Annotated in this window: 48 protein-coding genes, 1 tRNA gene and 1 pseudogene (2 of these 50 only partly in view); 29 read left to right on the top strand and 21 right to left on the bottom strand. The window is 62.2% G+C overall.

Features of this window, described 5'->3' with window-relative positions; translation table 11 throughout:
* The 3 genes in view from G442_RS0119310 to G442_RS0119320 are tightly spaced (each overlapping or abutting the next) and all read right to left on the bottom strand, a layout consistent with a single transcriptional unit that may run on beyond the window.
* Positions 1-852, bottom strand: partial view of a prephenate/arogenate dehydrogenase family protein gene (locus G442_RS0119310; RefSeq protein WP_026399253.1) — the 5' portion only. Its footprint begins 60 nt before the window's first position; 852 of the gene's 912 nt are visible here — the first part of the coding sequence; the start codon lies at positions 850-852; its stop codon lies beyond the left edge, outside the window.
* Positions 842-1,933 carry a lysylphosphatidylglycerol synthase domain-containing protein gene (locus G442_RS23595; protein WP_084440740.1) on the bottom strand — a complete coding sequence of 364 codons (1,092 nt, stop codon included), beginning with the start codon at positions 1,931-1,933 and terminating at the stop codon, positions 842-844. Before G442_RS23595 ends, G442_RS0119310 begins: the two co-directional genes overlap by 11 nt.
* Positions 1,930-2,310 carry a hypothetical protein gene (locus G442_RS0119320; protein ID WP_146882320.1) on the bottom strand — a complete coding sequence of 127 codons (381 nt, stop codon included), beginning with the start codon at positions 2,308-2,310 and terminating at the stop codon, positions 1,930-1,932. The genes G442_RS23595 and G442_RS0119320 overlap by 4 nt, the downstream gene beginning before the upstream one ends.
* Before the next feature lie 140 nt (positions 2,311-2,450).
* Here G442_RS0119320 and hpnA point away from each other — a divergent pair, with 140 nt between their 5' ends.
* The 10 genes and pseudogenes from hpnA (at position 2,451) to G442_RS0119370 (ending at position 17,742) form a co-directional block, all read left to right on the top strand.
* The gene (hpnA, locus tag G442_RS0119325) at positions 2,451-3,446 is read left to right on the top strand and encodes a hopanoid-associated sugar epimerase (protein ID WP_026399255.1); all 996 of its coding nucleotides are present in this window, start codon (positions 2,451-2,453) and stop codon (positions 3,444-3,446) included.
* Positions 3,447-3,619: 173 nt separating this feature from the next.
* Positions 3,620-4,792, top strand: coding sequence for a glycosyltransferase (locus G442_RS0119330; RefSeq protein WP_026399256.1), 1,173 nt, complete (start codon positions 3,620-3,622; stop codon positions 4,790-4,792).
* Between the two features lie 68 nt (positions 4,793-4,860).
* Positions 4,861-5,781 (top strand): annotated as a pseudogene (hpnC, locus tag G442_RS23600) (squalene synthase HpnC); the annotation flags it as partial.
* Positions 5,782-5,838: 57 nt separating this feature from the next.
* Entirely contained in the window at positions 5,839-6,744 is a 906-nt protein-coding gene (gene hpnD / locus G442_RS0119340) for a presqualene diphosphate synthase HpnD (protein ID WP_026399366.1), read from the top strand.
* A gap of 2 nt (positions 6,745-6,746) precedes the next feature.
* Positions 6,747-8,066, top strand: coding sequence for a hydroxysqualene dehydroxylase HpnE (gene hpnE, locus G442_RS0119345; protein WP_026399257.1), 1,320 nt, complete (start codon positions 6,747-6,749; stop codon positions 8,064-8,066).
* Between the two features lie 177 nt (positions 8,067-8,243).
* Entirely contained in the window at positions 8,244-10,244 is a 2,001-nt protein-coding gene (shc, locus tag G442_RS0119350) for a squalene--hopene cyclase (protein WP_051292569.1), read from the top strand.
* The gene (locus G442_RS0119355) at positions 10,234-10,947 is read left to right on the top strand and encodes a phosphorylase family protein (RefSeq protein ID WP_035376957.1); all 714 of its coding nucleotides are present in this window, start codon (positions 10,234-10,236) and stop codon (positions 10,945-10,947) included. Before shc ends, G442_RS0119355 begins: the two co-directional genes overlap by 11 nt.
* A 292-nt stretch (positions 10,948-11,239) precedes the next feature.
* Entirely contained in the window at positions 11,240-13,762 is a 2,523-nt protein-coding gene (locus G442_RS0119360; protein WP_026399260.1) for a glycosyltransferase family 2 protein, read from the top strand.
* Between the two features lie 305 nt (positions 13,763-14,067).
* Complete coding sequence (locus G442_RS23605; protein ID WP_035376958.1) at positions 14,068-15,309, top strand: acetate/propionate family kinase; 1,242 nt, start codon at positions 14,068-14,070, stop codon at positions 15,307-15,309.
* A 66-nt stretch (positions 15,310-15,375) separates the two neighbouring features.
* Positions 15,376-17,742: a phosphoketolase family protein gene (locus G442_RS0119370; RefSeq protein WP_026399261.1), complete on the top strand. Its 2,367-nt coding sequence runs from the start codon at positions 15,376-15,378 to the stop codon at positions 17,740-17,742.
* Positions 17,743-18,072: 330 nt separating this feature from the next.
* Here the strand turns inward: G442_RS0119370 and G442_RS0119375 are convergent, their stop codons facing one another.
* Positions 18,073-19,539, bottom strand: a complete 1,467-nt coding sequence (locus tag G442_RS0119375; protein WP_026399262.1) for a glycosyltransferase family protein — start codon at positions 19,537-19,539, stop codon at positions 18,073-18,075.
* 792 nt (positions 19,540-20,331) lie between these two features.
* Positions 20,332-20,405 (bottom strand) — tRNA-Gln (locus G442_RS0119380).
* Positions 20,406-20,585: 180 nt separating this feature from the next.
* Between G442_RS0119380 and G442_RS23610 the strand changes: the two genes are divergently transcribed.
* Together G442_RS23610 and G442_RS0119390 are read left to right on the top strand one after the other, a co-directional pair.
* Positions 20,586-21,764, top strand: a complete 1,179-nt coding sequence (locus G442_RS23610; protein WP_084440742.1) for a Ppx/GppA phosphatase family protein — start codon at positions 20,586-20,588, stop codon at positions 21,762-21,764.
* The gene (locus tag G442_RS0119390) at positions 21,764-22,585 is read left to right on the top strand and encodes an RlmE family RNA methyltransferase (protein WP_084440743.1); all 822 of its coding nucleotides are present in this window, start codon (positions 21,764-21,766) and stop codon (positions 22,583-22,585) included. The genes G442_RS23610 and G442_RS0119390 overlap by 1 nt, the downstream gene beginning before the upstream one ends.
* A gap of 30 nt (positions 22,586-22,615) precedes the next feature.
* On the opposite strand, the gene G442_RS0119395 is transcribed toward G442_RS0119390, so the two are convergent.
* The 5 genes from G442_RS0119395 to fzlA form a co-directional block, all read right to left on the bottom strand.
* Positions 22,616-23,584 carry a D-2-hydroxyacid dehydrogenase gene (locus G442_RS0119395; RefSeq protein ID WP_026399264.1) on the bottom strand — a complete coding sequence of 323 codons (969 nt, stop codon included), beginning with the start codon at positions 23,582-23,584 and terminating at the stop codon, positions 22,616-22,618.
* Between the two features lie 433 nt (positions 23,585-24,017).
* Positions 24,018-24,428, bottom strand: coding sequence for a hypothetical protein (locus tag G442_RS0119400; protein ID WP_026399265.1), 411 nt, complete (start codon positions 24,426-24,428; stop codon positions 24,018-24,020).
* A 278-nt stretch (positions 24,429-24,706) separates the two neighbouring features.
* Positions 24,707-24,964 (bottom strand): hypothetical protein, encoded by a 258-nt coding sequence (locus tag G442_RS0119405; protein WP_051292570.1) that lies wholly within the window; start codon positions 24,962-24,964, stop codon positions 24,707-24,709.
* A 249-nt stretch (positions 24,965-25,213) separates the two neighbouring features.
* A complete protein-coding gene (locus G442_RS0119410; RefSeq protein WP_026399267.1) occupies positions 25,214-26,422 on the bottom strand; it encodes a BaiN/RdsA family NAD(P)/FAD-dependent oxidoreductase in 1,209 nt (402 codons plus the stop codon).
* 23 nt (positions 26,423-26,445) lie between these two features.
* Positions 26,446-27,114, bottom strand: coding sequence for an FtsZ-binding protein FzlA (fzlA, locus tag G442_RS0119415; protein WP_026399268.1), 669 nt, complete (start codon positions 27,112-27,114; stop codon positions 26,446-26,448).
* Between the two features lie 302 nt (positions 27,115-27,416).
* Here fzlA and minC point away from each other — a divergent pair, with 302 nt between their 5' ends.
* From minC to minE, 3 genes are all read left to right on the top strand, one after another.
* Positions 27,417-28,148, top strand: a complete 732-nt coding sequence (minC, locus tag G442_RS0119425) for a septum site-determining protein MinC (protein ID WP_035376982.1) — start codon at positions 27,417-27,419, stop codon at positions 28,146-28,148.
* Positions 28,149-28,263: 115 nt separating this feature from the next.
* Complete coding sequence (gene minD / locus G442_RS0119430; protein WP_026399271.1) at positions 28,264-29,079, top strand: septum site-determining protein MinD; 816 nt, start codon at positions 28,264-28,266, stop codon at positions 29,077-29,079.
* Positions 29,076-29,438 (top strand): cell division topological specificity factor MinE, encoded by a 363-nt coding sequence (gene minE / locus G442_RS0119435; RefSeq protein ID WP_026399272.1) that lies wholly within the window; start codon positions 29,076-29,078, stop codon positions 29,436-29,438. The genes minD and minE overlap by 4 nt, the downstream gene beginning before the upstream one ends.
* Positions 29,439-29,707: 269 nt before the next feature.
* Here minE and G442_RS0119440 read toward each other — a convergent pair whose 3' ends face one another.
* On the bottom strand, positions 29,708-31,204 hold the full coding sequence (locus G442_RS0119440) for a malate:quinone oxidoreductase (protein ID WP_026399273.1): 1,497 nt from the start codon (positions 31,202-31,204) through the stop codon (positions 29,708-29,710).
* A gap of 457 nt (positions 31,205-31,661) precedes the next feature.
* Here G442_RS0119440 and G442_RS0119455 point away from each other — a divergent pair, with 457 nt between their 5' ends.
* Positions 31,662-32,093, top strand: a complete 432-nt coding sequence (locus G442_RS0119455) for an OsmC family protein (RefSeq protein WP_026399275.1) — start codon at positions 31,662-31,664, stop codon at positions 32,091-32,093.
* A 42-nt stretch (positions 32,094-32,135) separates the two neighbouring features.
* On the opposite strand, the gene G442_RS23615 is transcribed toward G442_RS0119455, so the two are convergent.
* Both G442_RS23615 and bioB read right to left on the bottom strand, forming a co-directional pair.
* Entirely contained in the window at positions 32,136-33,059 is a 924-nt protein-coding gene (locus tag G442_RS23615; protein ID WP_051292571.1) for a class I SAM-dependent methyltransferase, read from the bottom strand.
* Positions 33,056-34,063 (bottom strand): biotin synthase BioB, encoded by a 1,008-nt coding sequence (bioB, locus tag G442_RS0119465; protein WP_026399276.1) that lies wholly within the window; start codon positions 34,061-34,063, stop codon positions 33,056-33,058. Before bioB ends, G442_RS23615 begins: the two co-directional genes overlap by 4 nt.
* 169 nt (positions 34,064-34,232) lie before the next feature.
* Here bioB and G442_RS23620 point away from each other — a divergent pair, with 169 nt between their 5' ends.
* From G442_RS23620 to G442_RS0119530, 12 genes are all read left to right on the top strand, one after another.
* Entirely contained in the window at positions 34,233-35,963 is a 1,731-nt protein-coding gene (locus tag G442_RS23620) for a sensor domain-containing phosphodiesterase (RefSeq protein WP_051292572.1), read from the top strand.
* 254 nt (positions 35,964-36,217) lie between these two features.
* Entirely contained in the window at positions 36,218-37,051 is an 834-nt protein-coding gene (locus G442_RS0119475; protein ID WP_026399277.1) for an acyl-ACP desaturase, read from the top strand.
* A gap of 75 nt (positions 37,052-37,126) precedes the next feature.
* Positions 37,127-39,280: a M13 family metallopeptidase gene (locus G442_RS0119480; protein ID WP_084440745.1), complete on the top strand. Its 2,154-nt coding sequence runs from the start codon at positions 37,127-37,129 to the stop codon at positions 39,278-39,280.
* A 126-nt stretch (positions 39,281-39,406) separates the two neighbouring features.
* The gene (locus G442_RS0119485) at positions 39,407-40,156 is read left to right on the top strand and encodes a glycine betaine ABC transporter substrate-binding protein (protein WP_026399279.1); all 750 of its coding nucleotides are present in this window, start codon (positions 39,407-39,409) and stop codon (positions 40,154-40,156) included.
* Between the two features lie 37 nt (positions 40,157-40,193).
* Positions 40,194-41,228 (top strand): hypothetical protein, encoded by a 1,035-nt coding sequence (locus tag G442_RS24170; protein ID WP_051292573.1) that lies wholly within the window; start codon positions 40,194-40,196, stop codon positions 41,226-41,228.
* Positions 41,225-41,731 (top strand): YdcF family protein, encoded by a 507-nt coding sequence (locus G442_RS0119495; RefSeq protein WP_026399280.1) that lies wholly within the window; start codon positions 41,225-41,227, stop codon positions 41,729-41,731. Before G442_RS24170 ends, G442_RS0119495 begins: the two co-directional genes overlap by 4 nt.
* 265 nt (positions 41,732-41,996) lie before the next feature.
* Entirely contained in the window at positions 41,997-42,968 is a 972-nt protein-coding gene (gene fabD, locus G442_RS0119505; RefSeq protein WP_026399281.1) for an ACP S-malonyltransferase, read from the top strand.
* Positions 42,969-43,388: 420 nt separating this feature from the next.
* The gene (gene fabG / locus G442_RS0119510) at positions 43,389-44,129 is read left to right on the top strand and encodes a 3-oxoacyl-[acyl-carrier-protein] reductase (RefSeq protein ID WP_026399282.1); all 741 of its coding nucleotides are present in this window, start codon (positions 43,389-43,391) and stop codon (positions 44,127-44,129) included.
* A 366-nt stretch (positions 44,130-44,495) separates the two neighbouring features.
* The gene (locus G442_RS0119515) at positions 44,496-44,735 is read left to right on the top strand and encodes an acyl carrier protein (RefSeq protein ID WP_006557907.1); all 240 of its coding nucleotides are present in this window, start codon (positions 44,496-44,498) and stop codon (positions 44,733-44,735) included.
* Positions 44,736-44,811: 76 nt separating this feature from the next.
* Complete coding sequence (fabF, locus tag G442_RS0119520; RefSeq protein ID WP_035376959.1) at positions 44,812-46,098, top strand: beta-ketoacyl-ACP synthase II; 1,287 nt, start codon at positions 44,812-44,814, stop codon at positions 46,096-46,098.
* Positions 46,099-46,186: 88 nt separating this feature from the next.
* Complete coding sequence (locus tag G442_RS0119525; RefSeq protein WP_026399284.1) at positions 46,187-46,435, top strand: DUF3297 family protein; 249 nt, start codon at positions 46,187-46,189, stop codon at positions 46,433-46,435.
* A 349-nt stretch (positions 46,436-46,784) separates the two neighbouring features.
* Positions 46,785-48,044, top strand: a complete 1,260-nt coding sequence (locus G442_RS0119530) for an NAD(P)/FAD-dependent oxidoreductase (protein WP_026399285.1) — start codon at positions 46,785-46,787, stop codon at positions 48,042-48,044.
* A 202-nt stretch (positions 48,045-48,246) separates the two neighbouring features.
* Here the strand turns inward: G442_RS0119530 and G442_RS0119535 are convergent, their stop codons facing one another.
* The 8 genes from G442_RS0119535 to G442_RS23640 form a co-directional block, all read right to left on the bottom strand.
* Positions 48,247-48,711 carry a DUF3465 domain-containing protein gene (locus G442_RS0119535; protein WP_026399286.1) on the bottom strand — a complete coding sequence of 155 codons (465 nt, stop codon included), beginning with the start codon at positions 48,709-48,711 and terminating at the stop codon, positions 48,247-48,249.
* Positions 48,712-48,813: 102 nt separating this feature from the next.
* Complete coding sequence (gene purU, locus G442_RS0119545) at positions 48,814-49,725, bottom strand: formyltetrahydrofolate deformylase (RefSeq protein WP_084440746.1); 912 nt, start codon at positions 49,723-49,725, stop codon at positions 48,814-48,816.
* Between the two features lie 111 nt (positions 49,726-49,836).
* Positions 49,837-50,214, bottom strand: coding sequence for a response regulator (locus G442_RS0119550; RefSeq protein ID WP_026399288.1), 378 nt, complete (start codon positions 50,212-50,214; stop codon positions 49,837-49,839).
* 266 nt (positions 50,215-50,480) lie between these two features.
* Entirely contained in the window at positions 50,481-51,437 is a 957-nt protein-coding gene (locus G442_RS23630) for a hemolysin family protein (RefSeq protein ID WP_084440748.1), read from the bottom strand.
* Positions 51,434-52,021, bottom strand: a complete 588-nt coding sequence (gene ybeY / locus G442_RS0119560) for an rRNA maturation RNase YbeY (RefSeq protein WP_084440749.1) — start codon at positions 52,019-52,021, stop codon at positions 51,434-51,436. The genes G442_RS23630 and ybeY overlap by 4 nt, the downstream gene beginning before the upstream one ends.
* On the bottom strand, positions 52,005-53,171 hold the full coding sequence (locus G442_RS0119565; protein ID WP_371863404.1) for a PhoH family protein: 1,167 nt from the start codon (positions 53,169-53,171) through the stop codon (positions 52,005-52,007). Before G442_RS0119565 ends, ybeY begins: the two co-directional genes overlap by 17 nt.
* Positions 53,168-54,508, bottom strand: a complete 1,341-nt coding sequence (miaB, locus tag G442_RS23635; RefSeq protein WP_051292597.1) for a tRNA (N6-isopentenyl adenosine(37)-C2)-methylthiotransferase MiaB — start codon at positions 54,506-54,508, stop codon at positions 53,168-53,170. The genes G442_RS0119565 and miaB overlap by 4 nt, the downstream gene beginning before the upstream one ends.
* A gap of 340 nt (positions 54,509-54,848) precedes the next feature.
* Positions 54,849-55,943, bottom strand: a complete 1,095-nt coding sequence (locus G442_RS23640) for a lysophospholipid acyltransferase family protein (RefSeq protein WP_084440751.1) — start codon at positions 55,941-55,943, stop codon at positions 54,849-54,851.
* A gap of 327 nt (positions 55,944-56,270) precedes the next feature.
* On the opposite strand from G442_RS23640, the gene G442_RS23645 reads away from it, so the two are divergent.
* Positions 56,271-57,671: the 5' portion of an autotransporter assembly complex protein TamA gene (locus tag G442_RS23645; RefSeq protein WP_146882333.1), read on the top strand. The gene runs 525 nt beyond the window's last position; 1,401 of the gene's 1,926 nt are visible here — the first part of the coding sequence; its start codon is at positions 56,271-56,273; the stop codon falls past the right edge of the window.

Here is a 57,671-nt window from a genome sequence, read left to right on the forward strand (position 1 = left end):
GACGATATAGCTCTCGTCGCCCCAGCGTATCGCGCGGGCCATCGCTTGCGCGTCCTCTGTGAAACGAGCCAGCATTTCGAGAATCGCGTCACGGTTAGACAGAAAAACATCCCGCCACATGACGGGATCGGAGGCGGCGATGCGTGTGAAGTCGCGGAAGCCGGACGCCGCGAAATCAAGCACTTCGGAGCGCGTTTCGTCGGCCAGATCGTCCGCCGTGCCGCAGATCGTGAACGCGAGCAGATGCGGTAGATGGCTGACGATCGCACAGACCCGGTCATGATGTTCGGGGGTCATCGTCTTCGTGCGGGCGCCGCAACGCCGCCACAACTCGGTGACGCGCTCTAGCGCCTTCTCATCCGCGTCCGCCAATGTGGTCAGCAGGCACCACCGGTTTTCGAACAGGGTCGCGAAACCGGCGTCCGGGCCGGAATATTCCGTGCCAGCCATAGGATGGGCCGGAACATAGGCGACGTCGGGACGCAGGAAAGGGCGTATCGCGTCGATCACCGACATCTTCGTCGAGCCTGTGTCTGTCAGGATCGCGCCGGGGCGCATCGCGGGCAGGGCGGTCGCAGCGACTTCGCCCATCGCGCCCACGGGCACGCACAGCATCACGCAATCGGCTTCGGACGCAGCCCAGGCGACGTCTCCTGTCACCTCGTCCGCGATGCCGAGCGTCGTGACGCGCTCTCGAAACGCAGGGTCGATCTCCACCGCGATCAAACGCCGGGCGAGCGTCCCGGTCTGACGCGCGCGACGCAGCACCGACGAACCGATCAGGCCCGGCCCGATTACTGCGAGCGTGTCGAAGCACGGCTCGATCGCCGGACTGGATGAGTCAGCCGACACGCGTCGTCTCCACTGGATTGGCTGGTTCGCTCGTCTGCAACGGCGTTGGAAGATCTGGCGCTGCGACGGCCACTGCGCCCTCACGACGTCGGAGCGCACGCATTTCGAAACTCTGCCACAGCAGCAACACGGGAACGCCGATGCACAACTCGCGTCCCCGACGAAGCAGGGACAGGCCGAGCGACACGGAGGGGTCGATGCCGAATGCATGGCCCAGCGTCATGTAGGCGCCCTCCTGCACGCCAAGCCCGGCGGGCACGAGGAAGGATGCGGACATGATGCCGCAGGTCACGCCCTCGATGGCGATGGAATCAGGAAAATTGAGCTGTGCGCCGAGCAGGCGATAGGTCAACCACAGAATCCCGGCGCTGCTGATCCAGCCCAGCAGATGCAGGCTGGCGGACGCCATGATCTGGCGCGGCTTCGACCACGCCTCCTCCATCCGCTCCTGTATGGTGTCGGCGCCGTCCATCATGCTGTTCTGCCACTGGCCGGCGATATGACGTCCGAGAAAACCGACGGCCTTGCGTACCGCGACGCCGCCGCGTTGCTGCGTCCAGATGAAACCGGCGACGCCGATCGTCAGCAGGAAGGCTCCGATCACGACGGGTTTAACCAGCGGATTCGCGCCAGCGCCGATGACCAGTAACGTCACTGCCAGCAGTACGAAGACGATCTGTCCCAAAACCTCAGTCGTAATGTCCACGACGTTGGCGCAGGCGGCTTCAGGCCATTCGACGACTGCGTGGTTCTTACGGCCAGTGGAATGCTCAGGGGTGAGGCAGGTGGCGCGAATGCCCAGCACGATTCCGCCGAGCTGGGAGAACGGCAGGCAGGTCGCCGCCGCGTCTCGCACCATGCGGGCCATAAGCAGATGTCTGTAGGGCATCTTGGGGAAAGCGGCATTCCATGCGAGCGCCAGAAGCGTATCCACCAACAGTTGAGCCGCCACGGTCAGCACAAAGCCAAGCACGCCGATCCGCGTCACCGCGTGCACGACAGAGCCGAAGCCGCTCCATGCCATCGCGGCGGTGACGCCGGCCAGTCCCAGCAGGCTGAGCAGGATGGTAAGATTCTTCAAGGTCGGTAATCGTCCATCATGGCTGCTGCCCGTCCCATGCCCCGCAGCGTGAGGCCAACCTCGTCGGGCGCGTCCGGAACGACGGACCAAAACGCAGCGTCGGCGCCCGCAGGGCAGGCGCCGCCCCCGTCCAAAACCCGGCGAATTTCTCGAGGGAGTCGGGTTCGGGAATAAAGCTGCATCGGATCGCCGATCCCGGTCGCCGGGCGGACTTCCGCGCTTAAGGAGCCAAACATGGCGCCCGCAGGAAAAACAGGCACGCCCATTACACTACCCGCCTGCGACGCGCCAGTCTCAGGATAATTGGCGTCAAGTCGCCGTCTTGACGCGTATCCGGTCCAGAGCGTGGCGGCGCGCGCTGCGGGCGTATCTTGCATGCTTAAAGGGCGGTCGTGGCCACTGGCGCACTTGCTGGAGATCGGGATAAGCATCGGGTCGCTGCGTCACGTGACGTGCGACGACCGCGTGCGACCACACGTAAAAACAACCCGCGATAACGCCCGGAGAGAAAGCGCTCATGTCTCACCTAACTCTTGTGACAGGCGCCACGGGGTTCGTTGGCTCCGCCGTCGCCCGTAACCTGCTCGCGCGTGGCCATGATCTGCGCCTGATGGTCCGCGCAGGCGGCGACCGGCGCAATATAGACGGCCTTCAGGCGGAGCTGGTCGAAGGCGATCTCTCCAATCCGGCGTCCTTCGCTCGCGCCGTTGAAGGATGTCGCTATGTCTTCCACGTCGCGGCGGATTATCGTCTGTGGGTGCCTGATCCCGCGCCGATGATGGCGGCCAATGTCGAGGGAACGCGGCTTCTTATGCTGGCGGCGCTTCGAGCCGGGGTCGAGAAAATCGTCTACTGTTCGTCGGTCGCCGCGCTCGGTCTTATCGGCGACGGAACCAGCGCTGACGAGACGACGCCGGTGCATGAGCACGGGGTCGTGGGCCTCTACAAGAAGTCAAAATATCGTGCGGAACAGGAGGTGCTGCGTTTGACGCGCGATCGGGGGCTTCCCGCCGTAATCGTCAATCCGTCGACGCCGGTAGGACCGCGCGACGTCAAGCCGACTCCCACAGGGCAGATGATCCTCGATTGCGCGGCGGGGCGGATGCCCGCTTACGTGGATACGGGCGTCAATATCGTCCATGTCGACGACGTGGCGGAGGGGCACGCGCTCGCGCTTGAGCGAGGCGTGATCGGCGAGAAATACATCCTGGGCGGAGAGAACTACCTTCTTGGCGACCTGTTTCGCTTGGTGTCGGAGATCGCAGGCGTAAAGCCGCCCCGGATCAGCCTGCGGCAGGAGGTTATCTGGCCTGTCGCGGTCGTTTCCGAGTGGCTTTCGCGCCGCTTTGGCGTCGAGCCTCGCGTCACGCGGGAGATGCTGGCGATGTCGCGCAAGAAGATGTTTTTCTCGTCGGACAAGGCGATCCGGGAACTGGGTTACGCACCTCGTCCTGCTCGGGAAGCCGTGGCTGACGCCGTCGCATGGTTCCGGGAGGCCGGAATGCTCGGCTAGAAAATTGGCCTGTAAAATCTTCGCTCCTCGGGTTTTCGCGCTCCGCAGCCGACGACATTCACGGTCGTCTGACCGCGCCGCGCGCGAGTGTTCGCGAAGTCGGGATTCCGGCGGGTCTTTCACATTTTCAGCATCAAACTTTCCCACATAGCCCCTATCAAGGACGAAGTCCGATGGCCACGATACTGGCTGCGGTGTGCGCGCTTGTCTGGATCGCGCTTATTTTCTTTCATGGACGCTTCTGGCAGGCGGGGCCGATCCTCCGGCCGGTTTCTCCCGGCGCGGGGCCGCATGGGGCGCCCCCGGTCGTCGTGGTCGTGCCGGCGCGTGACGAGGCCGAATCCATTCAGGCCAGCGTCGCCTCCCTGTTGAGTCAGGATTATCCAGGCTTCCTGCGCGTCGTGCTGACGGACGATAACAGTGCGGACGGAACAGGCGCTCTGGCCCGCGCTTTGCCTGACCCGGAGGCGCGGCTGAGCGTCGTGGACGGGCGCCCCAGGCCGGACGGCTGGAGCGGCAAGCTCTGGGCCGTGGAGCAGGGCGTGGCGCGCGCGCAGGAAATGCTGCTCGCCGAGAATCTGGCGGCGGACGGGTATGTCCTGCTGACCGACGCCGATATCGAGCACGACCCGACACACCTTGCGACGCTGGTCGCCAAGGCGGAAGCGGACGGCCTCGACATGGTGTCGGAGATGGTCGAACTGAACTGTGAAAGCGCCGCGGAGCGGGCGCTGGTGCCCGCGTTCGTGTATTTTTTCGCGCTGCTCTATCCCTTCGCCCTCGTAAACGATCGACGCAACGCGATGGCGGCGGCGGCGGGCGGCACGATTTTGATCCGGCGCACGGCGCTCGAACGGATTGGCGGAATAGCGGCGTTACGTGGCGCGCTGATCGACGATTGCACGCTGGCCGCGCATGTGAAGCGGTCGGGCGGCGGGCTCTATCTCGGGCATTCGTGTCTCGCCCGTTCGATTCGTCCCTATCCCAACGCGAGCGACGTCTGGCGGATGATCGCCCGCACGGCCTACGTGCAGCTTCGTTACTCGCCCCTGCTGCTGCTCGGGACCGTGTTGGCGATGGTGGTGACGTGGATCGCCCCGATAGGGCTGGCGCTGTTCGCCCATGGCGTGTCGCGTTGGGTCGGGCTGATCGTATGGATCGTGTTGATGGCGTCGTTTCTGCCGACGCTTCGACGTTTCCGCATCTCGTCTCTCTGGGCGCTGGCCCTGCCGTTCGTGTCGGTCTTCTATACGGCTGCAACGATCGGTTCCGCAGTCGATCACCATCGGGGGCGTGGCGTGCGCTGGAAGAACCGCGCCTACACCGAGGCGCGGCATGGTCAGTGATGCGTCAAAAGCGCGTCGCCACGGCTGCGCTGTAGGCAGCGGCGCAGGGAGCGTGTAAAGCACCCGCGATGTCGCACGAGCCCCAAAATTTTGAAAAAGAGAGCAGCGTTGGCGCCGAGCCGGACGATCCGGCCGCTTCCGGCGCGACCGTCGATCCCTGGCGGGCGCCGGACGTGTCGTCGGGGAAGGGCGAAGGCGACGAGAATTTTCCCGTAGGTTCGATCCTGTTTCCGAAGGTTCTTCGGGAGCACGTGCACGCCTATTACAAATTCGCGCGAATCAGCGACGATGTGACTGACAGTTCTCTGCTCTCCCCAGAGGAGAAGGTCGCCCGTCTCGACGCGATGGAGGCGATCCTGCGCGGCGAGGCCGAGGCGCCCGACCGCGCCGACGCCCGATCCTGCGCCACGCTGCGCGTGAGTCTTCTGCGCACCGGCCTGCCGTTCGAGGTCGCTACCGATTTGTTGATCGCGTTCCGACAGGACGCCACGAAAGCTCGCTACGCCACCTTCGAGGAACTGCTGGACTACTGCCGTTACTCGGCGAATCCTGTTGGTCGTTACCTTCTTCTTTTGCATGGCGAACACGAACGGACTTTCCCTGCGTCCGACGCGCTCTGCACATCGCTGCAGATTCTGAACCACCTGCAGGACTGCAAAGAAGATTTGCGGACGCTGAAGCGCAGCTATCTGCCGCTCGATCTTCTGGCGCGACATGGCCTCGACGCAGACGCGGTTCTCGCGGCGCGCATGTCGCCGGAATTGCGCGCGGTGTTCGACACGCTGCTCGACGAGGTGGATGCGCTCAACGAAAAGGCGGCCAGGCTGGTTTCGCTCGTGCACGACCGGCGGATGCGTATGTATTGCGGCGCGGTCGTCAATCTGGCTTTTCGTCTGGCCACGCGACTGCGCGCGGGCGATCCGCTCGCCGAGCGGGTGGCGCCGGGCCGCGCCGATTTCGCCCGCGCCGCTCTTGCCGCCGCTGCCGCCTGTCGCGCAGCGGCGGGCCGAAAGGGTGCCAGGGCCAGCTCCGCCGAAGGGACCGACATGAACGCAGCGAAGATGGCGCAGCCGCTTGGCTGCGGAGTGGGAGACCTCGCGCGGGTTGAAGGCATTGTGCTGCAGGCGGGCACGTCTTTTGCCGCGGGCATGCGCGTGCTTCCGGAAGAGCGACGCTTCGGCATGTACGCGGTCTACGCGTTCTGCCGCATCGTCGACGACATTGCGGACGGCGACGCCGCTCCGTCCCGCCCGGGAGCGGAGGGCGAAGCCGATCGGGTCGCGCAACTCGACGCGTGGAGGGCGCGCGTTGCGCGTCTGTTCGCGGAGCCTGAGGCTGGTGCGGCGGAAGACTCGCTGGACCGCGTGCTGCGCGCCACTATCCGGCGTTTCGATCTGCGGCAGGCCGATTTTGAAGCGATCATCGACGGCATGGCGATGGACGCGTGCGGCCCGGTCGTGGCGCCAGACGAAGCGACCCTCGATCAGTATTGCGACCGTGTAGCGTCGGCCGTCGGCCGTCTGTCCGTCCGCGTGTTCGGAGATACGTCCGAGATGGCGGACAAGGTCGCGTTCCATCTGGGGCGCGCGCTGCAGTTGACCAACATCCTGCGCGACATCGAGGAAGACGCCCGTCTGGGCCGACTTTATCTGCCGCGTGAATTGCTGACCCGCTACGACGTGCCGCTGGAGCCGCGCAAGGCGCTGACGGCTCCGGGGCTCGCGGGCGTCGCGACAGTTCTTGCCGTCCGCGCAGACGATCATTTCCGTCAGGCTTTCGCCGCGATGGCGCAGTGTGACCGTCGCGCCATGATCCCCGCTCGAATGATGGGCGGCTCGTATGCCGCGATTCTCAAGGCGCTGCGTCAGCGGGGGTGGGCGGACATCGCGCGGCCCGTCCGGGTCGGCAAGTTCCGCAAGATCGCCAGCGTGGCGCGCGCGTTCGTCGCCTGACCATGGCGCGTAGAGTTCACATTGTCGGCGGCGGTCTGGCCGGGCTGTCCGCCGCTGTCGAGATTGCGGGCAGCGGGCAGCATGTGATCGTGCACGAGGCCGGTCCCGCATGCGGCGGCCGCGCGAGATCCTACGAGGATCGCAAACTCGGACGACGTATCGACAACGGCAATCATCTGCTGCTGACAGCGAATGAGGCCGTGTTCCGCTACCTCGGGCTCGTCGGCGCGCACGATACGCTGACGGGGCCGGACCGACCGATTTTTCCGTTCGTCGATCTGGCGGAGACTGGGCGGTGGACCCTTGACCTGTCCATGGGACGCATTCCTTGGTGGACGCTCAGCCCCGAACGGCGCGTGCCGGGGATGCGGCTCAGCGAACTGGCCAGCCTCAACCGCCTGATGAAAGCGGGGCGGGAGCAGACGGTTGCCGAATGCCTGTCGCACGGAGCGTTCTCGCGGCGTCTGCTGGAGCCGTTCTCCATCGCGGCCCTGAATACGATGAGCGACGAGGCGAGCGCCGCCCTGCTGGGCTATGTGGTGCGTGAATCGTTGGCGAAGGGGGGGCGGGCCTGCCTGCCGCGTTTTCCAAAAATCGGCCTGTCAGAAAGTCTCGTCGATCCGGCGCTCGCGCATCTCGACGTGCTCAAGGCGGAGGTCAGAACCGGCAATCGCGTCACTGCGATTGACGTTGCCGATGGACGCGTGACCGCACTGCGTTTTCCAGATGATGTCATCGATGTCGGGGATGACGACGCGGTCATCCTCGCTGTTCCGGCTCAAGTGGCGTCTTCGCTGCTGCGCGACGTCGTGCCGGATTTCGACGCGCCGGACCGGTTCGAAAGCATTCTGAACGCGCATTTCCGACTGGACAGGTCTCCGGTAGCTCTGGGCTCGCTCGGCGAAGCCGGTTTCATCGGCGTGATCGGCGCGGTTACGGAGTGGGTGTTCCTCAAGAACGATATCGTGTCGGTGACGGTCAGCGCCGCCAACCGATACGCCGACCGGGATCCGGAGGAACTGACCGCAGTCATCTGGAACGAGGTGCGGCGCGCGTTGGACGCCATGCTCGAGATGCCGTTGCCGCTTCAGCCCGCCGGAACGCGTCTGGTCTGGGAGAAGCGCGCGACGTTCGCGGCGACGCCGGATCAACTGCGTCGCAGGCCCGAAGCGCGGACCTCTCTTGCAAATCTTGCGCTGGCCGGAGACTGGACGGCGACGCAATTGCCCGCCACGATTGACGGCGCCATTCGTTCCGGCGTCGCGGCAGTCAAGGCTCTTGGCCTGCGCGGGCCATATTCGGAGAGCAGCGCGAGGCGCTGATCGGTTCGGGTTTTACAGTCGTGCGTCGGCGCTGTTTCGCCCGCGCTGCGAGGGAATACGGGACGGCCCATGTGGCCGCCCGGAGGATTGATGTCCGGCGTCGAGCATCCCGTCCGTGAGCCCTGTCGGGCGACGCGTGCGGGGGCAGTCGGATTCGAGGAGGGATGACTACAGATCATGTTGGACGTCACGGATTCCGCTACCGATACACTGCCGACGGGCGTCGCGACGCCCGTCGCTCCGGTGTTGGACCCCGGTGAACTCGACCGACTGGTCAGGAACGCGCACGCCGCTCTCTCCAGCCGGCAGCGTGACGATGGCCACTGGGTGTTCGAGCTTGAATCGGATGCGACAATCCCGGCCGAATACGTGCTGCTGGAACACTTCCTTGATCGTATCGACGACGAACTTGAACAGAAAGTGGGCGTCTACCTGCGTCGTATTCAGGGCGTGCATGGCGGTTGGCCGCTTTATCACGATGGCGACTTCAACATTTCCGCCACTGTGAAGGCGTACTTCGCGCTGAAATGTATTGGCGACGACATCGACGCGCCGCATATGCGGCGCGCACGAGAAGCTATCCTTGCTAACGGCGGGGCGGAGCGCACCAACGTGTTTACGCGCTTTCAGCTCGCGCTTTTCGGGGAAGTGCCATGGCGTGCGATGCCGGTCATGCCGGTCGAACTGATGCTGCTGCCCCGTTCGGCGTTCTTTTCCGTGTGGAACATGTCGTACTGGTCGCGCACGGTCATCGCGCCGTTGCTGGTGCTCGCCGCGCTGAAGCCGGTGGCGCTCAATCCTCGCAGCGTGCATGTGCGAGAGCTTTTCGTGACCCCGCCCGAAAAGGTGAAGGACTGGATACGTGGGCCCTATCGCTCGACGTGGGGCAGGGCGTTCACCATGCTCGACAAGGTGCTGCGCCCGGCGACGAAGCTGATTCCGGCTTCGACCCATCGGCGTGCGCTCGATGCGGCAGTGCGGTTTATCGAGCCGCGTCTGAACGGACGTGACGGACTGGGCGCGATTTATCCGGCCATGGCGAATTCCGTGATGATGTACCGAGCGCTGGGCGTGCCCGACAGCGACCCGCGCGCCAGCACCGCCTGGGAATCCGTCCGGGCGCTGGCGATCGATCATGGCGACGAGATTTACTTTCAGCCCTGCGTTTCCCCGATCTGGGACACAGGGCTGGCCGGTCATGCGCTGATTGAGGCTGCGTCTGGTCAACAGGGCGTGGAGCCGGAGAAGACGAAGGCGGATCTCTCCAGGGCGGGAGAGTGGCTGCGGTCCAAGCAGATTCTCGACGTGAAGGGCGACTGGGCGATCAACCGTCCCGATTTGCCGCCCGGCGGCTGGGCGTTCCAGTACGGCAACGACTACTACCCGGACGTCGACGATACGGCGGTCGTCGGCATGCTGCTGCACCGAGAAGGCGACCCGGCGAGCGCCGAGGCGATCGAGCGCGCGCGCCAGTGGATCATCGGCATGCAGAGCAGCAACGGCGGCTGGGGCGCGTTCGACGTCGACAACAACAAGGAACTGCTGAACCATATTCCGTTTTCGGATCATGGAGCGTTGCTTGATCCGCCGACGGTCGATGTGGCGGCGCGCTGCATCTCTTTCTTGGCGCAGCTCAAAAACCCCGAAGACAGGCCCGTCATCGAACGTGGGCTGGAATATCTGCGTCGGGAGCAGGAAAAGGACGGCTCCTGGTTCGGGCGCTGGGGCACGAACTATATTTACGGCACATGGTCGGCCCTGTGCGCCTTCAACATAGCTGGCGTCTCGCACGACGATCCGGCGGTGGCGCGCGCGGTGGAGTGGCTGCGCTCCGTTCAGCGTCCGGATGGCGGCTGGGGCGAGGGGTGTGAGAGTTACGAAGACGGCCCGCGCGGCGCGTACAAGGAGAGCCTTCCGTCGCAGACGGCCTGGGCGGTTTTGGGGCTGATGGCGGTCGGCCGAAGGGATGATCCTGCGACGGCGCGCGGCGTGGCGTGGCTGGCCAGCCATCAGGACGCAAATGGCGAATGGCGGGAGCAGCCGTATAACGCCGTCGGCTTCCCGCGCGTGTTCTACCTCCGTTACCATGGTTACAGGATGTTCTTCCCTCTTCTGGCGCTGTCGCGTTATCGCAACCTGGAAAACAGCAACTCACGGCAGGTCGCCTTTGGCTTCTGACGCCACGCCTGGCGGCTCGCTCGCCGCGATCGACGGGAATGTCGGGTTCCTTGTCGGCCTGAAAGCCGAAGCGGCCCTGTTGCGTCAGTTTTTTCCCGACGCGCCGATTGCGATCAGCGGCGCTACGCCGGACGGAGCGCGACGAGGGGTCGACAGGCTGGTCGCCGTGGGGGCGTCGGGGTTGGTGTCTTTTGGGCTCGCGGCCGGACTCGATCCTGCGCTGGCGCCCGGAAGCATTGTCATTCCCGACGCAGTTGCCGTGGACGGGCGGGTTGTTCCGTGTGACCCGAGGCTGAGACGCGCACTCGGGGCGAAGGATGGCGTGACTGTGGGCGGAGCCCTGCTGCACAGTGATACGGTCGTTCTGACGGCGGAAGATAAGCAACGCCTGGGTCTTGAAAGCGGCTGTTGCGCTCTGGATATGGAAAGCGGTTTTGTCGCGCAGCGAGCGCGTGAGGCGCGTCTGCCGTTCGCCGTGTTGCGGGCGATCTGCGATTCCGCATCGCGCACGCTCCCGCCCGCGACGGCGTTCGCCCTCAGCCCCGAAGGAGGGGTGAAGGTTGGTGCGCTTTTGCAATCTCTGGCGCAGAAGCCGACGCAGATCGGTGGGCTCATAGCGATTGGTCTCGACGCGGGTCGAGCACGCAAGGCGATGGCGCATTTCCTGAAAATTAACCGGCCGCCCGTAATATCCTCGCGTTAAGTGTTGTGTAGCGTTTGGGGCGGCGCATTGTTGTCTGAGTGCCAGGGATGCGGCAGGATATGCTGTGAATTGAGCTGATCGGTTCCACCGGCGGCGAGGAGAGCGCTCCAGCACAAAAGAAGCGCTCGCCGCACGAGCGGACCAGGATTTTGTAATCGGAAGCGGTGAGCGCCACCCGCCTGCTCTCTAATTTTCGTAAGTTTTTTTACACGCCGGGTTTGAACGCTTCGAGGTCATTCACCTCGTCCGGGCGGCAATGCTCCGGTGGCAATGTTGACGACGAGGATATTCGATGAATGCTCCCCTGGCGGCGACACCACGTGTCGCTCAATTCGCCGGTTACTTCGATAGTCTCGACGGGCGCGAATTGAGGGGGTGGGCGTGCAATCTTACGTCGCCACGCGAGCCTGTAAAACTGCACGTTCTGCTCGATGAGCAGGAAATAGGCACGGTCATCTGCGACCAGCTTCGTCAGGATGTTCAGGCCAGTATCGGCGTCATGACGCCGCGCCTGGGATTCGCGTTCACCTTGCCGGACTCTGTGGTCGACGGTCTCGAGCACCGGCTTGGCCTGCGTTTTCCTGATCGGTCGATCGTTCCGTCCCTGGCGGCGAATGACGGGCAGATACGGCACGAAGATATCGTTTTCATGCTCGCGCCACGGTTCAGGTTCGACTCGTTTGTTGATGGTTTCCGTGCCGGCGCACTGCGCGGCTGGGTTCAGCGCGTCGATCCTGCCTCCGGGGCGCGGCTAGGGGCGTGCGACGTGGCGATCCATATCGATGGAGCGCCGTTTAAGCAGGTCAGGGCGGATCGGTTCCGTGGCGATGTCGCTGCGGCTATCGGCGGCGATCCAAATTGCGGGTTTGAGGTCGCGATTCCACGCAACCAGCGGCGCGCCGGGGCGCATCGCTTCAGCTTCCACGTCATTCCTGAAAATGTCGAATTGAGCGGGAGCCCGGTCGTAACCAGCGTGGTCGATGACCAACTGGAGGCACGGCTGCTTTTGTTGGGCGAAACCGTCGATCGTTTGCATCGCGAGATATCGGCGTTACGTACCCAGATTGCGGATCTTACGCCGAAGGCGCGTCATACGCTTGGTGACTATGACGTCTGGGCGCGTGAGTATTTCGATTCGCTGCGCGCTCGCGTCGCGGAGCGTCGCGCGGCGTCTGGAGGCGGAGCTGACGGGCAGCCGTTGGTCAGCGTGATCTGTCCCACCTACAAGCCCGATATGGAGCACTTCATCGCGGCCGTAGAATCCGTGATCGCCCAGACCTGGACCAACTGGGAACTGATCGTTGTCGACGATGGCGGCAAGTCTCTTGAAGTCGCCGCGCGGCTGGCGGAATATTGTCGCGCCGACCCTCGCATAAAATTGCTGCGCCTGCGCAAGAATGTCGGCATTGCCGGAGCCACGAACGCCGGGATAGCTGCGGCGAAAGGAAAATGGATCGCGTTCTTCGATCACGACGATCTGCTCGTGGATGTCGCGCTTGAGAGAATGTTCCAGGCGGCTCATGGGCTTGAGGCAAAAATTATCTATTCTGATGAAGACAAGATAGATGATGCGGGCGTGTTTCAGGAACCGAATTTCAAGCCTGATTTTGATTATCGCTACCTTCTGGGGTGCAATTACATTTGTCATTTGACTCTTGTGAGGGCCGATGTTTTGCGGGAGGCAGGCGATCTGCGCGCGCAATATGACGGCGCACAGGATCACGACCTCATGCTTCGGTTGACGGAAATCGTCCCGCGGGATGAGATTCTTCACGTTCCTGAAGTTCTTTATCACTGGCGCAAGACGCCGAATTCGACCGCAACGACGGTCGCCAACAAGCAATATGCGGTCAAGGCGGGCGTGCAGGCGGTCGCTGATCATCTGAAAAGAGTTGGTCACACGGCGGAGGTGAAAGCTCTCAATGACATCACGATTTATGATGTAAGGTGGTCCTTGCAGCGAACGCCGGACGTGACGATCATCATCCCGTTTAAGGACCAGATTGATACGACGCGCGAATGCGTCGCGCGATTGCTTGAGAACACCGATTACAAGCATTTCAATATCGTGCTGGTCGATAATTGGTCCGCAACACAAGAAGCTGCGGACTTTTGTCAAGAAATCGTCCGCGACAAGCGCGTCAGCGTGATGCCAGTGCGGGAGGAATTCAATTATTCTCGCCTGAACAATCTGGCGGCTGCTAAAAGCCAGTCCGAATTTTTCTTTTTCATGAACAACGATCTGTTCATGCATGATCCGCAATGGTTGCAGATTGTGCTCTCGGAAGCTCTGGCTGCCGATGATATCGGCGCTGTCGGTGGTAAATTCCTATACCCAAGCGGCGCAGTGCAACATGTCGGCGTCGCCGTCGGGCCTAACGGGGTGGCGACGCATGTGCATCGCGGCCTTCCGGGAAACGATTACGGGTATATCGGCCGTGCAGTGTTGTCGCATGAAACGACGGCAGTTACGGCGGCCGGAATGCTCGTGCGGGCTGAGGCGTTCCGCGAGGTCGATGGATTCGACGAAGTGAATCTGAAGGTCGCGTATAACGACGTCGATTTTTGCCTCAAGCTGCGGGACGCCGGTTGGCGGATTATCCAGTGCAACGATTTCGTGGCGGTGCACCACGAAGGATTGTCGCGTGGCAGCGATGACCGGCCGGAACATGAGGCGCGTTTCCAGGAGGAAACACGACACATGCATGTGAAGTGGGGCGATAATCCGTTGTATCTTCGCGACCCAGCCTATTCGCCCCATTTCCGCCTTGAACAGAGCTACTACGACCTTGCTCGGCCAGGCGGCGCGGATTGATCTCGATCATGTTACGCAGGATTCGGTTGGCATAAGCTGACCGCGATAGGGTAGACTGTTTTCGCTTGGCGTTCCTTCATTGGTGTTAGTCTGGATTGTTGGCGTCTGGCGTCAACGCCTGGTGCGCCTCAGCAGGGCGTTAGTTTGACCACCACGCTCCAGACGGACGCGTTTCGCGAATATCCCCGTTCGCTCAAATGACGTTACTTCCTTCGGCGGCATCTTTTCTAAAGGGACCGGTCTGGGCCGGGGAGCTCCCCGAGTGACGTTTTTCAGCCAACGAAGACACGGCGAGGGAGAGAAACATGGCCGAAGCCGTTGTCGCTCTGAACGCCGGCTCATCGAATCTCAAATTCAGTGTCTATCCTGGTGGACAAAGTAGCGACCGCGCCTCTGAGGCCGCGTTCATGAGTGGGGCCGTCGAAGTTGACGGAAAGCGCGTTCGGCTGCGCGCAACAGGAAGCCGGGGAGAGACGCTTGCAGACGAGGCGCTGGGTGGGGAGTTAGATGGCGACCCCTCTCCGTCCGGTTGCTTCTCGGCGCAGACGTTAACGTCCCTCATTCACTGGATAGAGGCTCGCCTTGATGACGTTCGTCTGGTCGCAGCCGGGCATCGTATCGTGCATGGAGGCAGCCGATATGTCGAACCGGTTCGCATAACACCCCAGATTCTGAAAGATCTGGAGGCGCTGACGCCATTCGATCCGCTGCATCAGCCGGCATCTCTGGCGCCTGTGCGCGTATTGGCGCATGAGCGGCCGAGAATTCCGCAAATCGCCTGTTTTGATACAAGCTTTCACAGTGGTATGCCTGATGTGGCGACCCGTTTTGCGCTTCCCCGCCGCTACAGAGACGCGGGGGTCCGGCGTTACGGATTTCATGGCCTTTCCTACGCTTATATCGCTCAACGTCTGCCGCAGATTGCACCCGACGTCGCGGAGGGCAGGGTGATCGTAGCGCATCTGGGCAGCGGCGCGAGTCTGTGCGCTATGCGAGAACGAAGGAGCGTGGAGACCACTATGGGGTTTTCTTCGCTCGACGGCCTGATGATGGGCACGCGAACAGGGCTCATAGACCCGGGCGCACTCCTTTATATGCTCGGAACTGAACAGCGCAGCTACGAAGACCTCGTCGATATCCTGTACCATCAGTCTGGTCTGCTCGGCGTTTCTGGTCTTTCGGCGGACATGCGCGCGTTACGGGCTGCGCAGGACTGCGAGCCGGCGCGGCAGGCGCTCGATCTTTTCGCCTACAGGATCGTGCAGGAAATCGGCGCATTGACGGCGACGCTTGGCGGTCTTGACGCGCTGGTGTTCACTGCGGGCGTTGGAGAACATGATGTCGAGCTTCGTCAGGACGTCTGTCAGGCTCTGAACTGGCTCGGGGTCAAGCTCGACGACGCAGCGAACCGTGCGGGGAGGGGCGTCATCACGACTTCGGACAGTCGCGTCCGTGTTCTGGTGGAGCCGACTGATGAAGATGTCATGATCTTGCGCGCCGTGCGAGACCGTCTTCGTGACGGAGACCCGGTCGGCGCGGACCATTGAAGAAAACAATCGAATCCGGCGCATTAAATCGCGACCGACGATAAAATGAATTCATAGGAGTCGACGATGACAGAGACGCCGAAGACGCCGTTGAGCCGACAGGAACTCGATGTATTCGAAAGATGGTGGCGCGCCGCCAATTATCTGTCCGTCGGACAAATCTATCTTATGGCGAACCCGCTGCTTCGCGAGCGGCTGACGCTGGAACATACGAAACCGCGCCTGCTCGGGCATTGGGGAACCACTCCAGGGTTAAACTTTCTTTGGCTGCATCTAAGCAGAATCATACGGGAACAAAACCGGGATATTCTTTTCGTCGCAGGCCCCGGACATGGCGCGCCGGGCGTCGTAGCCAGTACCTATATGGAAGGCACGTATTCGGAATATTTCCCGGAGGTGACGCGGGACGAGGCGGGCATAGGTCGGCTGTTCAAGCAATTCTCGTTTCCGGGCGGCATCCCCAGCCACGCAGCCGCCACCACGCCGGGTTCAATCCATGAGGGTGGAGAACTGGGATACTCGTTGTCTCACGCTTATGGCGCGGCTTTCGATCATCCTGACCTTGTGGTCGCCTGCGTGATCGGAGACGGGGAGGCTGAAACCGGGCCGCTAGCGGCGTCCTGGCACTCCAACAAATTTCTCAACCCGACGCGCGATGGCGCCGTCCTGCCGATTCTTCATCTCAATGGCTACAAGATCGCGAATCCTACGGTTCTGGCGCGTATTCCGAAAAACGAGCTTGAGGCCTTGCTGCGTGGATACGGCCACGCCCCGATTTTCGTCGAAGGCGACGATCCTGAAACCATGCATCAGGCTATGGCGACGGCGATGGATCAGGCTTTCGCCGCCATTAGCGAGATCCAGAACGCAACCCGTGCCGGGGACGCTCCGTCTCGTCCGTGTTGGCCGATGATCGTTCTCCGTAGTCCGAAGGGCTGGACCGGACCGAAGACAGTCGACGGCCTGAAGACGGAAGGATTTTGGCGCGCACATCAGGTTCCTGTTGCGGATCTGGCCAAAGGCGATCACCTCGCGGTGCTCGACGACTGGCTGCGTTCCTACAAGCCTGAGGAACTGTTCGACGAGCAGGGCGGGCTGTGCGCGGATATCGCAGCACTCGCGCCAAAAGGCGAAAAGCGGATGAGCGCGTCGCCTTACGCCAACGGCGGCCTGTTGCGGCGACCTCTGCGCCTCCCAGACTACGCAATGCACGCGGTAGCTGTCAGCGGGCCGGGACAGGCGACGGCGGAGGCGACGCGCATTCTTGGCGGCTGGCTGCGAGACGTCATGGCGGCCAATCGGGACCAGGCCAATTTTCGCGTGTTGTCGCCGGATGAAAACAATTCGAACCGGTTGAACGCGGTGCTGGAGGTGACTGATCGCGCGTGGGAGGCGGTGCGATACGACTACGATGATCACCTGGCGCCCGATGGACGGGTCATGGAAATCCTGAGCGAGCACACTTGCCAGGGATGGCTTGAGGGCTACTTGTTGACCGGACGGCATGGTTTTTTTTCGTGCTACGAAGCGTTCATCCACATCGTTGATTCGATGGTGAACCAGCACGCGAAATGGCTGAAGACGTCTCGCGAGGTTCCGTGGCGGCAAACGATCTCTTCATTGAATTACCTGATCACCTCGCATGTCTGGCGACAGGATCACAATGGATTCAGTCATCAGGACCCGGGATTCCTGAACCACATCGCTACAAAAAAAGCGGATATCGCGCGCATATATCTGCCGCCTGACGCCAATACGTTGTTGCATGTCGCCGATCACTGTCTTCGCACTCGTGACGTCATCAACGTCATTGTCGCCGGAAAACAACCGGATTTGCAGTGGCTGGATATGGACGCAGCCATCAGCCATTGCAGCAAGGGTTTAGGCATATGGGAATGGGCGAGCAATGATCGCGGCGAGGAGCCGGATGCGGTGATCGCCTGCGCGGGCGACGTTCCGACGCTTGAGGCGCTGGCCGCGGTGAAAATCCTGCGTGAACAGATGCCTGATCTGAAGCTGCGTTTTGTCAATGTCGTGGATCTGATGGCGTTGCAGTCCCCGGAGCAGCATCCTCACGGACTTCCTGGAGAGACATTTGATGCACTGTTCACACTCGATAAGCCTGTGATTTTCGCCTTTCACGGCTATCCGTCTCTCATTCACACGCTGATCTACAAGCGTGCCAACGCCTCCAATTTTCATGTCCATGGGTATCGAGAGGAAGGCACTACAACCACTCCGTTCGATATGACGGTTCTCAATCATCTGGACAGATTTCATCTGGTCTCGAACATTGTAAGACGTGTGCCACGTTTTGCGGCGCGCACGGCTTACGTTGAGCAGTCGGTCAGGGATAAGCTGGTGCAGCACACGCGGTACGTGCGCGAGCACGGCAAGGATATGCCAGAGATCAGCGAATGGCGGTGGGAGTGATCCTGTAGGAAATACTCGGATCGAGTGAACCCATTCGGTCCGACTATGCCGGCCCGGACAGAGAGTTCTGTCCGTGAGCTCGACACACTTCACTCTGGTAAGTCAACGCAATCGTGTCGGCTAATGCACGGTGCGCCATGACTATCCAGATGCTGACGGTCATGGCCGCACTTGCCGGGCATATTCTCGATTTGCTTGTGGGGCGTCCCCTCCGCCCCGGATTGTCGAGGTCGTTCCAGCCATGCATGCCGCGAGAGATTATGCGGTGGACATTGACGAAAAACTTTCTCTGCGAGGGGCCTTTCGATCAGGGGCGTGGCCTAAATCCAACTATATGTGAGGCGATTCGAGCGTTTTTAGTTTTCGTGAAAACTGATCATAATCTGAAGTATTTTCGCAAGATTTTCCAGTTTTGTAGAGGCAAAACTGATCGTGGCACGAAACGATCTCGAAGTCTGGTTCAAATATGGAAATTGTTTTCTTTCCTATAAGATAATCATAGCGGCTTGCGTTGACGGCAACTTCCGCCGGTGTAGTGAAAAGATAAAGCGCCTTTCCCGAGCGCATATAGCTGTACCCGCCAAAAGCGCCCCAGGTCTTGTCGGAGTCGAGTATGGCAAGCCCGCACATGTCTTTCTTTTTGTTAGCTAAAATTTGCAATTTTACTGGATCGCTTTTTTCTTTCAGGTGAGGCGCAAATGTGGAGATAAAAACTGAGACGCAAATCAAAACTTCGGCGACGATCGCTCGCCGCAGGACCTCACTTCCCTTGACGCGAAGCATATGCGCCAGGGACGTGGAGGCGCAAAGTATGAGCAATGGCGTCGCCGGGTATATGAATGATATTTCCTTGTGAGGAATAGTTGAGTGGTAAAAAATAAGGAATATCGCAGAGAGCAGTGGCGACCGCGCCGCCGCTGGCGTTCTTGAAATGAGAAAACACACGGGAACGGTGGCCGCTCCCCAGTAAGTTGTGATTTTATAAAGATAAAAAAATGGACTTCTGCATCCAAAAGTGTCGGCTACTCCCATAACGCTGTTGACGTAGTAATTATGGAAGACGGATTGAAAAGGGTAGGAGAGTGTCAATCCATCCACCAGACCGAGCAACGCGATTGGAGGAAGGAACCCCGACACAAGAGGAAAGAAGCTGCGCCGTAAACCGAGTTGCCATGTCGTAAGAGCAATTGCGAATAGCGCAGCAGGACCGAACTGAAATCGCACAGCGGTTGCAGTCCCGAGCAGCATGGACGATGTCGCCAGCAGGATAAAAACTCTTCGGCGGGATGCGTCTTTATAAAAAACAGCTGTTATGTTGGCGAGTATGACGCCGGTTGCGAGAAAATTTCCGCCGAGTGTTTCTCCAAGCGTTCGGAAACTGGCGCACGCGATGTCGGGCCATAATGCTCCGGCAACGCCGCATATCCAGAGCCCTCTTTGCTTATCCTGAAGCCACCCGTGCAGTAAAAACACTGCGGCGACCATAAGAGAGGCGATGGAAAATAGTATTCGCACGATTAGCGGAGATCGTGCGACGCCAAGCGCGTCTTCGACTTCTATGATTTTGGAGATGGCGCCAGGGACAAGCCAGGAGCGTATGCCTTCGCGCCAATCCCACGTCGTCACGGCGTGGTGTCCGGCGCGCCGAAGCGCTGGCTCCAGATACTGGAAAATCTCATCCGCTCTTGCGCCGCCTGGGTAGAGAATGGCTAGCAATATCCGGATCATCAATGCGCTTGCGAGCAGGGTCAATGATATAGGCAGCGAACGGATGTCAGAACGCCCGACACGAAACATATTTGTGCTTTCACAAGGCAAAAGATTAGAAAAAATATCTTTGGAATCTTGAGATTTAGTAAATTGCTTTATCTAAACAGAAAAATGACAACATTCTGTCCGAAACATTAAAATTGTAACTAAGTGAAATATATATTTTTTAATGTATATTTTTATTTCCCCCGTACATTTCATGAATATTTTTGTATTTACCTGATAAAAAATAATGCCTGAGGAAGCGATTACGGCCATTCGATGTATGGGTGTGCGTGGTCGGCGGTATGACGATTTTTGAAAATACACACTTGAATCCCTGACGGGTCTACTCGAGTGCGTCGCACCTCTCCCCAGGGCTGCCGCAATGTGTCCCTTTTGGAATGCCTATAACGCCGAAAGGGAAGTGGCGATTGCAGCGCAAACGTGGCTGCCGGGTCGATTAACCGCAGGACGAAAGCTCCAGCCGTGCGGATCGCCGCTCCGATGATGGCACGACTGATCGTTAAACGGATGCTTTGGGCTCGTTCCAATTCATGAATTGGTCTGAAGTAACGTGCGCCTGTGCGCCGCTCGTTTTCCGTCGTCATCACCGCACGGCGCGGCGCTACTGTAAAGTTTTTGGTGTATTATGTATCTGGTGCCGGGGGCCGAAATCGCTGCGACTAAGAGTTGTTTTCAATATAGGTCGCCCCGGTGCGTGCGCCGATGAGCATGACACAGTCGGTTCATAGCAGACAGCCCGCGCTGCGTTTTGGGTGACTGCATGATCGCCATAGTTACGATCAAAGCTCACGTTACTTTAGATAAGGAAATTTTTGGCTGGGGGACCTGGATTCGAACCAGGGCTGACCGGGTCAGAGCCGGTAGTTCTACCGCTAAACTATCCCCCAAGCGGGTCAAACATTAGGGCGCTCAAGGCTCCCCGTTCGACGAGGAGGCTCGTAGCACCCCAAAATCTATTCCGCAACCCCCGACTATGTGCGTTTGTAAGAGAGCGGAAATTTTCCCTTGCGGAGCATCTTCGTTTCTTGAAATATTATTTTAGATTACGTCGTTCAGAGGACCAGGCGATGGAGCAGTCCGACGCCAGGCTCCATAGCCAGGCGCCAGTTTCAGAATTTCCCCGCGGGCGCGCCGAAAGCCGTCATTGTTCGGGTCGGCGCGAGGACGGCACGACCGAGGGCGTGTTCGCTGCTATCGATCTGGGGACTAATAACTGCCGACTTATGATCGCAGCCCGGACCAACGCTGGCTTCAGCGTGCTCGACAGTTACAGCCGCATGGTTCGGCTCGGTGAGGGGCTCCAGAAGTCGGGCGAATTGACCGAGGAGGCGATGGGCCGCACGGTCGAGGCCGTGCGCGCCTGCGCGGTGCGCATCGAGAAACGACGTCCCGCCCTGGTTCGCGCCGTAGCGACGGAGGCATGCAGGCGCGCCACCAATGGCCGTGCTTTCATCGACAGGATCAGGCGCGAAACCGGCGTTGTGATCGATATCATATCGAGCCGCGAGGAAGCCGCACTTGCGGTCGAAAGCTGCGCGAGCCTTTTGTTGCAGGCTAGGGGCGGGCAGGGTGAGATAGCCGTTGTGCCTGCCGCCAATCGCGGCCTGTTACTGGATATCGGCGGGGGCTCGACGGAGATCGCCTGGGTCCGTCTCGACCCCGAACGCCGGACCCACGAGGTGATCGGTTACGTCAGCATCCCCGCTGGCGTGATCACCCTGTCCGAAAAATTTTCCCGCCGCCGGCCCGGCGTCTATCGGGCGATGGTTTCATATGTGCGGAAATATCTGGAAAATTTTGAGGCGGTACATCGCATTCGCGGCGAGTTGCAGCGTGGCAACGTTAGAATGGTCGGCACAAGCGGTACGGTGACGACGCTGGCTTGCCTCGATCTCGATTTGGCGCGCTATACGCGCTGGGCTGTTGATGGGCATTACCTCGATCGTCAGGCTTCGCAGAAAGCGATTTCTCGTCTGCATCGGATGGGGATATCAGGCATGCGGGCGCATCCATGCATTGGCCCCGAACGGGCGGCCTATGTCATGCCGGGTTGCGCTATCTTTGACGCAGTTCAATCGATGTGGCCTGGCGGCGTCATCGTCGCTGATCGCGGTCTGCGGGACGGCATGCTAATACGCATGATGAAGGGGGCGGCCCAGGCGACCATACGTCGGAACGGCCCCGATCGCGCCACGCCGGCTGACGTGAGCGCCACCTCTGGCAGGGAAACGTTGTTTTCGATCTGATGTCCAAATCTTCTTCTGATGGCGAAACGCCCACCGACCGCAACCCCGGTCGAAAAAGCGATGTTCGCAAGGCCGCTCAGGCGCGTGTGCCGGGCCGGGGGCAGACGCGCAAGGCTGCGCCGGGCGCGCGCGACGGCGCCGCCGATGGCGCTGCCCCGACCAGCCTGCGCACGAAATCGGTGTCGCTCAAGAAAACCCGAGGCAAGACGACGGCCCAGCAGCGTTGGCTGGCGCGTCAGCTCAACGACCCGTACGTGCAGGCCGCACAGAAACAGGGATGGCGGTCGCGCGCGGCGTTCAAGCTGATCGAACTTGACGATCGTTTTCACCTGATCAAGCCGGGGCAACGCGTGCTCGACCTTGGCGCGGCGCCTGGTGGATGGACGCAGGTAGCTGTCAAACGCGGCGCCGCGCGGGTCGTCGGCGTCGATCTTCTCCCTGTCGAGCCGGTGGCCGGGGCGGAGATCGTCGAGGGCGATTTTACCGATCCGGACCTGCCCGCTCGTCTGATCGAGATGCTGGGCGGCAAGCCGAATGTCGTGCTCTCGGACATGGCGCCGAATACGACCGGCCATGCGCCGACGGACCATCTACGGATTATTGGGCTGGCCGAAAGCGCGCTGGATTTTGCGATCGAGGTGCTCGCGGATGGCGGTTCGTTCGTCGCGAAGGTGTTTCAGGGTGGTTCCGAAAAGCAGATGCTGGAGCCGATGAAGAAGTTGTTCGAGTCAGTGCGCCATGCGAAGCCCCCAGCCAGTCGCAAAGATTCGAGCGAGCTTTATGTGGTCGCGACCGGGTTCAGGCCGAACCGGGGCGCCTGAAGCGCCACCCGGCGATCGCGGCAGACGGCGTTATGCGACCTGATTGATCAAACTCTCGCCCAGTGCGATGCGTCGCGCATTCTCGCGCAGGAGGTGCGCGACGCGCGCCTCGTATTCCGTCGTATCGCCAGCGCCGTGCGGAGAAATCATCACGTTCGGCATGTCCCAGAGCGGAGAGTCGCCCGGCAGCGGTTCGCGCTCGAACGTATCGAGGCCGGCTCCCGCGATTTTTCCCTGAACGAGAGCGGCGATCAGGTCTGCTTCAACGATGATCTGCCCGCGCGCGACGTTGATCACGATGGCGCTCGGTTTCATCCTGTCCAGCACGGCTGCGTTCAACATTCCGATGGTCTCCGGCGTCGCAGGACAGGTCAGCAGCACATAATCAGCGCTGCTCGCTGCGTCGGCGAAGCGCTCGTGCGGCTCCACGCTGACATCCAGATCCGTTGGCGCTGCGGCGTTCTGTCGGACCACGGTCACGCGCATGCCGAAGGCCAGACACAGGGCGGCGAGACGCGAACCGATAGCGCCAAAACCGACGATCACCGCGTGGGCTCCGTCCAGTTCCCGCCGTCGTAACGCTCGATCCGCCGACAGGCGCCGCCATTGATGCGCCCGTTGCGCGTCACGATCGGCGGCGAGCTGACGGGACAGATTGAGCGTCAGGCCGATCGCATGTTCGGCCACCGCGGCGGCGTTGACTCCGCGGGCGCTGCACAGCGCAACGCCACGTTCTCTGAAATCGTCGAGATCGTATTGATTCACGCCGGAACTGATCGATTGCAGCAGCTTGAGCTGTGGAGCCAGCGCCAGAAAACGCCGTTCCCACAGCGTCACGGTCACAAGAATTTCCGCATCCGGAAGGTGTTCGAGCAACTCGGTCTTGTTGGAGACCTGCACGCAGGAAGGTGGGTTTTCCCAGGTTTCCACGATGGATTTTATGTCGAAAAACGGATGAGCGATGACAATCTTCGGTTTGCCTTCAGCCCATAACGACATGTCTCTCTCCTGTTCGCACCGATCAAATTACAGTCTTTGACTCTGTATCGGTATCGATTCAATCCAGCGAGCGTGTTTTTGCTGTCGCGATGGCGCCGCAAGTGTCATCGACAGGGGCATTCGATCTGACCAGCGCCACGGACGGTCGCCAGGCGCGACTATTGTCATTCGAAAACCGAAAATAAAATGAAATCCGGTTGATAGATGAATGAGGATATTAAAATGGCGAATAGCGGCCGCAGAAACGTACGCCTGTAGCGGCGGCGGCCCGGCCAGAAAACGGTCGATCGGCAGGGCGAATCACCACAAGGCGACCGCCTTCGTCCGGTTGAATTCCCGCTATGCTCAGCCTTGTTCCCGGATGGGAAGGCCTGTTCCGTCGCGTTGATCGGCACAGCGCCTGATGCGCGGCCGCCGACACGACAGTTCGGTTTTACATGGAGCGTGCGGCGATCGCGGACAGGGTGGCGCCGATCGCTGCAACAGCCATCAGGGCGATGCCGTCGAAAATCAGGCCAGATGGAGTCAGGACATGCGTTCCGACCACGATCTGATGCGGGATGGCGTCGGCGATGTGCGACATCACGTCATGCGCCTGTGCGTCCACACTACCTGCGCTGGAAGAGACGGCGCCGACGACATGGGGCAGGGCGGCCCAGCCGACGCCAAGGATCAGCGCAAGAGGAGCCAGAAGCTCGGCGATCTGCTGAGCCATGTAGAAGGCGAAATAAACGACCGACCAGATCGCGATACGCACGAGCGGCAGCCACCGCTGGAGATTGCCTCTTGCGTCGGCCGAATGAGATGTTCGGCGCGCACTCAATGAGTCGCGGCTGGCGTCCATGGCTAACGTCTTTCTTTCATCGGAAGTGGTGCGGTCGTGACACTCAATCGCGGACCAGTCGAAACGGCAGCCGCGCTATACCCCTTGGACCTAGCGCCCGTCTCCCTGAAAAGCAATTCCCGGACGTGTCTGGCGCAAGAAATGCGCAGTCGGCTGTCAACAGGCTCAGCCTTTCAGTCGCGTGTCGATACGCGAATGAAAGGCTCGGTTCCTGCCGGACATGGTCCGTGCAGAGCTTCAAAGCGCAACAGTCCGATGACGCTTCAGTTCATGCAGCCTTACTTGAGATAGACGCGTCCGTAGGATGCCGCGCCCAGACCGGGGCAACTGCACGGCGCTCCCAACGGCGTCGCGGTCGGAAGCTGGCACGTATAGAAACCGGCCTTGCATGTGCCGCCCAGCGGCGTGTTAGGCGGATATGAACCGGGCGCCACGGGCGTGCCAGGCTGCCCCGTGCATGCCGCCAGCGCGAGGGCGGCAAAAACTGCGGCTGCCTTTACGGGACGAATCCGGCGAATGGACGGGTGTGAAATCATCTGAACGCAAGCCCCCTGGCTTCGATAACGTCTTTCGTCTCTGACGGCATACGAGCGTGACCTCGCGCCGCCGCTTTCCGGTTAACGTTCGGCCAATAATGAAGATGCAGATCGTAACGCTGCTTTGTAACTATGAGCGCCGTTCATGGCATGTTTGCGGCATGTTGTTGCACTGCTGCGTCGGGCGGAGCCCTCAGGCTCTAGGCTCTAGGCTCTAGGCTCTAGGCTCTAGGCTCTAGGCTCTAGGCTCTAGGCTCTAGGCTCGTCTCGCTCTTCGGCGATGGCGAGACCCGCTGCGCGTCCACTCGCCCAGGCCCAGTGAAAATTATATCCGCCCAGCCATCCGGTGACATCCACGGCTTCCCCGACGACGTACAGCCCGGGAACGGAGTTGCACTCCATGCTCCGGGATGAGAGCGCGCGCGTATCGACGCCGCCGAGCGTCACTTCCGCCTTCGCATAGCCCTCCGTTCCCACCGGGGTCACGCTCCAGTCATGGATCGCGGCGGCGGCCGGACGAATCAGACGATCGGACCAGTCTGCTGCAGGCTTGTCACCCAACAGTCGTGGCGCAAGCGCTTCGGCGAGCCTCCGGGGCAGCCAGTTCGCCAGTACGGCGGGCGCGTGGGCGCGCGGGCGTTCCCTGCGGACGGTCTGAAGAAGAGAGAGCGGATCCTGGCCCGGCAGGAGATCGACGCCGAACGGTTCTCCTTCGCGCAAGTAGGACGAAATTTGCAGAATCGCCGGGCCGGACAGGCCGCGATGCGTGAACAGCATCGCCTCGTCGAAATGCGTTTTCCCGAACCGCGCCCGGACCGGCAGCGAAACCCCCGACAGATCCGTCATCCAGCCAAGGTCGTCGTTCCCGACCCGTAGCGGCACAAGACCCGGACGCGGCGCAATGACAGGGACGCCAAAGCGGTGGGCGAGGTCATAGGCGAAGCCGCTGGCGCCGATCTTGGGGATCGAGGGGCCGCCCGTCGCCAGAACCAGCGCCGGAGCCTCCAGCACTCCGCGGCTGGTCGTGACGCGGAACATATCGCCGCGTGAGACGTCCGAGACGCTTTCGCCAAGACGCATGGCCACGTTCCCCGCCGCACACTCGTCCAGCAGCATGGAGAGGATGGCGGTGGCCGAACCGTCGCAGAATAGCTGGCCAAGTGTCTTTTCGTGCCACGCGATCCGATGGCGATCGACCATTGCGATGAAATCGGCTGGCGTGAACCGCGCCAGAGCCGACCGCGCGAAGTGCCTGTTGCCCGAAAGAAAACGATCCGGCGCGACATGAAGGTTTGTAAAGTTGCAGCGACCGCCGCCGGAGATCAGGATTTTCCGCCCGGCCTGTGCGTTGTGGTCAATGACGGCGACGCGCTTTCCTCGCTGCGCCGCTGACAGCGCGGTCATGAGGCCGGCCGCTCCGGCGCCGAGCACTATGGCGTCAAACGCCTCAGCTTTCATGGTCGCGTCGCTTCTGTGCGCGGTCAGAAATCGAGATTGGCGTAATAGGCGGGGGGATTGATCCCGGAGACTCGGTCGTTGAGTAGCGGCCGGAAGCTGGGGCGGGACTTGATGCGCGCGTACCAGTCATGCGCGGCGGGCGTCTTGCTCCAGTCGATGTCGCCGATGAAATCGAGGCAGGACACGTGGGCCGCCGCTGCGAAGTCGGCGAGCGACAATGCGCCGCCCGCGAGCCAGCTCCGTGATTCCGCGAGTTGCCCGATATAGTCGAGATGCGGCTTGATGTTGGCGTACCCGACGCGCAGCGCCGTTCCGTCGGGGTTGCCGCGACCGCTCAGCCGCTTGAACACCTTTTCGCCGAGCAGATTGTTGGTGACGTCACGCGCAAATTTCTGGTCGAACCACGCGACCAGCCGCCGTATCTCCACCCGCTCAGCGAGCGTGCGCCCGAGAAGGCAGGGGTCCGGATATGCTTCCTCAAGATACTCGCAGATGACGTTCGAGTCCGGAATGACCAGCCCGTTTTCCTCCACGAGAACCGGAACCTCCCCGGCGGGGTTGAGGTTCGCGAACTCGCGACGCTGCTCCCAGACGCGTTCGGTGAGCGGCTCGAAAGGCAGTCTCTTTTCGCCCAGCATCAGCCGCACCTTGCGGCAGTAGGGCGACAGGGGGAAATGATGAAGGATGCGCATGACGCACGATTTACGGCATCGCGGACAGCCGCGCCAGTGTGTAACCCGTGCGTGACGCGCATGCTCGGGCGACGCAAGACGTATCGCACGCGAAACGCCGTCCCGCCTCCCTTCGCCACTGCGGTCGGCTTTTTTCGCGCCTCAATCGTGTTGCTGGTGATGACGCGTACCCGCACGGGTTGTCTGGCGGAGGCTATTTTGGGCTATACGCAATAGATGATTCGACGCGGCGGCTCGCTGCGCGACGACGATTGAAGCGGAAAGACGACCAGACAGTGACAGCCCCGACTGCCTCCCAGTCCATTCCCCCATCGTCCGACGCGGCGTCTTCTTCGGCCTCCACCGCCGCGCCCCTGCGGATCAGGGCTGGAGGACGCTCGTTTCTGGCGCTCGTCCTGACGCCCGAGGCGCCGCTCGACGGCTGGCTGATTGCGCTGGACAGGCAGATCGAACGTTCTGCAGGGTTTTTCGCGGGGAAGCCGATCATCCTCGACCTGAGCCTTGCGCCCGCGGATGACCCCGGATTGCCGTCTTTTCTTCCTGCCTTGCAGGAGAGGGGCGTCCGCGTCATCGGCATTGAGGGAGCAGATCGGTCCGGGAGCGCATTCGCGGAGTGGGACTGGCCTGAAGGCTTCATCGGCGGGCGGGATTCCGCAGCGGCTGACGTGCCTGACGAAGCAGAGGAGCAGCCACCGGCGCTTCCGCCGGGCGCGCTCGTCATCGAGCAGCCGGTTCGCTCCGGGCAGCAGATCGTGTGGCCGGAGGGCGACGTCGTCATTCTTGGATCAGTCGCCTCCGGCGCCGAGATTTCGGCTGGCGGTTCAATCCATGTTTACGGTGCGCTTCGTGGCCGTGCGATCGCGGGGATCGTTGGACGCCCGGACGCCCGGGTTTTCGCCCGTGTGATGCAGGCCGAATTGCTGGCGATCGACGGGTTCTACGCGGTGGCGGACGAGTTTGATCCCGAGTTGGTGGGCAAGCCCGCTCAAGCGCTCCTTGAGGGCGAAAGCCTGATTTTGCGTCCTCTTCCGTAAGAGTTTCGCCGTTCGTGGGGATTACCGTTGCCCGCGCGGACGCCTGTTCATTAAAAAAACACATCGGACTCGTTTAACGGTACGAGTCGACATGAAATAAAAAGGCGAATTCTATATGGCGCAGGTTCTCGTCGTCACATCCGGGAAAGGCGGCGTCGGTAAAACGACCACGACCGCAGCGCTCGGCGCGGCGCTCGCGAAAACGGGCAAGACCGTTGCGGTCGTCGACTTCGACGTCGGTCTGCGGAATCTCGATCTGGTGATGGGAGCCGAACGGCGGGTCGTCTTCGATCTGGTCAACGTCATCCAGGGCGACGCCAAGCTGGCGCAGGCGCTTATCAAGGACAAGCGTATCGACACGCTGTCGCTGCTGCCCGCGTCCCAGACGCGCGACAAGGACGCGCTGACGTCCGAAGGCGTCGCGAAGGTGATGGACGAGCTTCGCGAGAAGTTCGATTGGGTCGTCTGCGACAGCCCGGCGGGCATCGAACGCGGCGCGCAACTGGCCATGTATCACGCGGACAAGGCGGTGATCGTGACCAACCCGGAAGTGTCTTCGGTGCGCGACAGCGACCGCATCATCGGGATGCTCGACAGCACGACCGAGAAAGCGAAGGCTGGCGAAAAGGTCGAGAAAAACCTGCTTCTCACGCGCTACGATCCGGCCCGCGCCGCGCGCGGCGAGATGCTGAGCGTCGACGACGTTCTGGAGATTCTCTCCATCCCGCTGATCGGCATTATCCCGGAAAGTCAGGACGTGCTGCGCGCCTCTAACCTGGGTTCGCCCGTTACGCTGGCGGCCCCGGAAAGCGGTCCCGCGCGGGCGTATTTCGACGCCGCCCGTCGTCTGGCGGGTGAAAAGGTCGATATCACCGTCCCGACCGAGCGGAAGGGACTTCTCGACTGGCTCTTCAAGCGGGGTGCGGCATGAGCTTTCTCGCAAATTTTTTCGGCAAACGCAGTTCCGCGCCGGTCGCCCGCGACAGGCTCCAGATTCTTCTGGCCCACGAGCGCGCAAGTGTCGGGGAAGGGAAGTCGGATCTCCTTATCCAGTTGCAGCGTGAGATCATGGAAGTGATCCGCCGCCATGTGTCCGTTGATCAGGACAAGGTGCAGGTGAAGCTGGATCGTGGCGACAACTGTTCGACGCTGGAAATCGACATCGAGGTGCCGGGTCTGGAATCCGCCGTGAAGGCCGCCGAGGCCAAGAAGGACGAGAAGGAAGCCAAGGCTCCGTCAGAAGAAAAGACGCCTGAGAAGACCAAGACGGACGCGGCCGGAAAGGCCTGAAGCCTCACAGCGGAATGCGGCCGCCCCAGGCACCGGATTCCGCTGGGCGAACGGGAGTGAACCTCGCCGCTATGGCGTGGTGTAGACGGAGGGCTGCGTTTCTGGCCCCTCGTGGCGAGCCTCGCTGCTTGACCTGCGGGGGCGCAAGAAGGTTGGCGACAATCTGTCGGTATCGTCACCCGATCAGACTGGATCGCCTGATCGGGCGCGGCGTTTAACGAGTAAAAATGCGAGCGACTCCACCGGCCCGATAGCCGGTGGAGTCTATCTCAGTCTTCGAGTTGCAACGCTTCGGTCGTCGATTTGCGCAACTGCGCGCAGAGTTCTGGCTCATTCGCCAGCTTCTTGCCGTAAGACGGCACGATTTCTTTCAGCTTGGGCTCCCATTCGGCGAGCTTTTCGCCGAAGCACCTCTGGATCACCGTCAGCATGATTGGCGCGGCTGTGGACGCGCCGGGCGACGCGCCAAGCAGCGCCGCCACCGTACCGTTCGCCCCGGTAATGACTTCCGTGCCGAACTGCAGAACGCCGCCTTTCTTTGCGTCAGGCTTGATCACCTGCACACGCTGACCCGCGACGACCAGTTCCCAGTCCTCGTCGCGTGCGTCTGGCACGAATTCGCGCAGCGCCGCCATTCGCGCCGACTGCGTCTGAAGCACCTGCTGGATCAGATATTTCGTGAGATCCCAGTTGTCGCGCGCCACGCCGAGAATCGAACGCAGGTTGCCGCTCTTTACCGATAGCGGAAGGTCAAACAGCGAGCCCTTCTTGAGGAAGCGCGTCGAGAACCCCGCATAGGGTCCGAACAGGAGCGCGGGCTTGCCGTCGATCATGCGGGTGTCGAGGTGCGGCACGGACATCGGCGGCGCGCCGACCGAGGCCTTGCCGTAAACCTTGGCGCGATGCGCACGGATGACGTCCGGATTCTTGCAGCGGAGGAATTCGCCGCTCACCGGGAAACCTCCGACGCCTTTTGCTTCAGGAACGCCACTCTTCTGTAGCAACGGCAGGGCCGCGCCGCCCGCGCCGATGAACACGAAACGCGCGCTGACGGTGCGTGTCTGACCAGAGCGGACGTCCTTGGTCTTGACCAGCCAACGGCCATCGGCCTGACGCGTCAGGTCAGTGACCTCGGTGCTCGTGCGCAGCGATACGCCGGACTTCGCCTTCAGCGCGCGGAACAGCAAGTGGGTCAGCGCGCCAAAATTGACGTCGGTGCCGGAGGAGATCCACGTCGCGGCAAGCTTCTGTCCGCCTGCGCGATTCTTCATGATCAGCGGCATCCACTGGCGCAATTGCTCCGGATCTTCGGAGTAGCGCATGCCTTCGAACAGCGGGTGGTCCTTCAGCGCATCGTAACGGCGGCGGAGGAAATCCGTGTTCGCGTTGCCCCAGACGAAGCTCATATGCGGGATCGGGGTGATGAAGTCGCGTGGGTTCGCGATCTGCCCTGTGGTCACGAGATAAGACCAGAACTGCCGCGAGATCTGGAACTGTTCGTTGACGTTGACCGCCTTGCTGATGTCGATGCCGCCGTCGGCGGTCTCCGACGTGTAGTTAAGCTCGCACAGAGCGGAATGGCCCGTGCCCGCGTTGTTCCACGGCATCGAGCTTTCGAGCGCGACATCGTCGAGCCGCTCGTAGATGTCGATCGTCCAGTTCGGTTCAAGCGTCTTGAGGAACGTGCCGAGCGTGGCGCTCATGACGCCGCCGCCGATCAGAACTACGTCCGGCGTCGCTTGTGATTCGGCAGAGGCAGCGGTCATTGGGCACTCCTGACTGGACGCGCGCAGCTATCACGGCGCGGAAAGTTGGCCGGGCCGGAGAATGGCGCGTCGCAACGATGAGGGGAAGACGCCGGACGCCGATTGGCCGGACTGGCGCACCGTCTGGCGCGCTTCGCCAGTTGGCGCGGGATCGACGAACAGAGCATTGCTTTTCATATGAACGGAAATATGGCGTCGGGCGGCATCATCTCTTTGCGAGCGTGACGCAGGTCCGAACTGAACGCATACCCGCCATGTTGGCAGCGGACTGCGCCTCCGGCGATGAAAGCGTGCGAAATGACTTCGTGGCCCGATTGCCTGAACCGCTTTCTGGCGCTGGCAACCGCCTTGCGCGCTACAGACGCGCGCTCCACGTTTGCGGAGGCGGCGGTTCCGCTGCAATGGCGGCGAGATTCCTCGTCCGCCTGCGGCGTGCGTCAGGAATTAGGAGAGCGACATGACCATCAAGAAATTCGGTACGGCCCATTGGGAAGGCGGAATCAAGGACGGCAAGGGCCTGATTTCGACCGAAAGCGGGGCGCTGAAGGAGCAGCCCTATGGCTTTAACACGCGCTTCGAAGGCAAGCCGGGTTCGAATCCGGAAGAACTGATCGGGGCCGCCCATGCCGCCTGCTTCACCATGGCTCTGTCGTTGATTCTGGGTGAGGCTGGCTTCACGGCTACCGGGCTCGACACGCGTGCGACGGTTTCTTTGGAAAAGCAGGATGGCGGCTTTGCGATTCCGGCGATTCATCTGGAACTGACTGGCACGGTGCCGGGCGCGTCGCAGGAGCAGTTTCTCGAACTGGCGCAGAAGGCGAAGGCCGGCTGCCCGGTCTCCAAACTGTTCAAGGCCGACATTACGCTCGACGCAAAGCTTTCGGCGTAAAGGAACGACGTCAGGATCAGCCCCTCAGGCTGATCCTGATCGTTACCGGGCAGCGACAGGACCGATCTGAATCCCCTTACTGTCTGCGGGCGCGGCGGTGGAGGCGACGACGACATGTGCTCCGGCTTCTTCGCCCGGAGCTGGCGGCTCCGTTCCGAAGCGTCGGGCCAGCCCGCCCTTGTTGTAGTCGATCGTCTGCGCGAAGCCGCGTTCTGCGAGCAGCGCGTGCATTTCGGACGGCTGGAACCGGCTACGCCACGGTTCCCCTCGGGTTTTCACGTTCTCGCTCCAGCCGGTAAGAAATTTTTGCGCCTGTGGCGGGTAGTTTTCCAGCGGCTCCGAGTAATCGAAGACGATGGTGGAGCGGGGCGTCTTCGCTACGACGTCCAGTGTGGCCGAGATAGAGCCGCGGGTCAGGTAGATAGCGACGCCCAGCCAGACGAAAACTGTTGGCGCAGCAGGGTCGAAACCTGATTCCGCGAGGATGGCGGGCAGAGTCTTGCGTTCGAAATCGGCTTCAACGAAACGCAGAGTGGCTGGAATCTGGATTTCGGCCTCGACGATGCGTCGACGCTTGAAGTCCTGCATCGCGGCACGATCAAGTTCGAACGTCGTCAGGTCGGGATACGGGTTGCGAAGTCCGAAGGTGTCGAGGCCTGCTCCCAGTATGACGGCCTGCCTCAGACCATCCCGCGTCGCGCGCTGGCCGATGACGTCGTTCGCGATTCGGCTGCGCGCGGCAATAAATCGCCGTATCCCGCCACGTCTCAGGTGTTCGTCGGACTGCGCCAGTTCCATGGGATCGGGCGCCGCAGGCCCGAGTATCGGGACAGCCAGCGGATCTGAAAAAATTGACCCGCGGTCGATGATCTGGTGCTCGGCGCGCAGGCGGGCGACGCCGACCGCCGTTGAACGCCAGAGATCAGGCGCTTCCGAAGGAGACTCAAGCGCGCCTTTTTGGTTCACGCCTTCGCCATGCTCGTACGCATGCCAAGCCGGTCGATCAGCTTGCGATCGCGCGTGGCGGCCGGATTCGGCGTGGTGAGCAGACGCTCGCCGTAGAAGATCGAATTCGCGCCAGCCATGAAGCAGAGCGTCTGCGCCTCGTCCGTCATGTTTTCACGCCCTGCTGCAAGGCGCACGTGGCTCGACGGCATGGCGATACGCGCGGCGGCGATGACGCGGACGAAGTCGATGGGATCGACGGCTTCGGCTGAGGCGAGCGGCGTTCCCGCGACGCGAACGAGAAGGTTGATCGGCACGCTTTCGGGATGCTTGGGCAGGGAGGCGAGGGTGGCGAGCAGACCGGCGCGGTCGGACTCGTCCTCCCCCATGCCGACGATGCCGCCGCAGCACACGTTGATGCCCGCGTCGCGGACGTTGGCGAGGGTGTCCAGACGCTCCTGATACGTGCGGGTCGTGATGATCTCGCCGTAATATTCAGGGGAGGTGTCGAGGTTGTGGTTGTAGTAATCAAGGCCAGCGTCACGCAGACGGGCGCTCTGTTCGGCGTCGAGCATGCCGAGGGTGACACAGGTCTCGAGGCCCATAGCCTTCACGCCCTCAATCATCTGGCAGACGGTGTCGAGATCGCGCTCCTTGGGGGAGCGCCACGCCGCGCCCATGCAGAAGCGCGCAGCTCCTGCGTCGCGCGCGCGGCGCGCTTCGACCAGCACTTTCTCGACCGCCATCAGTTTTTCAGCTTTCACGCTCTCCTCGTGGCGGGAGCTTTGCGGGCAATACGCACAGTCCTCCGGGCAGCCGCCGGTCTTGATGGACAGCAGCGTGGAGATCTGGATTTCCGTCGGGTCGAACCAGGCGCGATGCGTGGTCTGGGCGCGATACATCAGCTCCGGAAACGGCAGGGCCAGCAACTGCTCGATGTCCGCGCGGGTCCAGTCGTGGCGCGGCATGGGCCGCGACGCGTCAGAGGACGAAAGGGAAGAGCTGAAGGCGCCGCCATCGGCCATGCGTAAATTCCTGCTTTGATCGTGTCTCTGCGGCCGGTCCGGGGATGAACGTCGCTCGCGCGAACAGGGACTGGCGTCGCGGCGCGCGAAAGCACGCCTCGGGGATCGCTTAAATCATCGTTATCCTCTGTGAGGCAAGGTCCGTGCAAACACTGTTCGCGCGGGGGGTATGGAGACCGACAGGAAGAACGATGCGGCGGGAGAGCCTGACCGCCGCCTGGAGCGCCTTGCCGCGCTCGCCTTCGCTGCGGCCGACGTGCTGTTCGAGGTCGATCGGGCGTTGCGGATCCGCCATGTGGGCGGCGCGGCGGTCAGGCTCACCGGCCATAAGCCGAAGTCGCTCAAAAACCTGTCTCTGTTTGATCTTGTGTCGCCCAGCGACAGGCTGCTGCTGCGTCGCGCGATCGAGGAATTTGAGGAGAAAGGGGCGATCGCCCGCCTGACTCTCCGTTTTCTGCGGCCGAACGACGCTTCCGTTACAGCGATTTTGGGACTCGCCGCGCTCCCGGGGGCTCCGGGCGAGCGTCTGGTCACGGCCACTATCGTCGATCGTTCCTTCGTCGCCTGCGCGGATCAGGACGGCCTGATGAGCCGGAGCAGCTTCCTGGACTTCGCCAAGCGGCTCGTCTCCCAGCCGGGGGAGGCTACGCGCTATCGCGTCGTCATGCTCGCCCTGCCGGACCTCGTGCGCAGCGCGACCCTCAGGCAGACGGGCATAGGCAAAGCGTTCCAGGGAGAGGTGGAGGCGATTCTCCGGATGCATGCCGAAGGCGGCGGCGTCACCCGGCTTTCCGATGGTTCATTCGCCTATGTGGCGACGAGCGAGGACAGCGAACGCATCGTCGAACGCAAGATACAGGAGGTGACGGAGTCTCTTCTCGCTTCTGTTCGCATCAGGGATCTGCCGCTCGATTCAAGCCTGATGGAGCAGAAGGAAGTCGAAACCGCGATGGATTTTGCGCTCTCCGCCTTTAACGAGGACATCGCCGACGCCTTCTCATTCAAGAGCTTGCCGGAATGTCTCGCCGCAGCGTCTCGCAACGATCGGGGACTAGCGAGTTCCTGCCGTAACATCATTGAGGACGAGACGTTTTTTCAAGTTCTGCAGCCGGTCATCGCTTTCAAGACTGGTCATGTGCAGCATTACGAGGTGCTCACCCGTTTTGCCGAAGGCGTCGCACGGGGGCTCGCCAATACGAGTGAGTTCGTGAAGGTCGCGGAGCGGATCGGCATGATCAACACGTTCGATCTGCTGAACTGCGTCAAAACATTGAAGTTGCTTGAAAAGCTTCCTGCAGGCGTCAAACTCGCGCTGAATCTCTCCGGCCGCTCCATGCAGTCTCCGGAATTCGGGGAGCGTCTCCTGAACGTGCTGGACAGCGAGAGCAGGAACGTCGCCGCCTCCCGCTTGCTGATCGAAATCACCGAAACGAGCGGGATCGTGGATTTTGATGCGCCGACAGAGCTTGTGCGGAAGCTGCACGCACGCGGCCACCACATATGCCTCGACGATTTCGGCGCCGGCGCCATGAGCTTCGAGTATTTGAGACGATTCCCTGTCAGCTATATCAAAATCGACGGGCAGTTCTTCCGGAGCGCGATGAGCAATTCCCGCGACCGTATCCTTGTCCGGGCCATCGCGCGTTGCAGTTTCGACGTCGGTTGTCGCACCGTTGCGGAAATGATCGAAACGGAGATGGAGGCCGCTCTGGCGCGCGAACTGGGTATTGAATGCGGCCAGGGCTGGCTGTTCGGGCGGCCTGTCACAGCAGACGCCCTGCTGGCCGCCTCCACAAAGATGCCTGATATCGGGACGCCTGCCACGCCGCTGCAACAGGCTGCGACGCCTGTCACAAACATTCAGCGTCAACGCCGTCCCGCTACGACGGCTGATTCCTGACTCGCTTTCGTCTTCGTAACTTCGTCGCCAGGACGCACGAACGCGTCGCACGGGTTGCGCAAGGTTTCTTGACGCATCGAATTTTTGGGCGCAGGCGAGGGGGTCAAGCCGCTGGCTGGCGCCTCCTGTGACGGTCGCGCCGCCGGTAGCCTGTATCCGCGTCAGGCGATGGCCTGGCCCGGCCTGCCCGGAAATACGCGGAGGTCGGACAACGGTGGCGGCCGTGACTGAAGAGGAGCCGACACGGGGTTGGAATGAAGCACTGGCGCATTGATCAAATGGACTGGGACAGCTTCCAGCCATCCCGTGTGGACCCTGACATTATCGCCGTCGTGAAGGCCGCTTCCGTCGTCGAACGGAACGGCGTGGACTACGCGGTCTATCTTAACGGCGTTTTTTCGGACGATGCGGATTTCCAGAAGGCCGCCGACAACTGGGCGGTTGAGGAAGTGCAGCATGGCGACGCGCTTGGCCGCTGGGCCATGCTCGCCGACCCGACCTGGAATTATCCGGAGGCGTTCGAGCGTTACCGGTCGAAGTTTTCTATCGACCTGAACGCAACTTCCTCCGTTCGGGGGTCCCGAACTGGGGAACTGATCGCCCGGTGCATGGTGGAGACCGGCACGTCGTCCTTCTACTCGGCGTTGGCCGACGCGACCGACGAACCGCTGCTCAAGGCGATCTGCAAGCAGATCGCGGCTGACGAGTACCGTCATTTCAAGCTGTTCTACGACCATATGCAGCGCTACCTGAAGCGCGAGCGTCTGGGCGCGTGGACGCGCGCGCGCATCGCGCTTGGCCGTGTGACGGAAAGCGAGGACGACGAACTCGCGTCCGCCTACCACACCACGAACGAGCCCGAATCGATGTCCTATGACCGGAAGCGCTGCATCGCGGCGTATATGTCCCGAGCGATGGGCGTTTATCGCCGCAAGCATCTGGACCGGGTCACGGGCATGATCTTCAAGACAATTGGTTTTCGTCCCCATGGCCGGTTACATTCGCTGGCCTGCTCATTGACCTATGCACTTGTGCGGATGCGTCAGAAGAGCTTCGCCCGCGCGGCGTCGGCCACCGCCTCAGCCTGAGGCGAGCATTTCCAACGGGAGGGGCCGACCCTCTATCGAAACAGACGTCGTTCCAACAAAAAGAGGAAATCCCGAATGGTACGTTCGATTGCGGCGTTTGGGGCCGCGAGCCCGCGCCCTGCCTCGCGCGATGCTTCGTCCTGCGCGACGTTAGCGGGTGTCCCGCGTCGGCGCGTCTTCGCCACGCTGCTCGCGACATGCGCTTTCGGATCGCTTCTGGCCGCCGGGCAGGCAGGCGCCGCGACCCAGACGAAGCAGCAGACAGCCTTCGGAACCTGGGGGTTCGATCTCGCGGGACGCGACACGGCAGTCAAACCGGGCGACAACTTCTTCGAATACGCCAACGGGACGGAAGTGCGCGCCATCGTGATCCCACCCGATCGCACCTCTTTCGGTCCGTTCGACCGGCTGCGCGAGCTGTCGCGTGAGCGGGTGCGGGCGATTCTGACCGATCTGGCGAAGAAGCCGAGCGCCGATCCGAAAACCAGCGACGAGAAGCTGGCGACGTATTACACGACGCTGATGGACGCGGCGGCCATCGAGAAACTCGGCGCTGCCCCTCTTGCGGAAGATCTGGCGGCCATCCGCGCCGTGGCGACGCCTGCGGCTTTCGCTCACCTCACAGGCGCTGGCCAGAGTTCGTTCCAGTATTCCGCCTTCGCGATGGGGATCCAGCCGGACGCCAAGGATCCGACGCGCTTCGCCATCTATGTCGATCAGGGCGGCACGGGCCTGCCGGATCGGGATTATTACCTGAAGCCGGAATTCGCCGCGAAGAAGCAGGCGTATCAGGCCTATATCGAGAAGATGCTGGGTCTGGTCGGGTGGCCCGATGCGAAGGCTCGTGCTGCCGATATCGTCGCCTTCGAGACCTCGATCGCGCAGGTCCAGTGGGCGCGCGCCGACATGCGCGACCCGGACAAGACCTATAACCCTCGCTCGGTGGCGGAACTGAAAGCCCAGGCCCCCGGCTTCGACTGGGATGCGTGGCTCGCCGGGGCTGGCATTACGACTGCGCAGGCGGATGCGGCGAAGCTGATTGTCGAAGAACCGTCCGCAATTACGGGCGAAGCGAAGATCCTCGGGCAGACGCCGCTGCCGACCTTGCAGGCCTGGCTTGCGTTTCATCTGGCGGACAACGCGGCGTCGGACCTGTCGGATGCTTTTGTGCAGGCGTCTTACGAATTCAACAACAAGACGCTGGCCGGGCAGCCGCAACTAGCGGAGCGCTGGAAGCGTGTCACCGACGCGACCGATCACGCCATGGGCTGGGCGCTCGGGAAGATCTATGTCGATCGTTATTTCCCGCCCGAGAGTCGGGCGAAGATGCAGGCGCTGACGCAAAAACTCAAAGCCGCGTTCCGCGTGCGCCTCGAGCATAATGCGTGGATGTCGGCGCAGACGCGTGAAGCTGCGATCCGGAAACTCGACAACTTCGAAATCCAGATCGGCTACCCGAAAAAATGGCGTGATTACGCGTCTCTTACCGTGCGTCCTGGAGACGCTTACGGCAACGCCGCTCGAGCCATCGGCTTCGAATGGAACTACTGGCTGGGGCATCTGGGCAAGCCGGTCGATCGTGACGAGTGGGATATGACCCCGCAGACGGTCAACGCCTACAACAACCCCGTGTTCAACGAAGTAGTCTTCCCCGCATCCATTCTGCAGGCGCCGTTCTTCGATCCGAAGGCCGATCCCGCGATCAACTACGGCGCCATCGGCGGCGTGATCGGTCACGAAATGACGCACGGCTTCGACGATGAAGGCCGGAAATTCGACGAGCATGGCCGCCTGAAGGATTGGTGGACCAAGGAGGACGCTGCGCGGTTCGACGCGCTCGGCGCGAAGTATGGCGCGCAATACGACGCGTTCGAGGTGCTGCCCGGCGTGCATCTGAACGGCAAGCTGACGATGGGCGAGAACATCGCCGATCTTGGTGGAATCACTCTGGCGGTCGACGCCTACCGTGCGTCTCTGGGCGGCAAGGCGGCGCCGGTCGTCGCGGGCCTGACAGGCGATCAGCGGGTGTTCCTCGGCTGGGCGCAGGTCTGGCGGCAGAAGGTGCGCGACGATCGCGCGCGCCAGCTTGCGGTCGTGGACCCGCATTCGGCCCCTGCTGCGCGCGTGAACCTGCCGATGCACAATGTCGACGCCTGGTATGATGCGTGGAATGTGCAGCCGGGAGAGAAGCTGTATCTGGCGCCGGACGCCCGCGTTAAAATCTGGTAGACGGTCGCGCAGTCCCGCCCGTCGCCATTTGCGCGGGGTGGGCGGGAAGCTGACACCGGTCCTGTTCTGGCGGGACGATGAACCCGACCTCCGGCCTCCGCTGGCGCGGTCGTGGAGGATGGTTTTATGACGACATTGACCCTCGGTTATCGCAACGCTCCCGAGCACGCCGCTGTCGCAGCCGCCGTGGCGCGTGTGCTTGAAGCGCATGACATGGAGCCGGAATACGTCACCGGCCCCGATCAGGCGCTGACCGAGATGCTTGAAAGTGGTGAGCTCGACGTGTTCGCAACCGCGTGGTTGCCGAGCGTGGACGCCGCCTGGGTTTCGGAGACGGTGGAGGCGCGGGGCGATCTTTACCGTCCCACGTTCTGCTGTTGCGTCGCCGACACACCGGAACTGGCGGGCGTCGCGTCTCTGTCGGATCTTGCCGCATCGTCCGCTTCGCGAAATCTGCTTGTGCCTGCTTCCGTCCTGCCGCGTGTGCGGCAGATGGTGGGAAGTTACGGGCTGACGGAAGCAGGGTTCACCATCGAGGCTCAGCCGGATGAGGAGGCGTTTGAGGCTCTGGCCGCCGCTTTCGCCGCAGGAGAGCCGGTCGTGGCGGCGTTGTTTGCGCCGAACTTCCTGTTGCATCGTTACGCGCTTCGGACGCTGAACGACCCGCGCGGCGCGCTGGGCGGGGAACAGACGGCGCAGCTTCTGATCAACCGTAGCCGGGCGGAGAGGCTGGACTCCGATCTGCTGGACGAACTCGACGAACTCACGCTGGGCAATCGCGTCGTCAGCGCGCTGGACGACGCCGTGCGTCATGGCGGCATGACAGCCGATGACGCAGCCGAAGCGTGGCAACGGGGACGCCTGCTGCCACGCTGACGCATGACGCGTCTTCACGCGGATACTGGAGGCGCCGATGGTCGTTGATGTGGCGAGGCTGCGGACACTGATAGTTGGCGCTGCGGCCGCGCCCCCGTCCTGGGTCGCCGATGCGGTCACTCTCTGGCGTGACGACGTGATAAACGTCTGGGAAGAGGCGTCGCGTAGCGATGCGGGGACATGCCTCGATACTCTCCCGATCGATGACGACGCCGGTTTCGATCTGATTCTATGCGCGGCCCCGCTCGACGCGCCGAACGGGGCGCAGCGGCTGCTTGAGCGGCTGTCCGGACTGCTGAGCGTCAACGGCGTAATTCTGGCTGCCGCACGTGTTGGCGAGCTGGTGAACGGCGACGCCGTGATGCGCCGTCTTTTCGAAAAGATGTCCGCTGCGCCGAAGGAAGATGCCGCCACGTGTTTTGCGCGACTTCGAGAGCCCCCTTCGCGTGCTGCGGCGATCATCGCGACGCCGCCCGTCATGCCTGACGACGGTGGTCCCCGTTACACGATTTCGGAGCTTTCGACTCTGGTCGAAGCCGCAGGGCTCACAATCGACGATCCATATCCGCGCGCCTGCTACGACATCGCGCTTCTACTGGAAAGTCAGCCGCGTCTGTGGGATTGTGCGGCCAACCTGTCCGCTTCGGAGCGTCGGGCGGCGGCGTTCGCATTATGCGTCCCCGAGGTTCCGCCCGGCGAAACCCTGCTGCATGTCGTCTCACTTCGCCCTGCAGCCGCTCCGGCGCGATCGTATGAAGCTTCGGCGATTCCCGTGCTGCTTGGTTGCACGGGCATCGCTCTCTCGATGTCAATGACGGACGATCATTTCCTGCCAGTCCAGATCGGCGCCGTTTCGGCTATGCTGCCGTTGCCGCCGCAGGCGCGTGGGGTTGCTCCGCTTATCGACGGGCGACGCGGAGTCGCGGATCTGGCGCGCATGCTCGCCACGCGTGGCGTCGATCAGGCGCAATTCGATGCGGTGTGGGGCCAGATGGCGGCGACGCTGCAAGCTCTCGGGGCTCTGGGGTTCCGGCCCAGCGCAGCGTCCGGCGACGTCACGCAGGCGTCGTGACGCCCATCATCATTTTCGGCGCAGCCTTGCGCCCGGATGGAAGCGCGACGGAGACGTTGCGCCGCAGGATCGCCGCCGCTGTGGCTCATGGCTGGCGGATCGGCGACGCGCTCTATGTGCCGACTGGCGGCGTTCCGCAGTCGGGCGTCACCGAGGCGCAGGTCATGACCGCGCTGTTGCTCGACGCCGGAATCGCGCGGGACGCGATTCTTCCGGAAGATCGCGCGGGCGACACCTGCGATTCGGTTCTGATCTGTTCGGATATGCTGCGCGAACTGGGGCATCGTGGGCCGGTGTCCATCGTGACCAGCGATTTTCATATGATGCGTTGCGCGGCGATGGCGCTGTTCGCCGGATGGAGAATCACGCGGGTTCCCGCCACCGCGCTCCACCCGCGCGGTCGCGCGTGGCGGATGTGGGTCTGGGCGCGGGAGTTCCCGGCGACGGCATGGGATGTGGCGCTCGTCGTCCTGTGGCGCGCGGGGGTGATGAAGACGCCCTGAGCCATGCGTGGGGCGGTCGGCCCGGTTGACACGGGGCGCGGATTTTCTTCATCAGGACGCGCGACGCTGTAATGGCGGCGTTGCTGAGGCAGGTTGGACGTCTTTTTCGATAACCGCATCGTTCTGCGGCGTGTCGTGAAATCGGATGAAACGCCAGCAGCCTCCGTCGTCGCGCCCGACGTAACGGGCTTGCGGCCAATTCATCATCTGACAGGACGTCTCGAGGGCTCAGCGGGCGCCTTGTAGCGTCGCTCTGGAGTGGTTCATGCCCGTTTTTGCTTTCGTATTCCCCGGCCAGGGTAGCCAGTTTCCCGGTATGGGAGCCGATCTTGCCGAGGCTTTCCCGGTCGCCCGCGAGGTGTTTCAGGAAGTCGACGACGCCCTGAACCAGCATCTGTCGAAGATCATTTTCGAAGGACCGGCAGAGGCGCTGACCAGCACGGAAAACACACAGCCAGCGTTGATGGCCGTGTCTATGGCGGTGCTGCGGGTTCTTGAAAAAGAAGGCGGCTTCACTCTGGGGCAGAAGGCGACGCTGGTCGCGGGCCACTCGCTCGGTGAATATGCGGCGCTCGCCGCCGCCGGGGCGTTCGGTGTGGCGCAGGCTGCACGCCTGTTGCGCCTGCGTGGCGAGGCGATGCAGCGCGCGGTTCCGGCCGGAGAGGGCGGCATGGCGGCGTTGATCGGCGTTGACGCTGAACAGGCCCGCGCGATCTGTGAAGCCGCTGCGGTTGTTTCCGAGGAAGGCAAGCCGGATCGTCTGGAGACGATCGAACTGGCCAACGATAACGGCGGCGGTCAGATCGTCATTTCCGGGCAGATCGGGGCGATCGAACGCTCACTGGTCATCGCCAAGGAAAAGGGCGCCAAACGGGCGGTGAAGCTTCCCGTGTCGGCTCCGTTCCACTCTTCGCTCATGCGTCCTGCGGCCGACGCCATGGGAGAGGCGCTGGAGCGCGAGACGATTGCGGCGCCCGTGGTGCCACTGGTCGCCAATGTGACGGCCGCGAAGGTCACTGCCCCCGATGCGATCTGCGATCTTCTGGTGCATCAGGTGACCGGAACGGTGCGCTGGCGCGAAAGCGTCGATGCGATGGCCGGCATGGGCGTCGACACGTTCGTGGAGATTGGCGCGGGCAAGGTTCTTTCGGGTCTTATCCGCCGCATCGCCCCTGATGCGGCTGCGCAGTCGGTGGGAAGCGTCGCGGATGTCGAGGCGTTTCTGAAAGGCGCCTGAATAGAGTATTGCCGCTGAATTCTGGTTCAGTGGAAATACTATCGCCGTTTGCTTCAACGAGCATTTGGTCCTGGATAACTGATTCCAGCTGAACAGGGCCTGCTCCAGAGGTTTCGACGTCACAACATCCGTTTGATGCGGGCGGGAGCGTTTCTTTATTGCGTTTGTGGCGGCGCAACGGGGGGCATCTACCGGATTCAGGCCCCGCCTTGTCCGTAGATTCGTCACGGGCGCTGTCGCCGTCGACGGCAGGCTGTCCTATAGGGGCAGGGACAAAGAGGCGGGTCGCCCCCCAAGCCCTGAGGAATTTCTTCTGCGGGGAGGTGCGGCCGGCTTCGACTGCATTGGTTTCAGCGTGAACGTTGGAAGGGGCGGTTCGCCTCAAATACATTCGGGCGCGCGACAGATACGGAAAACGAAATGTTCGATCTCACCAATAAAATCGCGCTCGTGACGGGCGCTTCCGGCGGCATCGGCGCCGCGATCGCCCGACGCCTGCATGAGCAGGGGGCGACGGTGGTCCTCTCGGGCACGCGCGAATCGGCCTTGAGCGAACTGGCGACGGAACTGGGCGAGCGCGCGCATGTTGTGGCCGCAGACCTGTCCGATCCGGCCGCCGCCGATCAACTCGTGGCGCGGGCCGAGGCGGCTGCGGGCGCGCCGCTCGATATCCTCGTCAACAACGCCGGACTGACCCGCGACATGCTGGCCATCCGCATGAAGGACGAGGACTGGTCGAAGGTTCTCGACGTCGATCTGGCCTCGCCGTTCCGCCTGTGCCGCGCCGCCCTCAAGGGCATGCTGCGCCGCCGCGCCGGGCGGATCGTCAACATCTCTTCCATTGTGGCGGCGACGGGCAATGGCGGGCAGGCGAACTACTCCGCAGCCAAGGCCGGTCTGGTCGGCATGACCAAATCTCTGGCGCAGGAAGTCGGCTCGCGTGGAATCACGGTGAATGTCGTGGCCCCGGGCTTCGTGGCGACGGCGATGACTGACGTGCTTCCCGATGCGCAGAAGGAGAAGCTGTCGGACGCGATTCCGCTCGGGCGTATGGGCGCGCCTGACGACATCGCTGCGGCGGTCGTTTATCTGGCGTCGGACGAAGCTGGCTGGGTGACGGGAAGCACGCTGCACGTCAACGGCGGCATGGCCATGATCTGAACGCGATGACGGTTTGAACGTTACGTGGATGATCGTCATGCATCGGGGCGCTACGTGGATGAAAATACGGCGTCTCCGGCCGGGGTTCCGGGGAAAACTGGAGGCGTAAGGGGAGTCGGGAGGGAGGTCGTCCGGCAGTTCGGTCGGCGGCGCAAGCATCGCGTCAGGCGCATCGCCGAGGGCTTTGCCGAGCCGGTTCTCTGCAATCGCCTTGGCGAGGGTAAGAAAACCATGCTAATCGCCCCCCTGCCTCGTTGGTATAGACATGGGTTGAGCCGTTCGGCCGCCCGGCCCGGCGGGTAGTCAGGCAGAACGAGCGCCTAGCAATCGCCCGCATCCCTTTGGGCACACAGGAAGCAGAGACACATGAGCGAAATCGCTGACAAGGTTAAGAAGATCGTAGTCGAGCATCTCGGCGTCGAAGAGAGCAAGGTCACGCCGGAAGCGTCGTTCATCGACGATCTGGGTGCAGACAGCCTCGACACGGTTGAACTGGTGATGGCCTTCGAAGAGGCGTTCAACGTCGAGATTCCGGAAGATGCGGCCGAGAAGATCGCGACCGTCAAGGACGCCATCGACTACATCGAGAAGCAGAAGGCGGCCTGAGGCCCCCAAAACTTACGGCGGGTTCCGGTTACAGGCGGAGCCCCCCTTTTCACGCTGGAATGAGGAGCGGACTAGCTTGTTGCAGTCGGCTGGATCTGATTTAGGCCGGAGACGCGTCGTCGTCACAGGCATGGGCATGGTGACGCCGCTGGGCGTCGGCGTCGAGAACGTCTGGGGGCGTCTTGTCGCTGGCGAGAGCGGAATCGGCCGTATCCGATCGTTCGATCCGAGCGAACTCGCCGCGCATGTCGCGGGCGAGGTCCCCGAAGGACCGACGGCCGAAGGCAAGCTGACGCTCGACGAGTGGATCGCTCCGAAAGACCAGCGGAAAATGGACCGCTTCATCCATCTCGGACTTGTGGCGGCGACTGAAGCCGTTCTGGATTCGGGATGGACGCCGGAGGCGGAGGAAGATCGCTGCGCCACTGGCGTGATGATCGGCTCCGGCATCGGCGGCCTCCAGACCATTTATGATGCATCGATCACGGTGCATGAGGGGCGGGCGAAGCGTCTTTCGCCGTTCTTCATCCCGTCGGCCCTGACGAATCTTGTGTCGGGTCATCTCTCGATCAAATACGGCTTCAAGGGCCCGAACCATTCAGCCGTCACCGCGTGCGCCACGGGCGTTCATGCGATCGGCGACGCGGCCCGCCTGATTATGCTCGGCGACGCCGATGTCATGATCGCGGGCGGCGCAGAGGCGGCCGTGTGCAAGCTCGGCATCGCCGGGTTCTGCTCCGCGCGAGCACTGGCCACCAGCTTCAACGAAACGCCTGAGCGCGCATCTCGTCCGTGGGACAAGGATCGCGACGGCTTCGTCATGGGCGAAGGCGCGGGCATCGTCGTGCTTGAGGAATATGAACACGCCAAGGCGCGTGGCGCGAAGATTTACGGCGAAATCATCGGCTATGGCATGTCCGGAGACGCCCACCACATCACGGCTCCGGCCGAGGGGCATGAGGGTGCGTTCCGCGCGATGAAGGCGGCGTTGAAGAGCGCAGGCATCACTCCCGGCGAAATCGGCTACGTCAACGCTCACGGCACGTCGACGATGGCCGACGATCTGGAGCTTGATGCAGTCGAACGCCTGTTCGCTGACGACGCGTCCAAGGTGGCGATGTCTTCGACGAAATCCGCCATCGGGCATCTGCTCGGCGCTGCGGGCGCAGTCGAGACGATGTTCTCCCTGCTTGCGATTCGCGATCAGGTCGCTCCGCCGACGCTCAACCTCGACAATCCGTCGCGCGAGAGCGCCATCGACCGCGTCGCGCATGAGTCGCAGGCCCGCAAGGTGAACGTCGCGCTGTCGAACAGCTTTGGCTTCGGCGGCACCAACGCAAGCATTCTGGTGCGCGGAGTCTGACGCGCCGCTGATCGCAGTTCACGCGAGGTTCCATAAGCCCGGCCGCCGCGCCGTGGCTGCGGTGCTCGTGTAGCCTTACAGGACCATCATGACCGACACTCCCTCCCAGACCGTTCCGGATCGTCTTTCGGTTCACCCTTCAAGCCCGTTCTACAACGAGGAATTGCTCGAGCGTGGCATCGGCATTCGGTTCAAGGGCGTTGAGAAGACCAACGTTGAAGAATACTGCATCAGCGAAGGCTGGGTTCGTGTCGCGGTCGGCAAGACGCTCGATCGGCGTGGCAATCCCATGACCATGAAGCTGAGCGGTCCCGTTGAGGCGTGGATCAAGGACTGACCCACTGCCAGGGGCGTCGATCTTCGTGGTCGGCGCCTTATTTGATTCCGGGGGCTTCTCGCCTAGGCGTTCTCGACGGGGCGCAGGAAAAATGCCTCTGGCGACCGTGGCAGGAGCCGCGTTACCCACCCTGCATGCGCCAATGCCTTGGTAGGATCGCTTCGTTTTATCTGCCTCTGTTATCTTGTAATCCTTGTCCGTCTTGCTGACGTTTAGTCGCCCGGCCTGATCGGAGTTATTCCGGCGGTGCGTGGCTGGCGTCTTGCGAATTGGTGACGAAGGGCGCACGGTCCGAGACTTTCAAACGCCTGCTCGACGCGGCGGCTACATTGAAAGCGGAGCATCGCAGATGACAGATTCGGAAACCGTGGCTCAGCCTGATCAACAATTCACCGTCCTGATCGTCGGCGGCGGCGCGGCGGGAATCGGAGTGGCGGCCAGGCTCCGCCGTGAACGTCCGTCATTGTCGATCGCAATCATCGAACCGGCGACGACTCACGCCTATCAGCCGGGTTGGACGCTTGTCGGCGCAGGCGCGATGACGTTGAAGCAGACGCTGCGGCAGGAGGGGGGACTCATCCCGTCTGGCGTGACATGGCTTCGCGCCGCTGCGTCGTCTTTCCAGCCCGAGAATAATATCGTCACGCTGGAAGACGGGCGTCGGATTGGCTACCGCCGTCTGGTGGTCTGCCCCGGCCTGCAACTGGACTGGAACAAGATCGAGGGGCTTGCGGACACGCTGGGCAAGAATGGCGTGTGCAGCAATTACTCCGCCACCAGCGTCGATTACACGTGGACGTGCATCCAGACGCTGAACGGCGGCACGGCGTTGTTCACTCAACCGCCGATGCCAATCAAATGCGCCGGCGCGCCGCAGAAAATCGCTTATCTGGCATCGGATTTCTGGCGCAAGGAAGGGACGTTGAACCGGACAAACGTCGATTTCCTTCTGGCTGGCGATGCCCTGTTCGGCGTCGGGTATTACTTGCCGTCGTTGCAGTTCGCCGTCGATTATTACGGGATCAACCTGCGCTTCAAACACAATCTGGTTGCGGTGGATGGCCCTGCACGGACAGCAGTGTTCGAAGTGATCGGCCCGGACGGCGCAACCTCGCGCGTAACGCGTCAGTTCGACATGCTGCATGTCACGCCGCCCCAGAGTGCGCCGGATTTCGTCAAGGCAAGCCCGCTTGCGGGGCCCGGAGGCTGGGTGGAGGTCGATCCGGCCACATTGCGACATGTGCGGTATGACACGGTGTTCAGTCTGGGTGACGTGGCGGGAACCAGCAACGCCAAGACGGCGGCGGCGGTGCGGGCGCAGACGCCGATAGTTGTCGCCAATCTTCTGGCGTCTCTGGACGGGCGTCCGGTCACCGGAACATATGACGGATACGGCGCGTGCCCGCTGACCGTCGGCTATGGCAAGGTGGTTTTGGCCGAGTTCCTGTACGGAGGTAAACCCGCACCGAGTTTCCCCTATGATCAGCGGGAGCCAAGCAGTTTCGCCTGGTTCATGAAGACCAGGGTTTTCCCGCGCGTTTATTGGAATATGCTGTTGACCGGGCGCGACATTAACGTTCCGCACCATCCGAACTGGGCCAAGCAGTAAGGCTTCTTAAAGCCGTTGTTTGCTGCGAGGCGAGGGAGCGTGATGCGGGCGCCCTTCGCCTCGGTAGCTGTTTCGGATATATGTTTATAGAAGCTGCGAATTTTTCAGGTCGAAGGCGTGTGTTGGTGCGTGAGTCTGATTTGCCGCGCGTTCCTGCTCCAACCAGCCGCAGTGTTGGGAGCAGGGAAGTCCGTGGCGCTGGTTACTCGTATTTTGCGCCGTTGACGATCACGTATCCGGGCAGGCCCCAGGACGACCCTGTGCCGTGATGCGTCCAGTCCACGCCCTGACTGCGCGGAGAATCGTAGTAATAACGGCCCACAACCTCGACATTGTCGCCCTTGTTGACCCAAGGCCATTGCGGTGCGTTCATTCGGTCCAGATCGGATACGATCCTGATCGAAACTCCGCCACCTACCGACATATAGAAATATCCGTGCCAGCCGCTACGGGTTTTCTTTGCCCGGTGTGAGACGGCGACTACCTTCCCGCAGATGTGGACAGGCTGGTCCGCCTTGTCCCCGCCGTTTTCAAATTGCTGCTGATCGGCCAGGAAGCTGCTGTTGTCGCAATTGGGCGAGACCGTTTGCGCCAGCGCAGGGATCGCAGTCGCTGTCAACAACAAGGCGACGGCGGCTGTGGCGAGCGAATGTCTGGATATGCGCATATACTATTTCTCCTGCATCGGCTTTCTGCTGCGGCGCATACAGGCGATCGCCTCGACGCGCCTTGAAGCCGCGCACGTCGCACCTTCGTCGCAGCTCTTCAGTTAAGAAACAAATACTACCGTTTTCCGTTCGTTTATAATGACGCGCTGTTCGACGAAGCAGCGAACTGCGCGAGCCAGAACCTGTCGTTCAATATCGCGCCCCTTGCGGATCAGGTCTTCTGGCGTGTCCGAGTGGCTGATGCGCTCGACATCCTGTTCAATAATCGGTCCCTCATCGAGGTCGCTGGTCACGAAATGCGCTGTAGCGCCAATAAGTTTTACGCCTCTTGCGAACGCCTGATGATAGGGGCGGGCGCCTTTGAAGCCCGGTAAAAAAGAGTGGTGTATGTTGATGCAGCGTCCCGAAAGCTTCAGCGCTGTTTCGTTCGAGAGAATCTGCATATAGCGGGCCAGAACAACAAGATCGGCCTTCGTCTCATCGACGATACGGAGAAGCCGGGCTTCGGATTCCTCTTTGCCGTTTTTTGTGACCGGGAGATAGTGAAAGGGGATGTCTCCGAAATCGATCCCGGCGTGAGCGTCAACGGGATGGTTGGAGACGATGCCGACGGGATCGATCTCGAGTTCGCCGACTCTCCAGCGATAGAGCAGATCAACCAGGCAATGATCGAACCGGGACACCAGCAGCAGAACGCGCGTCCTGCGCTGGTTATCCCGCAGCGACCATGTCATGCCGAATCTGCCCGCCAGCGCTTCGAGCGTCGCATCCAGTCCTGCGGGCTCCTTCCCGGAGACCTGATTGAAGACGACGCGCATGAAGAAACGTTCGCTTTCGGTGTCGTCGAATTGCTGCGCTTCCGTGATGTTCGCACCCAGTTCGAACAAAGCCTGCGCGATCGCAGCGACGATCCCGGGACGGTTGCGGCAGCTGAAGGTCAGCGTATGAGATGCGCGTCCCACATCGGCCTGCGCGGGCGAGCGCGCCGCATCGTTTCTCTGCACTACGTTCATCGCCGATATTCTCCGCCGGGCCGAATTGTCCTCGTTCGCCTGACAGACCGGGCGGAAAAAGAAAAGGGGGAACCGTCTTCAGAAGCGCGGGAGGCAGCCTGAACGGCGATATTACCCGATACGGCGGGAGGCGCGGCACACTTCATCGACGACCTGGTTAACCAAGCCAGCGACGGGGACTGATTTGTCATAAACGGCCGCAAACAATCCGCAGTGCGCGAATTTCGGGGCGGCCTCGTGGGCGCTTCGGAGAATGATCGGCGGGACGGATTTCTTGTAATGGTGGTGGATCGCCTGAGCGAGCTCTATGCCGTTCATCACGGGCATTTTGAAATCCGTGACGACAAGCGCGGGTTTGAGGCGGCGCGCCACTTTCAGAGCGTCAAATCCATCGTCGGCGTGCAGGACGTCGAAACCGATATCTTCAAGCGCCTCAGCAAGTTCCAGCCGAATGAGGGGTTCGTCATCCACCACGAGAATCGTAGCCATCGCTATTTCTCCGCGCCAAACTGCGGGGATTTTCGACCCTTCCCGCACATACGAGGGCATAAGGAAGCAGGAAAGCGGTCTACGATGTGTTCATTTGAACAGTTCGGTGACGAAATATCAGCGCTTTTCAACTTACATAATTGAAAACATTTAACGGTGACTGAAGTTCATTTTGAGAAGCGCTATGCTATGCGTCAGATGCACGCGACAGGCTCGTGCTAGGCCGAATCTGCATGAAGCGACTTCGCTCCTCCCGTCGCGAAATATTACTCGCCGTCCGCTTTCGGAGACGTGGTGGCCTCGCCCGAGCTTGTTGGCGGACGAACGCGCACCTTGCGGATGTGACGCGCATCCGAATCCAGAACACGAAACACAAACCCGCCCTCGTGGGTCAGAACCTCTCCCCGCGTGGGCACATGCCCGGCGAGACGAAACACCAATCCGCCGATCGTTTCGATCTCAGCCTCTCGTTCGCTCTCCGTAAGGATCAGGCCGAGGCGCCGTTCGAATTTTTCAACCGGACAGCGCGCATCGACGTCATAGGATCCGTCAGGCCGCTCTACGATCATCATCGCGGTTGGTTCGTCATGCTCATCGGAGATGTCGCCGACGATCGTCTCAACCAGATCCTCGATCGTCACCAGACCGTCGATGCCGCCATATTCGTCAATGACCAGCGCCAGATGCATGCGCCGCTGCCGCATCATCAACAGCAGGTCGAGCACGGGCATCTGCGGCGCGATCATCAGCGGCTGGCGCAAAAGAGGCTCCAGGCTGAACGCGTCGCTTGTCCCGACATAGGCGATCAGATCCTTCACGTGGATCATGCCGACTATGTCGTCCAACTGTCCCCTGTAGACCGGCATGCGCGAATGATTTTCCCGACGCATCATCGCCAGCGCGTCGTCGAGGCTGATGTCGGCGGACATCGCCACGATATCGGCGCGCGGAATCATCACGTCGTCTGCGCTGGTCTCCCGCAAACGAAGGACGTTCGCGATCAGGGCGCGCTCCTGCCGGTCGAGTTCGGGCGCCTCTTCGCCCGAATCGCCCGCGTCAGCGGCTTCCTGCACCAGGGCGGCTATCGAATGACGAAGACCCTGCTCACGCTTGCGACCAAAGAGCGACAGAAGTCCGCGCCTGCTTCCGCGACCGTTCTCCCGGCGTTGGGGCTCAGGGGCGTTGCCTGCGTCTTTGCCGGACGCTTCGCTGGACGCGCTCATGCGCGCGGTTTCCACGGGTTGGGAACGCCAAGTCCTGCGAGTATGCGGGCCTCTTCCATCTCCATGCGTCGGGCTTCTCCGGCCAGATGATGGTCGTGCCCATCGAGATGCAGGACGCCGTGCACGACAAGATGGGCGAGATGTTGCAGCGGTGAACGTCCGGCCGCGTGGGCCTCGCGGCGCACGGTCTCGAACGCCAGTACGATGTCGCCGCCAGCGTATCCGCCCGAAACCTCAAACGTCAGAACGTTGGTTGGCTTGTTGCGGCCACGGTGACGCGCGTTAAGGCGCTTCACGACGCGGTCGTTGGACAGGACTATTGTGTCGGGGCAGGGGGGCGAACCTTCCCCAAGCGCGGAGGAGCGCCGCGCGACGGCGCCGACGGCGCGGCGAATCGTGCGCTCGACGTTCGGGGCGCAGCCGCGCCAGCGAGCGTCCTCGATGATGATTTCGAACTCGCCCTCGGCCTGGGCGGAAAACCATCCGCTCAGGTCCGGGGCGTCCAGAGATCGGTCGCCGGTTAAAGCCGGGCCGTTATCCGCCGCGCCGTCAGGGGCGCGGCTGTCGCTACTTCGAGGTTCCATCGTGCTCCCGGCGGTGTCTGCTGCGGGAGGTGTCCCGTTCCGCCGCCGTTCTCTGATCATACGCGTCGACGATGCGCGCCACCAGCCTGTGACGCACGACATCGCGCGCGTCGAAACGATTGACGGCGATTCCGGAGACGCCTTCAAGCGTATCGAGCGCGTCCTGCAGCCCAGACACCATGCCGCGCGGCAGGTCGACCTGACTGAGATCGCCTGTGACCACCATGCGCGTACCGTTGCCCATGCGGGTCAGGAACATCTTCATTTGCGCGGGGGTGGTGTTCTGCGCCTCGTCGAGAATGACATAGGCGTGGGCCAGGGTTCGACCGCGCATGAAGGCCAGCGGAGCCACCTCGATCTCGCCGGTCGCCATGCGCCGGATCACCTGATCGCCCGGCATCATGTCATGCAGCGCGTCGTAAAGCGGGCGGAGGTAGGGGTCGATCTTGTCCTTCATATCGCCGGGCAGGAAGCCAAGACGTTCGCCGGCCTCAACGGCAGGACGGGAGAGGACGATGCGGTCGACCTGTCCCGCCTGAAGCATCGCCACGGCTTGCGCGACGGCGAGATAGGTCTTGCCTGTGCCCGCCGGGCCGATGCCGAACACCATCTCCTTGCGGGCGAGCATGTCCATGTAGGCTGCCTGTCCGGCTGAACGCGGCTCGATTGCGCCGCGTTTGGTTCGGATCGCAGGCAGATCGTTGAGTGGCAGGCGGGGGCCTTCTGCATCGGCGACCGGTGCGCGCGGAGTGGCGGAAGGCGGAGCGCCGGGCGAGCTTTCGCGAAGCGCCGCGTGGATGTCGGACAGCCGGATGGCGGCGTCGATTTCTGACGTGTCGATCACGCCGCCACGTTCGAGCTTGCGATAAAGGGCGGTCAATGCCGAGTGGGCGAGCGCCACGCGGCCAGGATCGCCGGAAATCGATATGCGGTTGCCGCGATGCGCCAGTCTGACGCCCAGCCCCTCTTCCATGTGGTGCAGATGTCGATCCCTGTCGCCGACCAGACGCGCCAGAAGCGCATTGTCGCCGAACTGCAGCGTCGTCGGCTTGCGGGCGCCGTCATGCGCATTCGCAGGAGCCGTGCTGGCGAGGGAGGGAGAGCCGGCTGGGCCGGCGCGGAAGGGGGCTGGGGTCGCTATCTGGGTCAAGTGGGCGCGCACTCCTTGACGAGGGTTCCTGCCAGAGAATTGCTGAATCGCGCGTCGAGCCTCACCGGGCGCTCGACGCCGATCAGGGTGTCCGGTCCGTCAACATGGACGGGCTGGAGCCATGGGGACCTGCCGACCATCTGGCCGGGCTTGCGCCCGCGCCCGGTGAACAGGACAGGCGCCGTCAATCCGACGACCGAGGCGTTGAAGGCGTCCTGCTGCTCGCGCAGAAGGGCCTGCAGGGCCTGCAGCCGCTCGTCCTTCACTGTCTCGGCGACCTGGCGCGGAGCGCCTGCCGCCGGGGTGCCCGGGCGGATCGAATATTTGAAGGAGTAGGCCAGAGCGAACCCGACATCGCGGATCAGGGCCATGGTGGCCTCGAAATCCTCGTCGGTCTCTCCCGGGTGCCCCACGATGAAATCAGAGGACAGCGCGATATCCGGCCGCGCTTCGCGGAGTTTCTCGACGAGACGTCGATATTCGTCGGCCGTGTGTCCCCGGTTCATAGCCTTCAGGATCGTGTCCGAACCCGACTGCACCGGAAGATGCAGGAACGGCATCAACGCGGGCAGGTCGCGATGGGCGGCGATCAGATCGTCGCCCATGTCACGCGGATGGGACGTCGTGTAGCGGATGCGCGCCAGGCCGGGGATCGAGGACAGCGCTTCCGCCAGACGGGCGAGCCCCCATATGCGGCCGTCCGGCCCCTCGCCGTGATAGGCGTTGACGTTCTGGCCAAGCAGGGTGATTTCGCGCACCCCGCTTTCCGCCATCCGCCGCGCTTCCGCCAGAACCGACGCCACGGCGCGGCTGGCTTCGGCGCCGCGCGTGTAGGGAACGACGCAGAAGGAACAGAATTTGTCGCAGCCTTCCTGCACCGTCAGGAACGCAGTGACGTTGCCCTGAGTCTGCGGCGCCGCGGCTTCCGGCAGGAAGTCGAATTTCTGCTCGGCCGGGAAATCCGTGTCGATGACCGATCCGCCCGCCCGGGCGGCTCGCGCCACCATTTCCGGCAAACGGTGATAGGTCTGTGGGCCGAGCACGATGTCGACGTAGGGCGCCCGCTTGAGGATCTGCTCGCCTTCCGCCTGCGCCACGCACCCGGCCACGGCGAGGACGGTCGGTCGCCCGTCCGCTTTCCGCTCCTCCTTGATCAGCCGCAGCCGCCCGAGTTCGGAGAACACTTTTTCCGCCGCGCGGTCGCGGATGTGGCAGGTGTTGAGAATGATCATGTCCGCGTCGGACGCGGACTCGACGGGCGCGTATCCGAGAGGACGCAGCACGTCAGTCATGCGGGCGCTGTCGTACACGTTCATCTGGCAGCCCCAGGTGATCATGTGCAGTCCACGGGCCGACCCGGCGAGCGGCCCGGCTTCCGCCCCGCCAGCCTGCGAGGATTCGGACCCATATGTCCGCGCATCCGCGTTCTGGGTGAGGGGGGGGAGTAGGTCAGTCGTCACAGTCGCGCTCGTTCCGGCAAGCCGCCGGACCATTCCGTGCGACCAGTCGAAGAAATCGTTTGGCCGCGCGCTTCGGTCAAGACCCTCGGCCTGTCAGACCGACGAATTTGGCCGTCTCGCAATGCATCGACATGGTGGACGTCAGAACGCCTCTCCGCCGCAATGTGACACGCTCAGGCTCTTCGCGATTCCCATCGCATCAGACGCCGCTACGTCATCAGGCAAAAGATGGGTTGGCCTTGTCAAGAGAAGCTTGGGTTACCGTCTCGTTCCCGGTCGCGCTTTCAGTAGATGATGCGGCCCAGGTCGCGCTTGAGGGCAGGGTCCATTCGGGGGCTTGCGGGATGTCGTTCTGCCTCAGACGCGCGGCGCCGTCGCTCACAGCCTTCCAGGCGGCCTGCGCCAGCGCCTTGCGGCTCGGGAAATCTTCCGGGTCGAGCGGCTCATGGAGCAGCACGCTCGCGCGCATCGAACGCCAGTGCACGAGCTGCCATACATGGGGCCCCAGATCCATGTCGCCGTACCACGCGAACACATTGCGCTTCGCGCGGCCAATCGGCATGCCGTCGAGCCGATCGAACACCACCGAAACCGGCTGGATCAATGGCGTCATGCCGGGCGGAAACTCCGCCTGCGCCGCGTCGTCGCCTTCAAGCGCGGCGCGCGCTTTCGCTGAAAGCCGGGGCGGCTTCGCGATTGCGAAGAAGGCGGACATGAATGGCAGGACGCGCGACCCGTCTGAGGACGTCCCCTCCGGGAACAGGATCAGATTGTCGCCTCCAGCCAGACGAGAGACCATTTCGTCCCGCTCCCGCCCGGTCGTGTTGCGTTGCCTGCTGACGAAGATGGTTCTGCCAATATGGGAAATCGTGCCCATGATCGGCCAGTTTTCGATGTCGCCTTTCGCCACGAACACGGATGGCAGAAGCGCGCCGAGCACCGGCACGTCCAGCCAGGTGGAGTGGTTCGCAACGTAGATAACCGGGCGATCGCCTCGGGCCCTTGCTCGGGCGCCGCCGACAGTCCCTGCGCGTCGCCCGATCACATTGATGTCCAGCGAGAGAAGGATGCACAGTCCGCGCCAGATCACCCGCGTCCATCTGATCTTGGCCGTGCCGGGCACAGGCAGAAGGCAGGCTTCGAAACCGACGGACGACAACACCCACACAACGATTGCAGACAGACGCATGATCGCCCGCACCCGCTTGAATACGCCCTTTGTGGGTGGAGGCGGAGAGCGGTCATACTCTGGATCGTGCGCGTCGATCCGGTAAGGGGGCGTCGCGCGTCGGCTAGCCGGGCGGGACGTCATGGCGCGCAGCCCGCAAGCGTCGCGAAAGGAGGGGAAGCGGCCCGGCGGCGGCGGTGAACCGAAATCATTCGCTTCTCATAGCCCCAAACGCACTGACGGGACAACGAGAGGCAACGTGCAGGACGCAGGCGCGTTTGGCTCGCTTAACCTTTGTCCCAATTTGGCCCCGATTGTGTCAGTAAGGACTTGGTATAGAGCGAATCGTTTCGAGGCGCGGCGGATCAGGTGGGAGAGGCATTGCAGGGGGTAGGGTTTGAAGCGGCGTGCGGAAGGTCGGTCGGCAGGGGGGATCGCTTCCGGCGTCGCAAACACTGGATCGTAGGGGCTCTGACATTCGTAGGCGTCGCTTTCGCCTGCACGACGGCCAACGCTGCGGCCAGCGGCGGCGCGAAGCCTGCGGCGTCGGCCCCAGTCGGGCAGACGATTCCGTACGCCACCAAGATCGCCGCTTCAGGCGACGGTGATCTGGATGCGGCGATCAACGCCTCTTCTGATCTTCTTAGTCTGCAAAAGACGCAGGCAGTCGGGCCGTTTGCGTTGGCGGGGCGCATTCGCAGCGACTACGGGCGAGTGAAGACCGCGCTCGAGAGCTTCGGCTATTACGACGGCGCCGCGACAATCACCGTGCAGCGGCCAAAATCGGCCCAAAATCCACAGGACTCCAGTATTCAGGGCAACGACATCGGTCTGCCTCAATGGCTCGCGGATACGCCCAAGGGCGTGACGCTGAAAATCTCGATCTCGGTCAAACGAGGCCCGCAATATGCAATCGGCGCGATCTCCATGACTGCTGCCGACGGAAAAGGTCAGGTCACGCTTTCGGACAGCGAAAGGCAGGCTTTCGGCCTCAAGACGGGGAACCCGGCGATCGCGGCGACGGTGCTCTCCGCCGGAGGTTCTCTTGAGACCCGCTTGAAGGAAGAAGGGCATCCGCTCGCCGCCGTGGCGACGCCGACCGCCTATCTTCGGCCGACGACCCGAACGCTCGACCTGCGGTTCCCGGTGACGATAGGTCCGCGAGCCAATATCGGCGCGATCTCTCTGGATGGGCTGCAGCGTACGCATCCGGCTTTCATCAGACGCGCCATGACCGTGGCGCCGGGGCAGTTGTATCAGCCGTCGAAAATCGAGGACGCGAGGCAGGGGCTGGCTTCGCTCGGCGTCTTTTCGACTGTCGGCGTGAAGGACGCGCCCAAGCTCGCCCCCGATGGCACGATGCCCCTGACGTTCAATTTTCAGGAGGCCAAACGCCATTCGATCGGCGCCGAAGTCGCCTACTCCACTGACCTTGGCGGTCGGGTCGGGGCGACGTGGACGCATTACAACCTGTTCGGCAATGCCGAGCGCCTGCGCCTTACGGCGCTGGTGACGGGGCTGGGCGGGTCCGCGCAGCAGGGGCTCGGCTACGACGTCTACGCCGATCTTTTCAAGCCGGATTTTCCGGGGAAAAACCAGAACGCCAGCTTCCGCGTCGAAGGCCTGCGCCAGCTTTTCTATTCCTATCGCCAGACTGCGTTGCTCGCGCGCGCCGGCATCGTGCGTCGTTTGAATAAATACTGGAACGTGAACTACGGAGTGGCCGCTGAACAGGAAAGCATCAACCAGTTCGGCGTGACGCGCGATTACACGCTGGTGTTCGCCCCGCTGACGGCCACGTTCGACAACACCGAAGTCTCTTCGCCGCTTGTGCCTGCGACGCATGGTTTCCGCGTCTCCCTGAGCGCCACA

The sequence above is a fragment of the Acetobacter nitrogenifigens DSM 23921 = NBRC 105050 genome (assembly GCF_000429165.1).
In the GTDB taxonomy this organism is placed as follows: domain Bacteria; phylum Pseudomonadota; class Alphaproteobacteria; order Acetobacterales; family Acetobacteraceae; genus Acetobacter; species Acetobacter nitrogenifigens.

Bases quoted from the DNA above. Each gene is read 5' to 3' on its own strand.
- G442_RS0119370 (WP_026399261.1), top strand. From the start codon at position 15,376: ATGACAGAGACGCCGAAGACGCCGTTGAGCCGACAGGAACTCGATGTA.
- G442_RS0119485 (WP_026399279.1), top strand. From the start codon at position 39,407: ATGACGACATTGACCCTCGGTTATCGCAACGCTCCCGAGCACGCCGCT.
- minE (WP_026399272.1), top strand. From the start codon at position 29,076: ATGAGCTTTCTCGCAAATTTTTTCGGCAAACGCAGTTCCGCGCCGGTC.
- G442_RS0119475 (WP_026399277.1), top strand. From the start codon at position 36,218: ATGAAGCACTGGCGCATTGATCAAATGGACTGGGACAGCTTCCAGCCA.
- G442_RS0119480 (WP_084440745.1), top strand. From the start codon at position 37,127: ATGGTACGTTCGATTGCGGCGTTTGGGGCCGCGAGCCCGCGCCCTGCC.
- G442_RS0119525 (WP_026399284.1), top strand. From the start codon at position 46,187: ATGACCGACACTCCCTCCCAGACCGTTCCGGATCGTCTTTCGGTTCAC.
- G442_RS0119395 (WP_026399264.1), bottom strand. From the start codon at position 23,584: ATGTCGTTATGGGCTGAAGGCAAACCGAAGATTGTCATCGCTCATCCG.
- G442_RS23610 (WP_084440742.1), top strand. From the start codon at position 20,586: ATGGAGCAGTCCGACGCCAGGCTCCATAGCCAGGCGCCAGTTTCAGAA.
- ybeY (WP_084440749.1), bottom strand. From the start codon at position 52,021: ATGGAACCTCGAAGTAGCGACAGCCGCGCCCCTGACGGCGCGGCGGAT.
- G442_RS0119550 (WP_026399288.1), bottom strand. From the start codon at position 50,214: ATGGCTACGATTCTCGTGGTGGATGACGAACCCCTCATTCGGCTGGAA.
- fabD (WP_026399281.1), top strand. From the start codon at position 41,997: ATGCCCGTTTTTGCTTTCGTATTCCCCGGCCAGGGTAGCCAGTTTCCC.
- miaB (WP_051292597.1), bottom strand. From the start codon at position 54,508: ATGATCACCTGGGGCTGCCAGATGAACGTGTACGACAGCGCCCGCATG.
- G442_RS0119530 (WP_026399285.1), top strand. From the start codon at position 46,785: ATGACAGATTCGGAAACCGTGGCTCAGCCTGATCAACAATTCACCGTC.
- G442_RS0119405 (WP_051292570.1), bottom strand. From the start codon at position 24,964: ATGATTTCACACCCGTCCATTCGCCGGATTCGTCCCGTAAAGGCAGCC.
- hpnA (WP_026399255.1), top strand. From the start codon at position 2,451: ATGTCTCACCTAACTCTTGTGACAGGCGCCACGGGGTTCGTTGGCTCC.
- G442_RS0119375 (WP_026399262.1), bottom strand. From the start codon at position 19,539: ATGTTTCGTGTCGGGCGTTCTGACATCCGTTCGCTGCCTATATCATTG.
- shc (WP_051292569.1), top strand. From the start codon at position 8,244: ATGTTGGACGTCACGGATTCCGCTACCGATACACTGCCGACGGGCGTC.
- G442_RS0119330 (WP_026399256.1), top strand. From the start codon at position 3,620: ATGGCCACGATACTGGCTGCGGTGTGCGCGCTTGTCTGGATCGCGCTT.
- G442_RS0119410 (WP_026399267.1), bottom strand. From the start codon at position 26,422: ATGAAAGCTGAGGCGTTTGACGCCATAGTGCTCGGCGCCGGAGCGGCC.
- hpnD (WP_026399366.1), top strand. From the start codon at position 5,839: ATGAACGCAGCGAAGATGGCGCAGCCGCTTGGCTGCGGAGTGGGAGAC.
- G442_RS0119535 (WP_026399286.1), bottom strand. From the start codon at position 48,711: ATGCGCATATCCAGACATTCGCTCGCCACAGCCGCCGTCGCCTTGTTG.
- G442_RS0119400 (WP_026399265.1), bottom strand. From the start codon at position 24,428: ATGGACGCCAGCCGCGACTCATTGAGTGCGCGCCGAACATCTCATTCG.
- G442_RS0119455 (WP_026399275.1), top strand. From the start codon at position 31,662: ATGACCATCAAGAAATTCGGTACGGCCCATTGGGAAGGCGGAATCAAG.
- G442_RS24170 (WP_051292573.1), top strand. From the start codon at position 40,194: ATGGTCGTTGATGTGGCGAGGCTGCGGACACTGATAGTTGGCGCTGCG.
- purU (WP_084440746.1), bottom strand. From the start codon at position 49,725: ATGAACGTAGTGCAGAGAAACGATGCGGCGCGCTCGCCCGCGCAGGCC.
- minD (WP_026399271.1), top strand. From the start codon at position 28,264: ATGGCGCAGGTTCTCGTCGTCACATCCGGGAAAGGCGGCGTCGGTAAA.
- G442_RS23640 (WP_084440751.1), bottom strand. From the start codon at position 55,943: ATGACGTCCCGCCCGGCTAGCCGACGCGCGACGCCCCCTTACCGGATC.
- hpnE (WP_026399257.1), top strand. From the start codon at position 6,747: ATGGCGCGTAGAGTTCACATTGTCGGCGGCGGTCTGGCCGGGCTGTCC.
- bioB (WP_026399276.1), bottom strand. From the start codon at position 34,063: ATGGCCGATGGCGGCGCCTTCAGCTCTTCCCTTTCGTCCTCTGACGCG.
- G442_RS0119390 (WP_084440743.1), top strand. From the start codon at position 21,764: ATGTCCAAATCTTCTTCTGATGGCGAAACGCCCACCGACCGCAACCCC.
- fabG (WP_026399282.1), top strand. From the start codon at position 43,389: ATGTTCGATCTCACCAATAAAATCGCGCTCGTGACGGGCGCTTCCGGC.
- G442_RS23630 (WP_084440748.1), bottom strand. From the start codon at position 51,437: ATGAGCGCGTCCAGCGAAGCGTCCGGCAAAGACGCAGGCAACGCCCCT.
- G442_RS0119360 (WP_026399260.1), top strand. From the start codon at position 11,240: ATGAATGCTCCCCTGGCGGCGACACCACGTGTCGCTCAATTCGCCGGT.
- G442_RS0119320 (WP_146882320.1), bottom strand. From the start codon at position 2,310: ATGCAAGATACGCCCGCAGCGCGCGCCGCCACGCTCTGGACCGGATAC.
- G442_RS0119440 (WP_026399273.1), bottom strand. From the start codon at position 31,204: ATGACCGCTGCCTCTGCCGAATCACAAGCGACGCCGGACGTAGTTCTG.
- fzlA (WP_026399268.1), bottom strand. From the start codon at position 27,114: ATGCGCATCCTTCATCATTTCCCCCTGTCGCCCTACTGCCGCAAGGTG.
- G442_RS0119515 (WP_006557907.1), top strand. From the start codon at position 44,496: ATGAGCGAAATCGCTGACAAGGTTAAGAAGATCGTAGTCGAGCATCTC.
- G442_RS23620 (WP_051292572.1), top strand. From the start codon at position 34,233: ATGGAGACCGACAGGAAGAACGATGCGGCGGGAGAGCCTGACCGCCGC.
- G442_RS23605 (WP_035376958.1), top strand. From the start codon at position 14,068: ATGGCCGAAGCCGTTGTCGCTCTGAACGCCGGCTCATCGAATCTCAAA.